Annotated in this window: 42 protein-coding genes; 14 read left to right on the top strand and 28 right to left on the bottom strand. The window is 44.6% G+C overall.

The window, feature by feature from the left end:
• Window positions 1-85: 85 nt before the first annotated feature.
• Genes VK097_RS06305 through VK097_RS06295 form a run of 3 tightly spaced genes read right to left on the bottom strand, consistent with a single transcriptional unit; the run spans window position 86 to window position 3,385 of the window.
• Window positions 86-2,179, bottom strand: a complete 2,094-nt coding sequence (locus VK097_RS06305; RefSeq protein WP_324210958.1) for a hypothetical protein — start codon at window positions 2,177-2,179, stop codon at window positions 86-88.
• A gap of 45 nt (window positions 2,180-2,224) precedes the next feature.
• Complete coding sequence (locus VK097_RS06300; protein WP_324210957.1) at window positions 2,225-2,728, bottom strand: DUF6114 domain-containing protein; 504 nt, start codon at window positions 2,726-2,728, stop codon at window positions 2,225-2,227.
• 27 nt (window positions 2,729-2,755) lie between these two features.
• Window positions 2,756-3,385: a DUF6230 family protein gene (locus tag VK097_RS06295; RefSeq protein WP_324210956.1), complete on the bottom strand. Its 630-nt coding sequence runs from the start codon at window positions 3,383-3,385 to the stop codon at window positions 2,756-2,758.
• A 557-nt stretch (window positions 3,386-3,942) separates the two neighbouring features.
• Here VK097_RS06295 and VK097_RS06290 point away from each other — a divergent pair.
• A complete protein-coding gene (locus VK097_RS06290; protein WP_324210955.1) occupies window positions 3,943-5,445 on the top strand; it encodes a response regulator transcription factor in 1,503 nt (500 codons plus the stop codon).
• A gap of 64 nt (window positions 5,446-5,509) precedes the next feature.
• Here the strand turns inward: VK097_RS06290 and VK097_RS06285 are convergent, their stop codons facing one another.
• The 11 genes from VK097_RS06285 to VK097_RS06235 form a co-directional block, all read right to left on the bottom strand.
• Entirely contained in the window at window positions 5,510-7,363 is a 1,854-nt protein-coding gene (locus VK097_RS06285) for an AMP-dependent synthetase/ligase (RefSeq protein WP_324210954.1), read from the bottom strand.
• A 71-nt stretch (window positions 7,364-7,434) separates the two neighbouring features.
• Window positions 7,435-7,785, bottom strand: coding sequence for an SCP2 sterol-binding domain-containing protein (locus VK097_RS06280; protein WP_324210953.1), 351 nt, complete (start codon window positions 7,783-7,785; stop codon window positions 7,435-7,437).
• Between the two features lie 15 nt (window positions 7,786-7,800).
• Window positions 7,801-8,943 (bottom strand): thiolase family protein, encoded by a 1,143-nt coding sequence (locus tag VK097_RS06275; RefSeq protein WP_324210952.1) that lies wholly within the window; start codon window positions 8,941-8,943, stop codon window positions 7,801-7,803.
• Window positions 8,944-8,973: 30 nt separating this feature from the next.
• On the bottom strand, window positions 8,974-9,816 hold the full coding sequence (locus VK097_RS06270) for an SDR family NAD(P)-dependent oxidoreductase (protein ID WP_324210951.1): 843 nt from the start codon (window positions 9,814-9,816) through the stop codon (window positions 8,974-8,976).
• Between the two features lie 130 nt (window positions 9,817-9,946).
• Window positions 9,947-10,735 (bottom strand): enoyl-CoA hydratase/isomerase family protein, encoded by a 789-nt coding sequence (locus tag VK097_RS06265; protein WP_324210950.1) that lies wholly within the window; start codon window positions 10,733-10,735, stop codon window positions 9,947-9,949.
• 65 nt (window positions 10,736-10,800) lie between these two features.
• Window positions 10,801-12,012 carry an acyl-CoA dehydrogenase family protein gene (locus tag VK097_RS06260; protein ID WP_324210949.1) on the bottom strand — a complete coding sequence of 404 codons (1,212 nt, stop codon included), beginning with the start codon at window positions 12,010-12,012 and terminating at the stop codon, window positions 10,801-10,803.
• Window positions 12,009-13,151 carry an acyl-CoA dehydrogenase family protein gene (locus tag VK097_RS06255; RefSeq protein WP_324210948.1) on the bottom strand — a complete coding sequence of 381 codons (1,143 nt, stop codon included), beginning with the start codon at window positions 13,149-13,151 and terminating at the stop codon, window positions 12,009-12,011. Before VK097_RS06255 ends, VK097_RS06260 begins: the two co-directional genes overlap by 4 nt.
• A 42-nt stretch (window positions 13,152-13,193) precedes the next feature.
• Window positions 13,194-13,529, bottom strand: a complete 336-nt coding sequence (locus VK097_RS06250; RefSeq protein WP_324210947.1) for an SCP2 sterol-binding domain-containing protein — start codon at window positions 13,527-13,529, stop codon at window positions 13,194-13,196.
• Window positions 13,530-13,665: 136 nt separating this feature from the next.
• On the bottom strand, window positions 13,666-14,454 hold the full coding sequence (locus VK097_RS06245) for an MBL fold metallo-hydrolase (RefSeq protein WP_324210946.1): 789 nt from the start codon (window positions 14,452-14,454) through the stop codon (window positions 13,666-13,668).
• A 196-nt stretch (window positions 14,455-14,650) separates the two neighbouring features.
• Entirely contained in the window at window positions 14,651-16,123 is a 1,473-nt protein-coding gene (locus VK097_RS06240) for a Na+/H+ antiporter NhaC family protein (protein ID WP_324210945.1), read from the bottom strand.
• Window positions 16,124-16,319: 196 nt separating this feature from the next.
• A complete protein-coding gene (locus VK097_RS06235; RefSeq protein ID WP_324210944.1) occupies window positions 16,320-18,479 on the bottom strand; it encodes a DNA topoisomerase III in 2,160 nt (719 codons plus the stop codon).
• Window positions 18,480-18,638: 159 nt separating this feature from the next.
• Here VK097_RS06235 and ytaF point away from each other — a divergent pair, with 159 nt between their 5' ends.
• The gene (ytaF, locus tag VK097_RS06230) at window positions 18,639-19,259 is read left to right on the top strand and encodes a sporulation membrane protein YtaF (protein WP_324210943.1); all 621 of its coding nucleotides are present in this window, start codon (window positions 18,639-18,641) and stop codon (window positions 19,257-19,259) included.
• Between the two features lie 185 nt (window positions 19,260-19,444).
• Here the strand turns inward: ytaF and VK097_RS06225 are convergent, their stop codons facing one another.
• The gene (locus VK097_RS06225; RefSeq protein WP_324210942.1) at window positions 19,445-20,341 is read right to left on the bottom strand and encodes an AEC family transporter; all 897 of its coding nucleotides are present in this window, start codon (window positions 20,339-20,341) and stop codon (window positions 19,445-19,447) included.
• A 699-nt stretch (window positions 20,342-21,040) separates the two neighbouring features.
• On the opposite strand from VK097_RS06225, the gene VK097_RS06220 reads away from it, so the two are divergent.
• Window positions 21,041-21,877 (top strand): CvfB family protein, encoded by an 837-nt coding sequence (locus tag VK097_RS06220; RefSeq protein ID WP_324210941.1) that lies wholly within the window; start codon window positions 21,041-21,043, stop codon window positions 21,875-21,877.
• 284 nt (window positions 21,878-22,161) lie between these two features.
• Here the strand turns inward: VK097_RS06220 and VK097_RS06215 are convergent, their stop codons facing one another.
• From VK097_RS06215 to VK097_RS06205, 3 genes are all read right to left on the bottom strand, one after another.
• The gene (locus VK097_RS06215; RefSeq protein ID WP_324210940.1) at window positions 22,162-22,440 is read right to left on the bottom strand and encodes a hypothetical protein; all 279 of its coding nucleotides are present in this window, start codon (window positions 22,438-22,440) and stop codon (window positions 22,162-22,164) included.
• Window positions 22,441-22,702: 262 nt separating this feature from the next.
• Complete coding sequence (locus VK097_RS06210) at window positions 22,703-24,256, bottom strand: Na+/H+ antiporter NhaC family protein (RefSeq protein ID WP_324210939.1); 1,554 nt, start codon at window positions 24,254-24,256, stop codon at window positions 22,703-22,705.
• A gap of 207 nt (window positions 24,257-24,463) precedes the next feature.
• Window positions 24,464-24,661, bottom strand: a complete 198-nt coding sequence (locus tag VK097_RS06205; RefSeq protein ID WP_324210938.1) for an alpha/beta-type small acid-soluble spore protein — start codon at window positions 24,659-24,661, stop codon at window positions 24,464-24,466.
• 171 nt (window positions 24,662-24,832) lie between these two features.
• Here VK097_RS06205 and VK097_RS06200 point away from each other — a divergent pair, with 171 nt between their 5' ends.
• Window positions 24,833-25,615, top strand: a complete 783-nt coding sequence (locus tag VK097_RS06200) for an HAD family hydrolase (RefSeq protein WP_324210937.1) — start codon at window positions 24,833-24,835, stop codon at window positions 25,613-25,615.
• Window positions 25,616-25,721: 106 nt separating this feature from the next.
• Here the strand turns inward: VK097_RS06200 and VK097_RS06195 are convergent, their stop codons facing one another.
• The 9 genes from VK097_RS06195 to VK097_RS06155 all read right to left on the bottom strand — a co-directional run bounded on the left by VK097_RS06195 (window position 25,722) and on the right by VK097_RS06155 (window position 36,731).
• The gene (locus tag VK097_RS06195) at window positions 25,722-26,843 is read right to left on the bottom strand and encodes a glycerate kinase (RefSeq protein WP_324210936.1); all 1,122 of its coding nucleotides are present in this window, start codon (window positions 26,841-26,843) and stop codon (window positions 25,722-25,724) included.
• A 118-nt stretch (window positions 26,844-26,961) separates the two neighbouring features.
• Entirely contained in the window at window positions 26,962-27,948 is a 987-nt protein-coding gene (locus VK097_RS06190) for a Gfo/Idh/MocA family protein (protein WP_324210935.1), read from the bottom strand.
• Window positions 27,949-28,157: 209 nt separating this feature from the next.
• On the bottom strand, window positions 28,158-28,490 hold the full coding sequence (locus VK097_RS06185; RefSeq protein WP_324210934.1) for a PTS lactose/cellobiose transporter subunit IIA: 333 nt from the start codon (window positions 28,488-28,490) through the stop codon (window positions 28,158-28,160).
• Window positions 28,491-28,521: 31 nt separating this feature from the next.
• A complete protein-coding gene (locus VK097_RS06180) occupies window positions 28,522-29,820 on the bottom strand; it encodes a PTS sugar transporter subunit IIC (RefSeq protein WP_324210933.1) in 1,299 nt (432 codons plus the stop codon).
• Between the two features lie 59 nt (window positions 29,821-29,879).
• Window positions 29,880-30,197, bottom strand: coding sequence for a PTS sugar transporter subunit IIB (locus VK097_RS06175; protein ID WP_324210932.1), 318 nt, complete (start codon window positions 30,195-30,197; stop codon window positions 29,880-29,882).
• A 28-nt stretch (window positions 30,198-30,225) separates the two neighbouring features.
• A complete protein-coding gene (locus tag VK097_RS06170; protein WP_324210931.1) occupies window positions 30,226-30,447 on the bottom strand; it encodes a hypothetical protein in 222 nt (73 codons plus the stop codon).
• A gap of 235 nt (window positions 30,448-30,682) precedes the next feature.
• The gene (locus tag VK097_RS06165) at window positions 30,683-33,337 is read right to left on the bottom strand and encodes a sigma 54-interacting transcriptional regulator (protein ID WP_324210930.1); all 2,655 of its coding nucleotides are present in this window, start codon (window positions 33,335-33,337) and stop codon (window positions 30,683-30,685) included.
• Between the two features lie 309 nt (window positions 33,338-33,646).
• Window positions 33,647-34,327 carry a ribose-5-phosphate isomerase RpiA gene (gene rpiA, locus VK097_RS06160; RefSeq protein ID WP_324210929.1) on the bottom strand — a complete coding sequence of 227 codons (681 nt, stop codon included), beginning with the start codon at window positions 34,325-34,327 and terminating at the stop codon, window positions 33,647-33,649.
• Between the two features lie 22 nt (window positions 34,328-34,349).
• Complete coding sequence (locus tag VK097_RS06155) at window positions 34,350-36,731, bottom strand: penicillin acylase family protein (RefSeq protein ID WP_414672161.1); 2,382 nt, start codon at window positions 36,729-36,731, stop codon at window positions 34,350-34,352.
• Between the two features lie 254 nt (window positions 36,732-36,985).
• Between VK097_RS06155 and rfbA the strand changes: the two genes are divergently transcribed.
• The 7 genes from rfbA to VK097_RS06120 are packed head-to-tail and all read left to right on the top strand — an operon-like array spanning window position 36,986 to window position 43,664.
• On the top strand, window positions 36,986-37,918 hold the full coding sequence (rfbA, locus tag VK097_RS06150; protein WP_324210927.1) for a glucose-1-phosphate thymidylyltransferase RfbA: 933 nt from the start codon (window positions 36,986-36,988) through the stop codon (window positions 37,916-37,918).
• A complete protein-coding gene (gene rfbB / locus VK097_RS06145; RefSeq protein WP_324210926.1) occupies window positions 37,911-38,924 on the top strand; it encodes a dTDP-glucose 4,6-dehydratase in 1,014 nt (337 codons plus the stop codon). The genes rfbA and rfbB overlap by 8 nt, the downstream gene beginning before the upstream one ends.
• Window positions 38,903-39,853: a glycosyltransferase family 2 protein gene (locus VK097_RS06140; protein WP_324210925.1), complete on the top strand. Its 951-nt coding sequence runs from the start codon at window positions 38,903-38,905 to the stop codon at window positions 39,851-39,853. Before rfbB ends, VK097_RS06140 begins: the two co-directional genes overlap by 22 nt.
• A gap of 4 nt (window positions 39,854-39,857) precedes the next feature.
• Complete coding sequence (locus VK097_RS06135) at window positions 39,858-40,532, top strand: GNAT family N-acetyltransferase (RefSeq protein ID WP_324210924.1); 675 nt, start codon at window positions 39,858-39,860, stop codon at window positions 40,530-40,532.
• On the top strand, window positions 40,532-40,897 hold the full coding sequence (locus tag VK097_RS06130) for an EamA family transporter (protein ID WP_324210923.1): 366 nt from the start codon (window positions 40,532-40,534) through the stop codon (window positions 40,895-40,897). Before VK097_RS06135 ends, VK097_RS06130 begins: the two co-directional genes overlap by 1 nt.
• 12 nt (window positions 40,898-40,909) lie before the next feature.
• Window positions 40,910-42,022, top strand: coding sequence for a dTDP-4-amino-4,6-dideoxygalactose transaminase (gene rffA, locus VK097_RS06125; protein WP_324210922.1), 1,113 nt, complete (start codon window positions 40,910-40,912; stop codon window positions 42,020-42,022).
• The gene (locus tag VK097_RS06120; RefSeq protein WP_324210921.1) at window positions 41,985-43,664 is read left to right on the top strand and encodes a DUF6044 family protein; all 1,680 of its coding nucleotides are present in this window, start codon (window positions 41,985-41,987) and stop codon (window positions 43,662-43,664) included. Before rffA ends, VK097_RS06120 begins: the two co-directional genes overlap by 38 nt.
• Before the next feature lie 238 nt (window positions 43,665-43,902).
• On the opposite strand, the gene VK097_RS06115 is transcribed toward VK097_RS06120, so the two are convergent.
• Window positions 43,903-44,343, bottom strand: coding sequence for a hypothetical protein (locus tag VK097_RS06115; RefSeq protein WP_324210920.1), 441 nt, complete (start codon window positions 44,341-44,343; stop codon window positions 43,903-43,905).
• 301 nt (window positions 44,344-44,644) lie between these two features.
• Here VK097_RS06115 and VK097_RS06110 point away from each other — a divergent pair, with 301 nt between their 5' ends.
• The 3 genes from VK097_RS06110 to VK097_RS06100 all read left to right on the top strand — a co-directional run bounded on the left by VK097_RS06110 (window position 44,645) and on the right by VK097_RS06100 (window position 48,055).
• On the top strand, window positions 44,645-46,039 hold the full coding sequence (locus VK097_RS06110) for an MmgE/PrpD family protein (RefSeq protein ID WP_324210919.1): 1,395 nt from the start codon (window positions 44,645-44,647) through the stop codon (window positions 46,037-46,039).
• Window positions 46,032-46,862 carry a phosphosulfolactate synthase gene (locus VK097_RS06105; protein WP_324210918.1) on the top strand — a complete coding sequence of 277 codons (831 nt, stop codon included), beginning with the start codon at window positions 46,032-46,034 and terminating at the stop codon, window positions 46,860-46,862. Before VK097_RS06110 ends, VK097_RS06105 begins: the two co-directional genes overlap by 8 nt.
• 359 nt (window positions 46,863-47,221) lie before the next feature.
• Window positions 47,222-48,055 carry a YitT family protein gene (locus VK097_RS06100; RefSeq protein WP_324210917.1) on the top strand — a complete coding sequence of 278 codons (834 nt, stop codon included), beginning with the start codon at window positions 47,222-47,224 and terminating at the stop codon, window positions 48,053-48,055.
• Window positions 48,056-48,139 lie beyond the last annotated feature (84 nt).

The following is a 48,139-nucleotide window of genomic DNA, read 5'->3' as shown; positions in this document are numbered from 1 at the left end:
TATAGTATCCAGGACAACAAAAAACAGAAGCCTGATACAAAATCAAGCTTCTGCAGAATTTAAAATGATTTACATTTGATATTATTCACTCCGTTAAACCGGACACTAAATCTCCGATGAGCGATTGTTCCCGCAACTCCTTAAGGTCCGGCAAGCCATCTCTGCCGCTCCCATCACCTAAGGTCTCATCCTTGTTATTGTCCGTTGAATTCTTATTGTCCGTACCAGACGATGTGTCTTTAGCTTGTGTATTGATGCTATTTGTTTGTTTCTTATTTTGGGAATCTTTTTCTTTACTGTTTGTTTGCTTCTTTTGTTTGGTATCTTTTTCTTCGTTGGATGATTTGTTATCGGCAGATTTATCATTATTTGTTTTTTTGGATGAACTTTTTTCCTCGGATTTATTATCTTTCTCTGATTTTTCGCTTTTTCCTGTTGTTTCTCCTGATTTATTTTCCTTTTCTGCTTTATTTCCATCCTTTGAGTTTTCAGCCGAATTTTCCCCAGAACCTTCTTGATCTTTTTCAGTTTGACGTGTTTCATCTTCCTGGCTGCCATTATCGTTTGAGTCTTCATCTTGATCAACGGACAGGTTTTCCATGACAGTCTTGTAAACTTCATTCGGATAGTCGTCTTTCAATCCTTCAAAGGACGATTTGATTTCCGTTATGCGCTTTGTCCATGTCTCCAGCTGTCCGTTGACTGCATCTGCTTTTTCCTGCAATGTTCCAAGACTTCCCTTAACCGCTTTTATTTCCTCTTTCAGCTTTTTTATGTCCTTTTTGACTGTCGTCAGGTCGGATTCATTTCCACCCTGTCCGGATTTTCCATGATCACCGGATAATTCCCTGATAAACTGAATATTTTTTCTGAGCTGCTGGTGAGCGGCTGATTGCTCTTCCATATTGCCCTCAATCGAAGAAAGTTTCTCCGCTTTCGACTGGACGCTCTCTTCCAGTTCATTAAATTGTGATTGGGTCTTATCAAGAGTTTTCTTCAGCTCAGTATGGATATCATCAAAAGTATTATAGTCTTCCGCTATTTTACCGGTTAACGAGACAAGGGACTTACCGATATTCTGCTCTTCATCTGCCTCATTCAAATTCAGTTTTTCTGTGACAAATTGAAGCATTTCCTGATCTTTAATCTTATCGCCAAAGAATTGTTTCAGCTTGCTGAGCGATTCATCCAGCATGTTATTGCCCTGCAGTTTTTCGTCGGTATCATTCGTCTGACTGATGGAATCTTTAATGTCATTCAGTTTTTTATTATCTTCCTCCATTCCCTTTTTTGCGGTATTAATTTGTTTTTCCTGTTCTTCCATCTGCTTTAGAATGCTTTTCATCTCTTCGGCACTTCCGGACTTTTCACCGGATGTATTGGTTTGCGGAGCATCCGGCAGCTGATTGCATTCACTCTTATAGCACGTCTCAATTTCTGCTTCCGGCAGTGATATGTCCTCTACTGACTGTTCAGTGACCTTCATCGAGACGTTTTTCAGACATATGGATACATATACTTTACTTAAACCGACTGTCTCGAGTATTGGCCTAAGTGCCTCCGTATTGATGTCGCTTATGACAACGGTCGGGTCAATACCATCAAAAATGCCGCCAAAATCAGGGTTTTCGGGGTCGATCGTCTTCAGCTTTTGAACCAATTGCTCCAAATCTACTTTTTCCAGCAGTCCATCCAAGTTCAGATTCTCGATCATGGCAACGATTTGATCCTCATCAAGAGTACTTAGATGCGCCAGCAATTTTTCGATATCTTCTTTCTCCAGAAGGGTTGATAGATTAATACCACAAAAGCCGCCAATATGGGGCATTTTCCCATCCACCGTCCGCGCCTCTAAATTTTGTACCGGAATCGGTCCATCCGACTTGATTTTTATGGCAAACGGCTTTTCATTTTCTTCAAGTGTCTTAGTGATTCTCAGTCCCTCGATTTTGCCCTGTTTGATGGAAATTTTGCCTTGAAGGGCTCCCAATAGATCCATGCTCCCCTCGACTCGTTCTGTTTCGATCATGAAGCCGCCGCTATGATTCGGGGCTTCATCATCTCCCTCCTCATCAGCATGCACATTTATTGCAGCGACAGGCATGAGGAAGGAGCCGATCAGGAGAACAAAAATTGAGCCGATCAGAACAAGTTTATTCAAATGTCTATTTTTTTTCATAACGACTCTCCTAAACTAGCCATACTATGTCAGATTCCCTGAAAATTACACTTTGACCACTTCCGGGCTTTCCTCTTCAGGCGGCTGTTTGGCCACTTCCTTTTTGCTTTGCCTTTCATGACCACCGTTTTGATCCACTTCGACCGATGTTTTTTCCCATGCAATCAGCAGTGATCCCCCGATAATACCGAAGATTGTACCTATGATAAAACCGCCGAGCGCCCCCATAACAGAGAGTACCGACAGAAATACCACGACAACCCCGAATACGGTTGAAAATTGCGGGTAAATATATGAAAAAATGCCGGTGATCAATATCAAACCGCCGAAGATAAAGCCGACAAATACCAGACTGCCGGGAATAAAAGCAATTGCATACAGCTGCAGCGGAATATACAACACCAGCAAACCAGCAAGCAGTGATAGGGTTGCACCCCAGAATGGACGGCGGTTCCGCCATTTTTTGAACTTCCCGCCTTCAGCTATTTTCGTATATCGTGCCTGTAATTTTTTCTCTTTTTTCAATGCTCTTGCTTCTTTTCTGTCCATCGTGATCACCTTTCTGTTTAACGCGGATTATTTTTCCGACTTATCTTTTTTCGCCCCGCCTTTTGCTGGATCAACTTTTTTCGGTCCATCGATTTTTTCAACGGAAATTTTTGCACTGTCCAGGCTGACCATGCTTTGGAACAGATAATCGGTCACAAGTGAGGCGTCCGTTATCGTGATTGTCGAGGCATTCTGTGTCCAGTTCTTTGAAAATTCATCTGTGTTTTTTTCTTTAATGGCCAGATCTTCAAAGCTTAAATTGGCATCGATAAAGCGGGCATCCTGAATTAAGCCTTCAATCGTCGTTTTGCCATCTGCCCGGATATGCACCCTGACCCAGCCTTCTCCCGGAAGTGGCAGGTCTTTATAAATATGCAAATTTTTAATCTCAGCAGTGTCCATTTTGTTCCGCACCATCGGTTCAGCATCTGAATTACCTGTTTCGCCAATGTGCGGCAATAGTTTAAAATTCGTTCCTTTTAATTCATCAAACTCAACATAAAAATCCCCGATTCCACCGAGTGGCATTGCAAACGCTGTTCCGCTGAAGCCAAATGCGGCAACCAGCCCGCCAAGTGCCAAAAATCCGCTCAGCACAGCAATTAAAAATTTCTTTTTCAACGTGTTTCCAACTGTTACATTACGTTCGTTTTTCAAGAATCGCACTCCTTTACACATTGTTAAGTCTCATTCACACCTTCAGTGACATATAGTTGCTTCGCCTCCGGATGACCCAGCTGGGAAAGCATAATCCATTTGTTGATATCGCTTTCATTTAACATTAAGTCCAACTCTGAAATGGCCGACTTCTCATTGGCGCCACCTCCCCACATTAGCTTCCTGGTTCACTTCGCAGTGACCCTCCTTTCATTAACCAGCACACTCATGTTTTCAGTATTAACTGTATTAAATGAAAATTCTTTAATCTTATTTTCATTGTAAAATAGATTCATCATCATTAACACCCTACATTCATAGGTAAATTTTACTCCGTTTCACCCGCATTTGCTAATTTGGACCGACAACTTTAGTATGGACAAGAGTTAGCAGTCCGAATATTATCCGGTTTTTTTAAATATGATAATAGTGTTCAAGCATCTTCGGATTATTTGAAAATTGATAATAAGTCATATAAAATAATCATAAACGTATATGGCATTCCGAAGCAGGTAATAGGAGCTAAAAAGTATGCGTAGATGAAGGGAGAAAGTGACATGTCCCTGACAATCAATCATCAGATGGATTCATTGTTCCAGAATGGCTTAAATATCGTCCAATCGCACCAGCGTTTGATTTTGAATGAATGGGGGAGCATTTTTTCCCATCTGCAGCGCACGGGAAAAAAGTCTGCTGACAAAATGGAAGCCGCTATTAATCTTTTTACCGATTATCTTTTTTTACAAGAAGATGACAATACTGAGTACGCTGTATCTCGAAAAAACATATCACCCCAAATCAATCAATTCACGCTCACATTGCTGGAAAATGCTGTACACAAAGTGGTCCAGTCAACAGGCAATCACTCATATGAGGATCATCAAGCGGTACGGTATTTATTTTCCGCGATTGGTGAAGATATCCTTATCCAGCCATACCAGCAGTATTTTTCGATTGATTCGTTTTTGAAAAATCTCGTGTCTTCCAATCAATTGCCAATTGAATGGGGAGCCGTTGTCATCCGAAAAAATCGGTCTTATGTTGTTGAAAAATGGTTTAACAACATGAGTCAGGATTTACTATTGGGAAATGACGTTTTAAAAGCGGATACAATCTATGATTTGTCGGAGCTGCTCCTTGGACAAATGACTCATCAAAACAGAAAATATTATAATGTTTTGCCAATTCCGCATGATGATGTCACATTATTGATCTGCATCCGCCATGAAGATACATCCCAAATCATGCCGTTTATCACTTACGCTTTGCAGATGTACCAGAATGGCAAAGATTCATATGAAGTGACAAAACAGGAACAGCAGTGGAAAGACTCGGTTATCATGTTTAATGAAACGATTATGCGATCTGCTGATTATAACGAGGCAGTCGAAAATATCACAGCTGGTTTTGTCAATTACCTTCCTTTTGAACGCTGTGCTCTGTTTTCTTTCTCCGTACATGAACAAACGGGATTCGGATTGTTTGGACATCGGCTTGATAACCAAGCCATCCAGAATATTACCGAAGACATAAGTCAGCTGCCGCTGGTACAGGATAATCTGCAATTGGTTCAACTATTTGGCAGCACTATGGACTACCTGCAGCCGATTTATGTTAAAGAGGCATCAGCAGGATTCCCTGATCAGTATGTGAAACAATTTGACCTGCGTTCCGTTGTCATTGCACCCATTTTTGTATCCTCGAACAACAAACTGTTCGGTGCGGCTATTTTGGACCAGGGTGCCGGCAACTATTTTAAAGTTGAACAGGAAACGTTTACCGCACTTTTGAAATTCGGTCAGAGTGCCGGTGAAATCCTGTCAAAGTTTTACGACCAGCATAGAGGACACAGTAAAAAATCAGCATCATTGCACCTGTCCCCAAGGGAGCTTGAAGTGATGAAGCTGATGGCTGACGGTGCTTCAACAAGTGAAGCAGCCGGCAATCTGAATTTGAGTGAATACACTGTGCGCGATTATATTTCTGCAATCATGCAAAAAATGGAGGCGCGCAATCGAACCGAAGCAGTTGCCAGGGCGATTCGCGAGGGCCTTATTTAAATGGCTGCCAAAAAGGAGCATTCAGCCGGGATGCCCCTTTTTCTAAGAAGATTCCCGGCAAACTTCAGACATCCCCGATCATTGTATTCTGCTCCGCCCGGTCTGTCTGATCATCTTCTGCAAATGTTTCTTCAATCAATCGCTTATATTTTTGTTCGATTACCTTAACCCGCATTGATAGTTTAGGGGTCAGTTCACCGCTTTCAACACTCCATTCATCATCAATGATGACGACTTTTTTTGGCTTCTCAAACGAAGTAAAGGAAGCTATGCGGTCATCGACTTCACTTTGCAATAAATCCTGAACAATTTTGTACCGGCATACTTCCTCATAGGAACCGGAACGGACACCATGTTCTTTTACCCATGGCAATAAATTTTCAAAGTCCGGATTTACCAGACAAATGACATATTTCTTTTGATCGCCTATGACCAGCGACTGACCAATGTATTGGCTCTCGTTAATGGCGTTTTCAATTGGCTGTGGTGCAACGTTTTTGCCCGTTGATAGCACGAGGATACGTTTTTTCCGATCAACCACCTTCAAGTAATCGTCATCATCAAGTTCGCCGATATCGCCCGTGTAAAACCAGTCACCATCAAATTCTTTTTTCGTCGCTTCCTGATCATTATAATATCCTTTAAAGACACTCGGCCCTCTGACAAGCACTTCGCCATCATCGTCAATCTTAACCTCCAGGTTTGCCAGCACTTTTCCGACTGTCCCGGCCTTGGCACGGACCATTGGATTAGTGGTGATGACAGGTGATGTTTCAGTTAGCCCGTAACCTTCCAGTATCGGCAGGTCCAGTGCCCAAAAAAATCGTGCCAGTTCAGGATTCAGCGTCCCGCCACCCGAAACCATGCCGCGAAGCCTTCCACCAAGTTTTGTTTTTACTTTCTGAAAAACAAGTCGATCAGCAATGCTCCATTTGCGGCGCAAATCTTTCGGCATCGCCTGCTGTTTGATCAACTGATCAACCGGCGCATTTACGTAGCTTTCATAGCGTTCAAGCCCGACTGAAACTGCCCAATTGAAAATTTTTTTCTTGATTGCCGGACCATCATCAATCTCTTCACGCACTTTCGCGTATACCTTTTCAAACAATCTCGGAACACTGGTCAATACTGTTGGCCGTACTTCGAGCAAGTTCTCCTGGATGGTATCGATGCTTTGTGCATATGCGATTGTCGTTCCGATGGATAACGGCATATAATGACCTGCCATACGCTCAAACACATGCGACAGAGGCAAATAAGACAATGATAAATCTTCAGGCAATAGCTCAATCAGCCAAAACTGCACCGCTTCCAAATTTGCCAGAAAGTTTCCATGTGACAGCATAACCCCTTTAGGCTTCCCGGTTGTACCGGATGTATGGATAATAGTTGCCAACTGATCCCGGTCAATCTGCCGCCAAAATTCTTCCCAGCCAGTCACAGGGTTGTTGGCTCCGCTTGCTTCCAGTTCGGAAAATGATGATTCGTTGACCTCCGGCGGATGGTTACTATCAGGATACATGGTGATGACACGGTCTAGTGTCATTTCATCGGTCAGCACTTTTTGCCGCTGGGATTCATTTTCAACCACAGCTGCACGCACATCTGCATTCTGCAATATATAGGCAGCCTGCTCAGCGGGAAACGTCGGATAAATCGGCACACTGACTGCCCCGATGCTTGCTACTGCAAAATCTGTAATCCCCCACATCGGATTGCTGTCGGAGATGATCGCCACTTTATCATTTTCACTTATCCCCATTTGCACCAAACCAGCCGCAGCATGGCGTATCTTTTCCCAGAATTCTCCATACGTCATATGCTGATAGACGCCGTCTTCCTTCCACATAAACACATCCTTATGCGGAAACTTATCCACTGTCCGAAAAAGCATTTCAACCAGATTATTCGGTTTCATGGAAAAGCCCCCGGATTCATTCATTTTGATTTTCCCATCCCCTTTTTAAAAGTTCTGAACATGCCTCGATATCAAAACGAAAACGAGTTCAGGACAGTCTGCAACTTAAGGGCAAGCCCCATATTGCCCTTTATTTTCAGCTTACCGCCCATAAATGCTGCAGTCGGATTCAAAGTCCCTCCAACCATCTCCCTGAAATCATCATGGTCAACCGTTAATGTCACCTGAGCTTCTTTTTCTTCGCTTTTTACAGTACGTGGGCCATCATCATCAATAATCATTTGATACAAGCCATCATCATCACCCGTAATATAAAATTGGTAAATTCCTTCTTTTCCCTCTGTTGCAGACGGATCATATTTAATCGCTGCATCGATCATGTCAAATACTTCATCAGTACTTGGCTTAACAAGTTCTGTCATAAGCCATACCTCCTTTCATAGACGTTCAATAATCGTTGCTGTTGCCATGCCGAAGCCGATACACATGACTTGAAGACCGTATTTGCCATCTTGATCTTCCAATGTATAAAGCAAGGTTGTAGCAAGTTTTGCACCGCTTGCACCAAGCGGATGACCAAGGGCAATCGCTCCGCCACGGATGTTCACTTTAGACATATCCGGTTCAAGCTCCTTTTCCCAGGCCCTTACAACCGAAGCAAATGCTTCATTGATTTCGATGGCATCCATCTGATCCAGTGTCAATCCGGCCTTTGTCAATACTTTCCGCGTTGCCGGGATAACACCTGTCAGCATCATGACCGGGTCTTCTCCGACAACCGCACGTGCGATAATCCTGGCACGTGGTTTGACGCTCAAGGCTTTCGCTTTTTCGCCGGACATAAGCAAGAGACCTGCTGCACCATCACTGACCTGGCTGGAATTACCGGCTGTCACGACACCATCATCAGGCTGGAAAGACGGTGTCAGTCCAGCCAATTTTTCCATTGATGTATCCCGTCTTATCCCTTCATCATACCGGAATGTCTCATTTCCGTTTTCGGTTTCTACTTCAATTGGCAAAATTTCGCGGTCAAATTTACCCTGATCAGTTGCGGCCGCTGCCCGGTGATGACTTTCCAGCGACAATTCATCAAGCTCTTCACGGGATAATTCCCATTTACTGGCTATCATCTCCGCGGAAAAACCTTGAGGGACAATGTTGTAACGGTTGATAAGATCATTGCTGAAACCTCCCATATCACAGCCCATCGGCACACGGGTCATGTTCTCGACTCCGCAAGCAATTGTAATATCCGCATCACCCGCTAATATCGTCTGTGTGGCGTTGTGGATGGCCTGCTGACTCGACCCGCACATCCGGTTCAGTGAGAATGCCGGAACCTCAACGGGAAAACCAGCAGCAAGCACAGACATGCGCCCGATATTTCCTCCTTGTTCATCGGTCATGGTCACGCACCCGGTGACAACATCCTCCACTGCTGCCGGGTCAACGCCGTTTCGGGATGTCAGCTCTTTCAATACGGGCACAAGCATATCAACTGGATGTGTTTTTGACATTTTTCCTTTTTTGCGCCCCACTGCAGTCCTTAGTGCATCAACAATCACAGACTCTGTCATGATTCAGCCTCCTTTCGTCTCAGATCATAGTTAAAACATGAACAGCTCAATACCGCCGGAAACGTTTAAGCCGACGCCGGTGATGTATTTCGCCTTGTCCGAAACCAGGAACGTAATCGCATTTGCAATGTCTTCCGGTTTTCCGGGTTCTTTGAATGCTGTCCGGTTGATCATCCGGTCATTCATTTTCGTATTTCCCATATTAAAAGCCTCTGTCCCGACAATGCCCGGTACAATTGCATTGACATTAATCCCGTGTTTCGCTCCTTCAAGCGCCATGCTTTTGGTGAAACTGAGAAGTCCGCCTTTCGTGACCGAGTAGCTCGCCTGACCAAACCCGCCGAGTGTTCCGGCAACTGAAGACATGTTGATGATCTTGCCGTATCCCTGTTCTTTCATGTAAGGCCAGACAGATTTTGTACAATTGTATGATCCGGATAAATTGACATTCAGATCACGCTGCCAGAATTCGTCGTTCTGGTTCTCTATTTGTGACATATGGTCCAATGTACCGGCATTATTAATCAGGATATCAATCTTTCCGAATTCATCTTTGACTTTTGCTAAAACGTCCTTAACCTGTTCAGGGTTGGTGACATCCATTTTAATCGCAGCCGAACGACGCCCCATTGCCTGAATCTCCTGTGCGGTCTGATCGGCGTACATCACATTTGTACTCTGCATCACCTGGGCAACCGGGCCAAATCGCTCTGCTTCCTGTTCATTGTTTTCATCGGACTCGATCAGGATGTCGGTAATGACAACATCAGCACCGGCCTCAGCCAAGGCCAATGCATCTGAACGCCCAAGCCCCCGCGAAGCCCCGGTGACAACAGCCACCTTCCCTTCAAGCATGTTATCCCATGACGACATACAAAAATTCCACCTTTCACAATAAGATCATTGCCTTTTGCAGGATCCCCAGCAAAAGGCATAAGCCGAACACGCTCGTGCAATCGCTGGTAACATCCTTATTTCAAGAAATGTTTCAAAAATAACTTTACTAGATAAACTGCGGCTTTTCTTTTTGAAAAAAAGCGGCAAGACCGATGCTTGGCTCATCAGTCATAAACGTGTCACTGAACGCATTCGCCTCAACCTCAAGACCTTCCTCAATCGGGCCATCTGATGCATTGATCGCGCGTTTGGCAAGCCCCATTGCATGAACAGCACCTTCAGCAAGCTCCTCGGCAAACACTGTTGTATCCGCTTCCAATTTCTCGGCGTCAACTGCCTTATTGATAAGTCCAACCTTCTCCGCTTCCTCTGCTTCCAATTGTTTAGCAGTAAAAATTAGCTCGAGTGCCTTGGAACGGCCCAGGAGACGCGTCATCCGCTGTGTTCCGCCCGCCCCTGGTATCAGCCCCAGTGACAGCTCAGAGAGTCCGATCCGGCCTTTTCCCATGATGCGAAAATCACAGGCCATCGCAAGTTCACAACCCCCGCCGAGAGCGTGGCCATTGATCGCCGCAATCACCGGCTTCGGCATTGTCGCAAACCGCTGAAAACACGCTTGCATTCTGGCGCTTTGTTTGGCAATGATATTATCCTTATCTTCCCACTCGCCGCTATTATGCATCATGCCTTTTAGATCAGCACCAGCCAGGAATACTTTCTCATGTTTGGAAGCAATGACAGCGACACGGACAGAGTCATCCGCAGTCAGCGCGTCAGCAGCAGCCTCCAATTCCTGCATCAGTTCTTCCCCGATTGCATTCGCCGGTGGGTTATCAACCGTAATCCAGGCAACACCTTTATTTCGTTTATCGATTGTAATTGATTGATAGGTCATGGAATTCCTCCCCTGTTAATGTGTGTTCAAAAAAGAGGATATACCGGACTTTTTGAACAACTCTATTAAACTCTTATGTTATATGGTGCATACTGACGGCGGGCAATTACCAGATGCTGTATTTCATTCGTTCCTTCAAAAATATCGAAGACTTTGACATCCCGGTAAAGCTTTTCCACAAGTTGGCCATCGAGACCGGTCGGCCCCAACAGCTCAAGGCACTTGGCACATACATCTAGCCCTGTTTTTCCGGCATAAGCCTTGCACATTGCAGCCTCTTTCGCATTAGCCATACCAAGGTCAGCCTTCCATGCAGCCTCCCAAGTCAATAAGCGGGCTGCCGCAATGTTCTGTTCAGCCTCTCCCAGTATTTCAGAAGCCATCCGAAAAAAATCGCCCTGTTTTGGGTAGTCGTGCTTTACAATATCGAGGGTATATTCATAGGCAGCACGTGCGATTCCAATCGCCATCGCAGCCACAATCGGCCGTGTGCTGTCAAATGTTTTCATGGCTACCTGGAAGCCGGATGGTTTCGATCCGTTCATTTCATACAGCCCTTCACCTCCGAGCAGGTTTTCCTGTGGGACGAAACAATCTTCAAATACGAGCTCAGCCGTTTCATTTGCCCGCAGCCCCATTTTTTGCGCAAGACGGCTGCAACTGAATCCGGCTGTCCCTTTTTCTACAACAAATGCACGCTGTCCGGCACGGCCGAGCGAAGAATCGACCGTCGCAAAGACAACAACCCATGAAGCCCGGGCGCCATTCGTAATGAAAATTTTTTGACCATTCAGGATGTAGCCGCCATCAACTTTTGTGGCAGTGGTATGAATAGCTGAAGCATCTGAACCGGCATCAGGTTCTGTTAACGCATAAGCTCCCCATCTTGGCTGATCGTTTTGGAAAATCGACAAAAACCGCTCCTTTTGCTCAGGGGTCCCGCTGCTTTCCACAGGTGGACCGCCCAGACCCGCCCCGGGAAGTGATAAGGTGACGGCCGGGTCGCCCCATGCCATTTCTTCAGTCGCCAAAACACCCATCCGATTGCCTTCGCGTTCCTTTTTAGCTTTTTTGCCGGATGATGAGCTGCTGGCGCCTCCGCTGAATGACGAAGTATTCAAATGTATGCCCATTTTATTGACTTTATCAAGCCAGTCATCAGGGACCTTTTCCATCTTATCCGCCTCCAGGGCAATCGGCCGGATTTCATTTTCGGCAAACCAATGGGTCATTTCCTTGATTTGCTGCTGCTGCTCCGATAATTCAAAACTGATCATGTGACAGTCACCTCTTTTTCTCCGGCAATCAGATGGTCACCACTCCGCGCCAATAAATCATTCTCCCTGCCGTAAAGCATCACTTGAGCCTGGGCATCCCGCATCCATTTTTCTGCCGGGAAATCCTGGACAAAACCATGTCCCCCAAGCAGCTGTACAGCTGAGTCCGTCACATAACGCAGTGAACGATGAGCACGGTGCATTGCCCGCAATGACAGACGCTCCGCCGCAGGCTCCTGATTATCCATTCCTGCTGCAGCTTCCAGCACAAGATGATTCGCAATTCGTGTTTCTAAAGCCATCGATGCCACACGGAACGATACACCCTGGAATGCAGCAATCTCACGACCAAATGCCTTTCGCTCTGCCGTATATTCAGTGGCATAATCAAGTGCTGCTTCCATTAGGCCAGTTTCTTTTGCAGCCTGCAATATACGGATTCGGGTTCGCGCTTCACGAAGTATATCATCTGCGGCCTCCCCTTCCGCCAGCACATGAGTGGCTGGAACCTTTACTCTTTCAAATGAAAGCCGGCCGAGACCTGATGCGAGCAGACCCAAACGATAATCACCCTGTTGAATCGTCCAGTCAGCGGAGTTATCAAGCCAGAGAATAACACTTTTTCCATGGGAATCATCTCCGGCAATCATTGCATAATCGGCAGAAGGTGCCATACGCACCGGATGTGACAATCCCTGAAGAATATAACCATCCTGACGACGGTGGATGTTCAGCTGCTTTCCAGGCCCTTCAACACCGTTTCCCAAGTCGAGCAAAGCAGTGGTTGCACCCCCGGCCAGGTCTTCCTTATTGTTCTTTAAAATCGGAATATCCGGAAGAAGACGGAATAAAGAAGCTGCATCACCGGCCCCCTGAAAACCTTGAATGATATCGAGGTCACCATAGCTGAGCGCCTGCATCAGCTGGACTTGTGTAATCGATGACAATTCTAATCCTTCCCAACTTTCAGGTAATTCAAGTGATAAAAAACCGAGTTCAGCAGCTTCATCATCCAATGTCTTATCAACAGCCCGCCGTTTTTCACATGCACGGGCTAAGGGGCGAATTCTATTTTTGGCAAAATCTTTGGCTACTTTAATAAATGAGATTTCGTCCTCTGTTGGCTGAAAAGAAATCACGCGGCCTCCTCCTTTACTGCATGATTGAATTCAAATTATGCGTCACTTCGCTGTCTTATTGTATGACGCCAAAATATCCTGCAGTTTCAGGGCAAGCCCCATATTTCCTTTTATTTTGAGCTTTCCTGTCATAAAGGCCTGTGTGCCATTCAATTCGCCATCGACCATTTTTTTAAAATCTTCCGTACTCATGATTAACGTGCAATCAGGCGTTTCCTGTTCACCATCAGCGGTGTAACTTTGCTTACCGTTAAAGACAATCTGATATTTCCCGTCGTCCAGGTTAAACTGATAGACAGCTTCCACCCCTTTGGTGCGGCTTGGATCTTCCTTAATTGCTGATTCAATCTCTGTGAATATCTGGTTTACTTCTGACATATTAATCCTCCTTCAATCATTGTTATAATTCAATTTTATCCGCACCGAAGACAAAAATATATTCCCTAATATGTCGGGTTTATCCAATTAACCCATACATAAATACGTCAATTGTATGAACAGAATCAAAGAGCAATTACTCCCGGTAACACGATCGGATCATGTTGAGACGGGAAAATAAGCCAAATGACATCAGTTCAAGACGAACTTTATCGGGGAATAGCCGTTTTTTAATTTCTCTGTCGGTAAATCCTGCCTGATGAAGTTCAGTTACGTCCCGCCGGATATTCAGCAAATAATCCAGTTTTCGCTTTAACATTTCTTTTCCATCATGGATAACGCCTTCGTGAGCACAAAAAAGGATATCAAAATTATAGGACATCAATTTATTTAGTGATTCGATATAATCATTTATTGATTCATGTTTTAAAAAAACTTTTGGATATGGTGTAATATATAAATCACCCGAGAACAGCCAACCCTTATCCGGTTCCAGGAGACAGACATGATTCGATGTGTGTCCAGGTGTTGCAATCGGCAAAAATTCATGTTCGGGGGTCCGAATAATATCGGGATATGATTTCACATTGATATTAATATGCCGGCTTGAAAATAGCCGGCGGTACCAAGGAGACAGAGCACTCTTGTTCAAGCTGGGCAAAGCTTTTTCATGACAATAAATATCAGCAGAGAAATGTTCACTGATCCAATGGGCCATCCCGGCGTGATCATCATGACTGTGTGTCACTGCAACTTGCCGGATATCCTTTGACCTGAAAGCACGAATGAGATTAAACTTTCTTATGCGCGGTCCTGTGTCAATGAGCAGGCCATCAATCAAATATAAATGAATTTTCATGATGCGGTAAAATGGATTCACAGCTGTTTTGATAATATCGATTTCCTCATAGTTATATTGATTCATTATTTTCTCTCCCAAACAAAGACATATCGTTCTTTATTTATTTAACCATAGATGCCATCAAAACTGCCACCCCGTCAATTATAGCTGTCCTGCCTTTAACAATATCAGAAAACCGTCATATAAAAAGAGTGAAGCGGCAACTGGCCACTCCACCCTTTTTTATTTTGTACCATCAATTCTTTTGGAACAACCTCTTTTAATCACGCGGTCTTTCTTTCAACTCCTCACCATTTTTCCCCTCATAGCGCAGTCCCCAGCCTGTTAGTGCTGCAACCAGCATGATAATGAACAGGAACCAGCCTTGGAAGACGAATGGGAAAACAGCATTTGGCTCAACGATCGGAAGCCAATTATATGATTGCTCTTTCATCGTTTGAATGGTTGACCAGCCCAATAATACCGGAGCCCCCCATGGAAAAATGTAGCCAAGGGCTGACGTAACGGCATCAAGCATATTCGCCATCCGATAACGATGGATTTTGTATTTGGAACCAATTTCTTTTACGAAAGGTGCCGCTGCAATCTCGGCTGCCGTATTGATTGTAATGGAACTGTTCAGCAGCGCAACGATCGCCCAAATTGAAACTTCAGCTTTCCGTACGGAGTTTTTAATCCATTTGACCAAGCCTTTCGTTATAGCTGCCATCGTTCCGCCCAGCTTCAATAAGTGAGCCGCACCCACTATCAAGAGAATTAGGATCGCCATATTAAAATAACCTGTTAAACCGGAAACCAGGGCACCTTCAACAACAACATCAGAATCCGGGTTAAAGCTTAAAATATCACCAAACGTTCCCAAGTCTAACAATAGAATCAGCGGAATGGCAGATATGATTCCCCATGTCAATGACGTCAGCAGATGGTGACCGGATAAAGCAAGGATAAGGACGATTGCGAAAGGTAAAAGCATGATCAGCCCGCTCGCATTAACAGATTCAATCACGGAGCTTACCGAAGTCTGACCGGCCGCGGATCCGCCACCGCCAAAAATTGCAAACAAGACGGTCGCCGGCACAGCAGCAACGACTGAATATTTGAAACGGCTCCGTACGACACCAGGGACATCTGCATCCTGCGTTGTGGCTGATACGATTGTCGTATCCGAAACCGGTGCCAGGTTGTCACCGAATACTGCCCCGGCCAAAATTGCTGCAAACATAAATGTTGGATCAGCTCCGACAGCAACACCTGCGGGATACATCAATGTACAGAATGCAACTGTTGTCCCATACCCTGTTCCGACAGCTGTTGAAAAAGTTGCTGCCAATAAAAATGTCAATGCAACAAACATCCCGCCTTCAACACCCGTTACTGAACCAATCCAAACCAGTCCTTCAACAAGTCCGCCAACCTGAAGCACCTGTGCGAACATGCCGGCATAAAACCATGCCACCATGGCGATGACGCCAACAGGCTGGGCCAGTCCGTCAAACAGCCCCTGTGCATAGTCTTCCCATTTGCTCTTACACAACAATAAGCCTAATGTCAGACCAATGACGGCTCCCAGTACCAATGCAACCTCGGAAGATAGCTGCATTACACTGATAGTAATTGCCCAGACAACAAAAAACAGCAAGGGAACTGCCGCCCCGAACGGACCGAGCCAGAAATCCAGTTTTTGAATCGTTTTGTCCCCAGTTGCCTTTTCCAATTCTTCGTTGTTTGACATTTTCGTTCCCCCCTCAAAATATGCAATGATTAAATCATTAATCATTATACAGTTTATCATATACTTCGAAAATTTAGAATAAAAAGTGAAGAGTAACAATAAAAAAAGACCTCACCACATGTCAAAATGGCAAAGTCTATTACGCGAACTTAATTACTTCTTTTAGCCCCCATGCGTTCTATTTAAAGCATGAGCATTATTCTTTCAGTTTGGAAAGTTGGTCTGCCAGTGCATTATTTTTAAACCCGTCATCCTGATTTTTCAGGTATTTATTGACGTCTTTCTTGGATACTTTCTGATTTTTCTGCTGTTCTTTCCGCTTATTGAATACTGACAGTTTTTCGGAGAATCCGCACTGACACGTGAATGTTTTGCCGTCGCCCTCGCCACGGAGCACCATCCGCTTATGGCAATTCGGGCATCTGGCATTTGTCCGTTTGAAAATATTCTTTTTGTAGCCGCATGAACGGTCCTGACAGACGAGCATCTTGCCTTTTTTATTATCGACTTCCATCATGAGTTTCCCGCAATTCGGGCATTTGCTTCCCGTCAAGTTGTCATGTTTAAATTTATCATCACTCGTTTTGATCTGATAAACGACTTCTTTTGTGTAGCCTTTAATATCATTGATAAAATGCTTTTTATTCAATTTGCCTTCCGCAATCTGACTGAGCTTGGTTTCCCATTCAGCGGTAAGTGCCGGCGATCGAAGCTCTTCGGGAACTAGTTCAAGCAGCTGACGCCCTTTCGATGTTGTGAAAATATGCTTGCCGCGCAACTCCATCAGCTGGCTGTTGAACAATTTCTCGATGATATCAGCACGGGTGGCAACGGTTCCGATGCCGCCGGTTTTGCTAATGGTTTTGACCAGATGCTTTTCATCCTGACTCATGTATTTCACCGGATTTTCCATCGCCTGGAGCAGAGTACCTTCTGTAAAACGTTCAGGCGGCTTGGTTTCACCATTCGTCAGGCTAATTTTGATACCGGAAAGTTCGGCTCCTTTTTGCACATCCGGCAATTGCTGATCGCCGTCAGTGCTATGATCGTTGTAAACTTCTTTCCAGCCTTGTTTTTTAATATTTTTTCCTCTGGCTGTAAAACGTTCACCGCCAATATCAGCTTCAATTGTCAGCTGTTCATATTCATGTGGATCCGACAAAACAGCCAGGAAGCGTTTCACGACAAGGTCATAGATTTTCCGTTCTTTGTCATTCAAATCTGCTGGTATGACGCGTTCTTCTGTCGGGATAATCGCATGATGATCGGATACTTTTGCATTATCAACCACCGATTTAGGCAGCTTCCATTCTTTTTTTATCAATTTACCTGCGACCTGTGCATACTGATCCACATTAACGGCTTTAACACGGTCCTTCAATGTCGGTACTATATCAGATGAAAGCACACGTGAATCAGTCCTCGGATATGTGAGAACTTTATGCTGCTCATACAGCTTTTGCATCAGAGACAGTGTTTGCTTCCCCGAATATCCGAAAATTCGATTCGCATCACGCTGCAGTTCTGTCAGATCATACAGTTGCGGTGCATGTTTCTTTTTATACGATTTATTGATGTTTGTGATTTTCGCCGGCTTGTTTTTTAGCTGATTGAGCAATTTTTCCGCTTTTTCTTTTGAAAAGATCCGGCTATTGTTTTTATTATCCTGCCATGTCAGCGTCATGCCGGTACTTGTCCTCGCGTCAATGCCATAAAATGTTTGTGGCTGAAATTCATTAATTTCTTTTTCCCTTGCCCGTACCATCGCGAGTGTTGGTGTCTGCACACGTCCGGTCGACAGCTGCGCATTGAATTTCGTCGTAAGGGCGCGTGTCGCGTTTAATCCTACATACCAATCCGCCTCCGAACGTGCCACGGCCGAATCATAGAGATTTTCGTATTGTTTGCCCGGCTTCAAATTTTTAAAGCCTTCACGAATCGCCCTGTCAGTGACTGAGGAAATCCATAATCTCTTCACAGGCTTGTTGACGCGGGCTTTTTCAATAATCCAGCGGGCAACGAGCTCCCCTTCCCTCCCCGCATCGGTTGCGATGACAATATCACCGGCATCTTTTCGGTTCAGCTGTGTCTTAACCGCGTTAAATTGCTTGCCCGATTTTTTGATGACAACCAGTTTCAGCTGGTTCGGCAGCATCGGCAAATCATCCAGACGCCATGTTTTCCATTTATCCTCATACATTTCGGGGTCTGCGAGCGTTACCAAATGCCCCAGCGCCCAAGTCACAATATATTTCGATCCTTCCAGAAAGCCATTCCCTTTTTTCGTGCAATTCAAGACACGGGCAATATCTCGGCCGACAGAAGGTTTTTCAGCTAATACGACTGTTTTGCTCATTTCATAAATCCTCTCTTGAATATTCTCCGTGATGCTACTGTAACACAATTTACAGCATTACGCTGTTTTCACACCTCCCGCCTATTTCCATACAATATCCTATGTTAGTTGAACCGAATCAAGCATTTAGGGGCGGATACGGAAAGGAAAATGATATCAATGCTCTATTATACCGGACTTATTCTTTTGATTATCGGCGTCAGTATCGACGGATTTGGCGCCGGCATGACATATGGACTGCGGCGTGTTCATGTACCGCTTGCGGCTTTGGGGATCATCATGCTCTGTTCCGGTTTGATTGTCTATATTTCAATGACAATCGGCAATGTGATTAAATCATTTATCACACCCGCCCTTACAGATAATATTGGCGGCATTATCCTGCTGGCCATTGGTTTGTACTGTCTATATAATGTAATCCGCTCAAAACAGGAACCGCCTGCTGAAATAGTTTCTGATGAGGAGACATGGGATAATTTTAAAACCGTAATGAAGGAACCTCACCAGGCTGATTTAGACCAATCCGGGCGTATTTCACTGTCAGAGGCTGTGCTTTTAGGGTTTGCGCTGGCAATTGATGCATTTGGCGCGGGGCTGGGTGCTGCAATGCTCGGGTATTCACCCATAGTAACAGCGACTTCCATCGCTTTAATGAGCGGGTTATTTGTATTATGTGGTGTAAAAACAGGGATCTTTTTGTCACAAAAAAAATGGATGCAGAAATTGACACTGCTGCCTCCATTTTTGCTCATGATACTTGGTATTTTGAATATGATCTAGCCATTTTATTACGAATTTAATGACAGAAAGTTTGTGAATCTATTATATAACCGAAATAATCCAGCCTATGACGACAATTGCGCCAATCACCATTAAAATCGTTCGGATCATCTGTTTCACCCTTTCAGAAATCACTGCTTGACCATAACGTTCCCTGAAAGACAGACTGAAAAACATAGCGTATGTCAGGTTATAACATTCAACAACACTGTTATGGTGACAACACTAACCAAGGTTGTCACCAGTGTAATGCTGGAAACAAGATCAGGTTCGGAATCAAACTCAATTGCGTACATGGTTGTCGTAGCAGCACTTGGCATGGCAGATACAATAAGAATCACTGACTTGATGATAGGATCTGCCGGCACTAAGCATATAAATAAAAAAATGATCAGCGGTGATAGTATCATCCGGGTTCCTGCTGCAGACAAAATGACCTGCCAGTTAAATGACAGCGACGTAATCGACGCCAGCTGCATTCCTAATATCACCATCATCAGCGGAATAGCTGCATTACTTAACATGGTCAGGGTCGAATAAACCGATTCAGGGATATTGATTGACATTGCCTGAAACCCGATGCCAAGAACTGCCGCATACGTTGCCGGCATTTTTAAAACAGTCTTGCACGCCCGCAAAAACCCGCTCGTACTGCGCGAGGCATAATACACCCCGAATACGTTCATGAGCATCGTCTGAAGTACCATCAAAAATATGGCATACGGCATGGCCGCTTCGCCAAGACTAAACAGGATTACCGGCACCCCGTAATTGCCGCCATTCATGAATGCAGTCGTCAGTATCGCACCGCTTTCCACCGATTCCTGCCATTTAAATATACGCGCGAACAACTTCACGAAAAAGATCATGGTAAATAGCAAGAAAAACGCATATATGACAATAATCGTATAACCCTGGTTAAAACTGGCTTCATATAAATTTGTGAATACTAAAGCAGGCAGAAATATGTAAATCGATGCCGCGGCAAGTGATTTTACGTCAAGAACGCGAATGCGCTGCAGCACAAAACCCGCTCCAAACACCGCCATGATCGGCAATACAACTTGAAAAAATATATCCATCTTTACATCCCCATTGGTATATGTGTTCCTCAAAACGAATAACAAGGACTGAGAAATTCGAGTCGGCGCGGATTCGAGCACAAGAAATACTTCACTCAAACTGCATTCCATAAAGTAAGAGTGCTTTTTCCATGGAGCACAAAAACAAGCCAACAACGAATTTCGACGTGGTATGTCACCGGATTTTTTGAACAATTTTTTGAAGCAAATCTTTCACCAGTCTACCATTCGAACTACAGGCTTGCCAGTTTTATAAATAGAGTCTTTCCGATTTAGGGTTATTGACTCGTCGGTTATAACAATTTCTTCCAACCAATTGTCGTTTTCAGACATTCAATAACAGATTTATTGACATTTTTCGGGTTTTATGGGATGATTATTTGGTTCAAAGTAAAAGTAAGTCGTAATTTCTGGCATTCTGCTAGTTCGTTTTTGAAGATGCTTATTCTCACTGGCGCGGCTTCGGGGCCGCAAGGACGTCAGAGCAGGAAGGGCTGACGTTGCTTAAGTTTAGAAGACACCAGTGGAACATAGACCGCGGCAAGGAATATCAACGAAGAGATAGTTCCACCCGAATATCAGTCGGGACAAATATAAAAATGAAAGCTTATGTGTTACTTTGCAATTTAAAGGGGTACTCTTAGTAGTAAGAGGTACCCCTTTTCCAATACATATCAGGAAAGAAGGCATGATTCATTCATGAAAGTTGGAGCAACCCAGACAATGACAGTGATTCGGCAGACTGAAGCGGGATACATATTGCAAAACGATGTATTCCTGCCTATTCAGATGGTGAAATCGGACTTGACTTCGGGAGAAAAAGTCGATGTTTTTCTTTATAACGATCGAAAGGGCAATATTGTCGCAACAACAAATCACCCCTCTGTGCAGTTGGATGAGTACGACTGGGCTGAAGTGATTGAGATTATTTCGGGACTGGGAGTGTTCGTTGATATCGGCATTGAAAGAGAAATTCTCGTATCATACGATGACCTCCCAATGTTTGAAAGTGTTTGGCCAGCAAAGGGCGACATGCTGTTTGTCAAACTCGCGACAGACAAAAAAGGACGGCTGATTGCAGCACCTGCTTCTGAGCGTTTTTTCGCGGAACATTGGGAATTGGCGTCCGAAGGGCTTTTAAATCAGCCTATCGGCGGCCGTGTATACCACACCGACAGGGAAGGAGCTGCCATCATTTCGGAAGACGGCTATCGCGGATTTATCCATCACACGGAACGCAAACAGGAGCCCCGTCTCGGTGAATGGGTTGAAGGACGCGTGATTGGCGTAAAGGAGGATGGAACTGTTAATGTTTCCCTCAGGCCGCTCAAACGGCAAAGTATGAAAGAAGATGCGGATGACATTCTCGAACATCTGGAACAAAATGGCGGAATCATCCATTTTAATGATAAAAGCGATCCTGAAGATATCCGTGGAACATTTGGCATCAGCAAGGCTGCATTTAAGCGGGCGCTTGGTAAGTTAATGAAAGAAGAAAAAATCGAGCAACGTGATGGGAAGATCCATTTGATTTAACCTTAATTTTGGGAAATAGCTTTGCCAGATGAACATGCCGATTAAAGCTCAAGCCCGGGGTGGAGATTTCCCCGGGCTTGAAATGGTATCCTTCTGTTGATATTTTCATTCTTCCGGCGATAACTTTCCCTGTTCTGCTGATAGTTGCCCTTTTCTGGTGATATCCTTTCTCTCCTGTCGATATTCTCCCTGTTCTGCTGATATCCGCTCTCTTCTGGCGATTTGCCGAAAGATAAAAAAATATCCGCCTTCAGTCAGGCAGATATCTGTTCTTATTCATTTAATTAAGCGTGGCGGTAGGTTTCAACAAGGGATGTTACAATACCACCGACTGCTGCGGCAAACAGGCTTGCTGTGCCCCATCCGCCAAAACCTAATCCAATCATTTCAATTTTCGCAAATGATGAAATCGTCACCATGATGATGCCGGCAACAAATACAACTGCAATGGGAATATAAATACCATAACCTTCATTAGAAGATGCCAGCGTAACAATGATATTCACAATCATGATGGCCACCAGGAGCGAAATACCCATAACCAGGCCCAAAGTAAACAACATAATCTCACCTCATCAAACTTTATTTTACTATATTACATTTTATCTGTACGCTTCAGCAAAGTCAATTTAATCCTAACTCAAACAGGATTTTTCAAGAAAATGCCGAATACTTGTTTCTGAAGAAGAATGAACATATGCAGACTTTTGAAGAATACATATATCAAAGTCCTGATATGAAGCAGGAAGGAAACAATCCAGAAATTACGCTTAAAATAAATGCGTAAATAAGCGGACTGCTACAGATGTCGCAGTCCGCTTATTATTACACTGTTGCTTCATTTTGATTCGGTATTTGTTTCCCCCAAACCTTATTCAAGATGAAAGCCAGGATGAACAGGACGACAGCGCCAACAATGATCGCCAGAACGGGTGACCCTGAAATCCCGACCGTCAGGAAGGATATGACACCGCTAATTCCGGCTGTAATAGCATACGGAATCTGCGTATTCACGTGATCAATATGGTCGCTTCCGGATCCAGCCGAGGACAGAATCGTCGTATCGGAAATCGGTGAACAGTGATCGCCGAATATTCCGCCGCTGAATACCGCAGCAATCGCCAAATACATCGAAAGGTCCATCGAAGCAGCGAGCGGCATGGCAATCGGGATCATAATTGAAAATGTTCCATATGATGTACCTGTTGTAAACGCAACAATCGCTCCGATCAAGAAAAGCAGTAACGGAATGATGGCAGATGATGTTGTCTGTTCGGCAAAACGGACGATATATTCTGCCGTTCCAAGTTCTGTAGTGACACTGCCGATTGACCAGGCTAATATCAGAATGATGTAAACGATCATCATACTGCGGAAGCCGCTGACTATGATGGAGATTGATTCCTTAAACGAGTAAAGTTTTTGCTGTATGCCCATGACTAGTGCAACAACACCGGCCACAAAAGCAGCAATTAATATCGATGTCGCGCCATCAGCTTCCCCAAACGCTGTCACAAAGCTTTTTTCCGGATATCCCCCGCTCCACAGGAATAACGGTGGAATCATCCCAACCAGTACGACAATCGGCACAACCATGCTGCGGATTTTAGGTGTGTAGCCCTCCGGCATTTCAACTTCGGCCATTTGATCGTCAGACGGCGGCTCAGCATCATCCCGAATGACTTTACCAGAAGTACGTGCGCGATATTCCGCTTGTGCCATCGGTCCGAAGTCCCATTTCAAGAAAACAATGATTCCAACAAGAATAATAGCTAAAATAGCGTAAAAATTAAATGGAATTGAAAAAATATAGGTCATGTATTCTGAATCGGAAATTCCCAACTCGGTATACTGTGCCCCTATCAGCCCCATTACAAAAACCACCCACGTCGATACAGGGCCTAAAAGACACATCGGTGCAGAGGTTGAGTCAACTATATAGGCTAATTTTTCACGTGATACACGCATTTTGTCAGTCACCGAGCGCATCACACTCCCAACCGTCAGCGCATTAAAGTAATCTTCAAAGAAAATAATCAGCCCAAATAGCATCGTGGAACCCTGTGCGCCTCTTGGCGTTTTAACTCTGGCGGAGATGGCATTTGCAATTGCTTCTGCACCACCGGTCTTTTGCAAAAAAGCGATCAATACACCAAAAAGCCCACAATAAATCAGCACTGTTGCATTCCATGGATCTCCCGCACTGGGAATAATAAAATCACTGAAACTTGCGTACAGCCCCATAAACGGATTCCAGCCATACATCATGGTCGCCCCAAGCCAAATCCCGGCAAATAACGCAGGAATAACGTTTCGGGTGATGAGGGCAAGTACAATCGCTATAACAGGAGGCAGCAGCGACAGTATCCCAAACTCCATTTTTTACTCTCCCTTCCAACATAATGGACATATTCACTAAGAATATATGTCATATCTTCTCATATTATTTGTATAAATAGAAGACAAAATTAATTTCACCCAAACAAAAAAGTCTCATCCTCTTCAATAAACATGTAAATTATTAAATGAAAAAAGCCGCCTCAGATAGCTGAAACGGCTTTTTCCCAGTAGCAAGTCCGCAAGAAATTATTTTTTGTTTTCGGACATGCCTGATTCGGCTATTTTGATCATGCGCTTGACCATTTCGCCTCCCACAGAGCCATTTTCACGTGCAGTTGTATCCGCTCCGGGCTGGACACCAAATTCATTTGCAATTTCCTCTTTCATGCTTTCCATTGCATCCTCTGCTCCAGGCACCAACAAATCGTTTTTGTTATCTGCCACAACTGATCACTCCTCGTGGGAATTCAAACAGATGCGATTCACCTGTTCATGTTTTAGTGTTTGACAAGAACAACCAAATAAACCTGTTAAAAATTATCAACTAAACATTCTTCGCTAAAAATTACTCCCTATGGTAAAATGCTTCTATAACTACACGACAAGGAGATCAACATGGCATACAAGATTTTATTTCTCGATATTGACGGAACTATTTTAAAACCGGACCACACATTTTCTGACATCACTAAGCAGGCGATATCATCTGTTAAAAAGCAGGGCATAGAAGTCTTCTTGGCGACAGGCCGGCCACTTCATGAGATCAGTGAACTGGCAGAAGAACTGGATGTCCATTCATTTATCGCATACAATGGTGCTTTTGCCATTCACCAGGGGAAAACCATCGTAAATGAACCAATTCCCTTGAATAACATAGAGAAATTTATTGACATCGCAGCGAGAAATGACCACGAGTTGATCATGTACACACGCGAAAAAAATTATATCACAAATCTTGATCGGCCATTTATAAGCCAATTTATCGATATATTTGACCTGAAAATGAATGCAGCGTTCACTCCCGATATCATGGATAAGATTCTGGGCGCGACAGTCCTCAATGTTACGCCGGAAAAAGCCCGCCTGTATGAAATTGAATCCAATCTGCGCCTTTCCCCTGTTCATGTCAATGGAGCGGAACACTGCTATGATATTTTGCGGAAAAACGTCAACAAAGGACATTCAGTTGAAAAAATCCTCAGCCTTCTGGATATTTCCCATGATCAGGCCATAGCCTTTGGTGACGGCATGAACGACAAGGAAATGCTCGGTGCTGTCGGTGAAGGATTTGCCATGGGTAATTCCCATGAGGATCTTTTTCGTTATGCCAAACATAAGACAGCGACTGTGACCGATGAGGGCATCGCATACGGCCTGAAACAGCTTGGCCTGCTTTAGGATGGTTAGGATCGGGGGAGCGACCCGGTCCTTATTCATATATGAAAATATCCAGTTTCTGCAGCAGTCTTTTCGTTTCACGTCCCAATCCTGTACCTCATTTTACTTAAAATTGACAAACTAAATGAATCACTTGCTTAACTTGTTCATAAAGCAGATCCTCAGCCTGTTCAATGCACTCCTCTAGGGTCATCGGCTTATTAACGATGGAAAAACATCCCGAAAACTTTTCTCTTAACATGTCCAAATCTCCGTCCAGACTGCCTGAAATCAGGACAGTTGGAACCTGATGTTTTTGTGCAAGAGATGCAATATAGCCTGGTGCTTTACCGTAAAGTGTCTGTTCATCACTCTGACCTTCCCCTGTCACAACAAGATCTGCTTCTTGGATTACTTCCCCAGCATTCATGGCATCTGCTAATAGTTTTGCTCCGGAAACAAGATTACCGCCAAGGGTTAATAAAGCAAAACCCAGGCCACCGGCAGCGCCCGCACCGGGGATATTTTTGAAATGATTATTCAACACAGACTCGATGGCATCCCCGTACCGGTTTAAAGCAGAATCATAGTGCTCCAGCTCCTCTGTCTTCAATCCTTTTTGCGGACCGTAAACATTTGTCGCCCCCTTCTCGCCACATAGCGGATTATCAACATCACAAGCAACTTTTATATCGGCTTCAGCAAGCCTATGATCAATATCTTCAAAACTTACACCTGTTACGTCCAGCAGATCTTCACCGAACATACCGGTTTCATGCTCATTTTCATCCCAAACTTTCATCCCCAATGCCTTAAGCATGCCAAGACCGCCATCGTTCGTTGCGCTGCCGCCCAGCCCGATAACAAATCTCCTGCAGCCCCGTTCAAGCGCATCCAACATGGTTTCACCGATTCCGAAAGTGGTTGTTAAAGCCGGATTTCGTTTATCCTCCGGTACCTGAACGAGTCCCGCAATACTGGCACATTCGATGATCGCCGTATTTGAATCGACAATGGCATAAGATGATTCAATATGGTCGCCTAATGGCCCTGTACACATAATAGAGATGCGCTGCCCTTCAGTAGAAGCAAGCAGTGATTCCAGCGTTCCTTCACCGCCATCAGCCATTGGTTTCAGGGTAACGTACGAGTTTTTATCAATTGCTGTGATAGCTTGTTGCATAATTTGCGAGGCCTGTATGGATGTCAGACTTCCTTTGAAAGAATCCGGTGCAACGACGATATTCATAACGTTCTCCTTTATATTATATATTGGTTAACTCTAATATAATCCAGCAGGTCATTTGTTGCAATAATATTCTGAATTGCTAAGCATGCAAAAAAGAGGACCCTTTAAAGGCCCTCATTCAGTCATTCTCGCTGTCAAAAATAATGCCATTTTCATGCCGGACTTTTTCGGTAACTGACAGCACATCATAGCTGAGCTGTTTCAGCCGTCCATATGCCTCCATATCCCGGGATTGAATAATCCTGGCAAATTCCTCGGCTTCATATACCATATTGTTCGGGTGTTGGTCCGCCTTCAGCATTTTTTCTTCCGCAGAGCCGTTGTACACCACCCGCGGCTTGTACATGTCACCTGCATTCTCAAACAAAAGCATCCCTTTTTCACCATGGATTTCACATCTGTTGGACGATTGCGCTATTTTTGAACAAAGGATCGTACCGGTGAAATCAGGATATGTCAAAACGAGCGTTCCGCTGCCATCGACACCGCTATCCAGCTGCACCGGAAAATACGAGGCGTCGGCCGGTTTGCCAAATAATCCGACTGCGAGTGACAGCGGATAAATGCCAAGATCCACGAGAGCGCCACCCGAAAATTTTGTCGTGAAGATATTCGGCTCCTCACCGGCCAAGTATTTGTCATACCTTGATGAATACTGAACAAACGGCAAAATCATGCTCCGTACTTTACCGATTTCCCGAAGCCCCTCCTGCAGACTCTTAAAATTAGGTGAATGCAGATTCCGCATCGCTTCAAACAAAAAGACATCATTATCAGCGGCGGCCTTGTAAGCCTTCTTCCATTCTTTTAAGTTCGAAAATATCGGTTTTTCGCAAATGACATGCTTCTTCTGGTTTAGAAATGTTATGACATGTCCAAAATGCAGCGAATTGGGTGACGCTATGTAAACAGCGTCCAACACGTCACAGGCTGCCATCTCGTTCAAATCTGTGAAAACACGTTCAACAGCATGCTTGTCTGCAAAAGCCTCCGCTTTATCCGTCTTTCTGGAATAAACGGCTGCATGGGTTAAACCTGCCGATTCTTTTGATGCTTCAATAAACGCATCTGTAATCCAGCCGGTGCCGACTGTACCGAAGTTCATTTTCAACTCCCCTTTCAAGAGCGTGTTCAAAAAGGAGGATAAAAAAGGACCACGAAGTTCGTGGCGGCGCAGTTTCAAGCAGCGGAAAAACAAGCCAGCCAGAAATAACGATGTGTCATTTTTACCGGAGTTTTTGAACAACCTATTCAATATAATAATACTGCTTAACACCTAACAGTGCCAAGCAGTATTATCATGGTATACTCGGGTTATTGTTCCAGCTTTTCAACCCGTTTTTCAAGCTTTTCAGTATTTTTCAGGTGCTCAATCATTCGCTTGATTAGCTGAAGTTCTGCTTGAGCTGTCATGACGTGGTCCTGTGCATGAATCATGAAAAAGCTTGGAACTGCTTTTTCGTCCTGGCTTTGGATCAGCTCTGTCTGATATTTGTGACCTTTCAGGAACTCGTCATTCGCTTCCTCCAGCAATTTTTCAGCTTCTTCAAAGTTATATTCTTCAGCTTCATCCAGTGCTTCATATGCTGCACCCCGGGCATTTCCCCCATGCAGAATCAACTGTGTCATGATCTCTTCATAATTCATTCGTCAACACTCCTCTTAACGTCTATCACATTTACGCTTCTTCTGTTGATTGTTCTTCTTTAACAAGCTGTTTATCGTATTGTTTGAAGAACGGCCAGTAAATGAGCGCAGCAATAACAGCGTTCATGATTTGTATCAGTCCTGCAATCCATGATCCGCCTGTTGCAATGAAACCGCCGAAGAAGATCGGCACCGTAAATGGCGGCTGTACGATAACTGGTGGCATGACACCTGTTGCAAACAGAATATAGTTAATCGTCACGATGACAACCGGTCCCAATACAAACGGGATAATCAACAGCGGGTTCAATACAATTGGCACCCCGAAAATTAATGGTTCATTAATATTGAAAAGTGATGGAATAATCGCTGTTTTCCCAACCTGTTTCAATTGTACTGAAGCTGCGAACAGCAAAAATACGGCAAGACCAAGGGTTGTACCTGATCCTCCAATGTGTGTAAACATGTGGAAAAAGGGTTCAGTAACAATTCCATTTGCTTCAGCTGGGTTACCGGCACTGATTGCATCAGCATTGTTGGCCATCTGCGTCATCCAGAACGGGTATGCCACAGATGAAACAACGTTCATACCGTGAATACCAATGGACCAGAGCACTAACATTAAGAGAATCATACCAAGTGCAGCCCAGTATGAGTTTGATGCAGATACTAATGGGCTGAACAAGTCAAGTACTGCTTGCGGTATCGTCACACCCATATTCGCCCAGACAATCCATTCCAGTGCCCACACTGCTGGTAAAATAAGCAGAAATGGCACCAGCGCCCGGAATGTTCGCATCACATATGGCGGCACTCCCGCCGGCATTTCAAAAGCAACACCCTTATTGATTAGAAAACGCATCGCTTCCGTAGTCAAAATACCTAAAATAATTGCCACAAATAATCCTTGCCCGCCAAGATAATTGAGGATATCACCAAAAGGCACCTGCGTAATATCCGTTACAGGGAATGCGGTCATGAGAAACGCCAGCATTGATAAGATACCTGCCATAGCCGCATCCATATCATGCCTTAATGCCAGGCTGTAGCCAACACCGAATGCGACCGTCAATGCCATGATTCCAAACGTGAGATTATACGGGAATAAAATCTGTCCCTGAATCGGTGTTATCGCGTCTTCCCACGCATTGATAATCCCCCAGTCAAGGGATGACGGCGGATTTGCGATAATCAGGAAAATCGCACCGGTAATGATGACGGGCAGTGCAAAGATAACAAATGCATCACGAATTGACTGCAAATATTTATTTTGGGCAATCTTGCCCAATGGTTCCATTAATTTATCTTCCATCCATTCGACCATGTTCATAGTGATTACCCCCAGTGAAGGTGTCCAAAAGCCCAAAATCCTGCTTTTGGACACTCATCTTATTTTTCCAGCAAGTTTAATGCCTGATCCAGTACCTTTTCTCCATCCATCAGGGCAAACGCGCGCTGATCAACAAGTTCCATCGGAATACCATGCTCGTCTGCCACTTTGCTCACTTCTTTTTTGAGATGACGGACTTGCGGTTCAAGCAACGCCACATCATATTGGCTTGCCTTCTCTTTAAATTCTCCGGTGCCGCCAGCGTAAGCTTCCACATCCATTCCGCGTTTTTCTGCAGCTTCCTGAACTTTTTTTGCCAATTGACTGGACGTCGCACCCCAGCTGCACAGTATGATCACTTTCATTTGATCTGCCATAAATAATACGCTCCTTTAATTTTTAAAATTATTTTCTGGCCAAAACGTCTTTAGCCATTTTATCAATCTTTTTATAATGTCCCATCAGCCAATAGGAAAACCACGATGCAGCAAAAATGACAATGGAAAATGCAATACCATATCCGAGGATAAGATTAGCTGACGGCTTTCCGGTTATCACTGCAAACAAACCGTAGCCTGTCCAAATCAGTGCGAATACTGATGCATAAATGATAAAGAATTTTCTCATCCTATCCCTCCTAACTTTTGTATAGTTTCCACGTTTACCAACCTTTCATGCATCCTATTGTCCTGTGGGTACACCCACTTTTTATATAGCAAAAATCATGCCAAGTCTTAAAAAGAAAGGAATAACATTTATCTTTGAAATCGTTTATACCAAATACTGAAATATTTTTGACAAAATGATGCACCGGCATGAAAATCAAGCCATAAAAAAATGTGTGCAATCAATTTTGCACACATTACCGGGAAAGTTTGATAAGCTCCCGTTTTACATCACCTGTCAATTCAATATGGAATGTTCGGGTTATCTGCTGGAAAAGTGGTTGCCACAACTGCTGCTCCTGGTTGGTAGGAACGGTCTGATTATCCAATGGTATCGATGACAAAAACCGGTCATCATGGTATTTCATACGATCCGAAATAACGCGGTCAATCAGACTCCCGATATGCATCCACATGCCAAGCTCGCGATTGCTGTCCCAGTTATAATAATCCCGAACGGGCGGCATGTAATCGTGCAGCAGATCAGCGATGGTTTTCGGATTGACGTATGTGGCGATTTCCTGCAGCCCTCTGATAATCAGTCCATAAATTTCCTCAGATGAGACATCCTCATCAAGCTGCGGCAAGTCAGAATTTCTGGTGATCTCCAGCAGTTTATGCATTCGTGAAATCCCTTCATTCTGCAGGAGTTCCCATGCAGGAATATAGGGTATCCCTTCGATTGAAACCGGGACCGTTCCAATAATTGCAATAACCTCGTAATAATCTTTCAGACCAGTCAGAACCGACGTGTCTTTTGTTGCGGGATCAATTCTTACTGATCTGATAATGACGTCCTGATCAACGGCTGACAACTGACTTTCCAGCCATGATTCCAGAAGCTGGGCAGCACCTTCTCCGGTAAAACAGACAGTGGCAATCAGTCTTTTCTTCTGGATTCCAGTCTGGTTTTGATCTTTTTCCATAAACGTTAAAAGTGCATTTTTTGCTTCATGATATATGCCATCCAATGTCTGATCCGATATCAATGATTGCCTGCCGGCTTCCATGACCATAGGGAGATTAACACTCGATAACGTTCTGATCGGCACATTCAATTCATGCTGAATCGTATCGCCCATCGTAATGAGGGAACCAATGTCGACCAGGAGTAGCACGCCTCTGATATCAGACATATTGTTAATGGTCTGTTTCACCCGCTTATACGTATCTTCTGCCGCGATATTCAGCGGCATATCAATCGCCCGGATGACATTATTGCCCAGCAAATAATTGGTCACTTCTGCCATGGACGAAGCTGTTGAACTGCCATGTGTCACAACAATTACAGCCAGCTCCTGCTCCACGGTGAACTCCGGTGCATCCTTTTGTTCCGGTGTCAGGAAATGCGCGATCAGTTCGATTTCCTCCTGCGGCAGCTTCATGCCGATGTTCGTCTGTAATTGACTCGCAAGCTGACCGGCAGCTTCACGGTATGCTGCATTCGGATGGACCATCACCGGGATAGGTTCCTTTTGAACATTCCCCCGCAAATGGTTCCGGTAGTTCTGCAAGTGGAGACCAATCACATAAAGCTGACTTTTATGGATGCTGAAAGGAAGAATTACATTCAGTTTTTCCGCCGAATTCTGAAGCACCTGGAACAAATCATCATCAATCAGCCGCTGCCAGCTATCCTGTGAAAATGCAGGCTGTCTGTATTTTTCCGTGAGGTCCCGGATGTAGTCCAGCACCACTTTTTGCAAGTCAACCTTTTCTTTGTTCGTTGCGTCCTTATTTTGATGGTCAAGACGCTGATAGATATTGGGAAACACATACGATGATTCTTCATTTATATAGCCGTATTCAATCTTTCGGGATGGTTTCGTTTGCTTGTCACGCTTGTTTTTAACCGGATTGTTTCCGGGGAAATCCTCCAGTCTGACAAGTACTCTATCGTCTTCCTTATTTATATAACGCAAATAAGCCCGTGCACAGGCGATTTGTATATCACTTTTCAGCTGACCGATATTACCTGGGCAGTCATACGACAAAAAAGCTTTCCGGCAGTCATCTTCAATCGACAGTCCGGCATTCATTTTCGAAGCCTCTGCGGTCAAAAAGTGATCAATCAGTGCCTGACGTTCAGACGCGGTTCGTTCGCGCAGCGGTGGCACATCAAGTTTCACGGAAAAACGGCGCAGCAATGTTGATAAAAGATAAGATTCCGAATCTTCCGTTGTCGCCCCGATGATGGCAATATCAGCATGGAATTCACGGGTAGCCTCACCCAGCCGATGATAAATGCCATTATCCATCAAATAAAACAGCATCTCCTGTCCGGATGGCGGCAGCCGGTGAATCTCATCAAGAAATAAAATTCCTCCGTCCGCCTCTTCGACCAGACCGACTTTATCCTCATTTGCACCCGTAAATGCCCCTTCTTTTATCCCAAATATCTGCCCGACAAGCAATTCCGGATTTTGGGCATAATCGGCACAGTTAAATGCAATAAACGGTTTATCCCGGGAATCTCCGGAATTCTCAACGGCCATGTTGGAAAGCTTTTCCGCCAAGTATGATTTGCCTGTACCTGTTTCACCCGTCAGTAAAATCGGAAGCGGTCTTGACGGGTATAAAAATGCTGCCATTCCCGTTTCAAGTAGCGGCTCCAGACTCTCTCCAGATCCAATGACATTCCGCTCGGCGGGTGCGTCGTGCTCTGTTTTAACAATCATATATTTTACCGGTTTACCGGGTATTTTCATCACACGGTTAGCTTTCACAAGATCATTTAAATAACGGCTTGCAGTCGACCGGTCGATTTGCAGTGCACTTCCGATTTCATCAGCAGTTGCCCCATTACTGCCAATTTGCTGTAATTGCTTATATATATCTTTAATTCGACTCATACGCTGATGTAACCTCGTTTTATAACAATTTGTCTTCTGTTTTTATTTTAGCATTAACAGACTAATAATTCATGCAGCATCATCCGATAAGCAATCTTTTATTGTAACAAGGCTCTTTTCACTCAATTTATTGCTTTTCCACTGCAGTTGACTATACTCCGAGGCATTTAAATGAGATGTTTGGGTGTTATGATACCTGCTCAGGAAATACACTCCGCTTTTTATGAAATTGCTAAGTAAGAATTCATTCTATAAAATGATGAAAATAGAAGATTCTATTAGTAAACAGCAATAATTTAAAATAGGATATTAACCACGCAGCACTTCCACTCTACCATGATAACCAACGATCACTTCGTCAGCCATATCAGGGAACAATCCGTCTTCAACAACACCGGTCAGCTGCTTCAATTGCTGATGTAATGTCGTTGGTTCCTGTATGGCACCGAAGTCACAATCCACGATATAGTTGCCATTATCAGAGACAAAAACACTGTTATCATCATTGCATCGCAGGATTGGATTACAGTCCAGCTCAGCAATCTGTCCTGCAGTCGCTTCCCAGCCAAACGGTAAAATTTCAACCGGGAGCTTAAAATCCCCCAGCCGGGAAACTAGCTTTGATTCATCAACAATGACAACGAACTTCCGGGCAGCTGCTGCGATAATCTTTTCACGTGCAAGGGCTCCGCCGCCGCCTTTTATCAGGTCCCATTGCCCGTCCACTTCGTCGGCGCCATCAATCGCGACATCGAGCTTCTGTGCTTCTGAAAAATCCGTCAGCGGCACGCCATATTCGTTGGCCCATGCCGCGGACTGCCATGACGACGGAATACCTTTCACATCAAGACCGGCCCGTGCATGTTCTCCAAGTTTCCGGATCATCCAGTAAACAGTCGAACCTGAGCCCAGTCCGATTGTCATTCCATTTTCAATGTGTGACAGTGATGCTTCTCCCGCAAGTTTCTTAGCATTATCCTGATTTGTCATGCCGGAATCACTCCTTCATCGATTAATCGTTTGGTGTCAGTATTAATTCCATTCCATCATGTTCATCTGTTTGCGTCACGTGATATGCTCCCGCTGCCCAGTCATCCATCTGATCGTGATACCACTCACTTCTGAAATGGCCTGCCTGCCCGGGACCAACAATATGATAACCTTTCCCGGTGTCATTCATATCGATAACAAACCGCCATGACGCACCATGATCGACAATGCCTGTTTCGGCATCGTAACTGGCAGCCATTGGTGTCACACTGCTGCCGCCGACGGGAATCGGGCTTTCACGATTGAAAAAGAATTTAAGAAATCGGCTGGTACCAGACAATGGATGATTGAATTGGACTTGATGATAGTCACCCCACTTCCAGTCTGTCATGGTGCTGCCATACTCATCCGTTAATTGAGTCAGTGTGTTTTCCAAAGACGTCTGCAAAACGTGCTCCAGCCCTCCGTTTTGCTCGATCCAGATGGAAGCATTTCCTTTTCTTAATAGTTCATCCGTCGTCTGCCCTTTACCGGCAAATAAATCCATCACCTCATCCGGCAGTTCAGGGTCATACAGCACGTTTTCGATTTCATCCATCCACCGGTGAAAAATAAGTGGCTGTGCGTCTTTTTTTCCATCCTGGTAATCCCATTCCGACATGAGCCCAAGTGCTTCTTCCTGTTCCCCGGAAAGGTTAGCATCCTTAAGTGTATCAACAAACATAGGTACAAATTCCCGTGCCTGCAGATTTGTCTGATCCATCTGCAGCGCCTTCATATTTTCCGCCGTCAGGTCCCCTCCTGCCGAAAGGACTTCGACGATTCGTGCATAACGATATGGTTGTGCCCATATATGACTGATGTGGTACGGATACTCTCCGCCGGCAATTTTATTGTTGGCTGTTGCAATAAAACCTTTTTCAGGATTGACGATAGTCGGCAATTCGTCAAATGGAATGTAGCCCTGCCACTCATTTTCCTGTTTCCAGCCTTCCAGCGGCAATAACGCATCATCCGCATTGTCATAAATAGGGATATTTCCGTTTGCTTTGTAGGCAATTGTCCCGTCTTTTCCTGCAAACACAAAATTCTGTGCCGGAACAAGAAATTTTTCCAGCCCTTGTTCAAATTCTTCCCAGTCTGATGCCTGATTGATTTCCAGAATTGCCTCCAGTTCGGTGGTCGGCTCCAATGCCGTCCAGCGAAGCGACATAACGGTATTGCCGGCAGACTCTTTGGCAAACTCCGAAATCACCGGGCCATGACGTGTTTCGATCACCTCGTAATCAATCGTTTCACTGTTTTTCACTTCAATCGGTTCATCAATGACGTTCGCTTCCTCCCAGTTGCCTTCATATAAAAATTCATGCGGGTTATCAGGGTTGCGCTTTTCAATATAAAGCTGCTGCACATCAGGTCCTGTATTGGTGACACCCCAGGCGATATCATCATTGTGGCCAAGTATGATTCCGGGCACGCCTGCAAAAATAACGCCGCTGACATTAACCTCCGGTGATTCCAAATGCATCTGATACCAGATAGAGGGTGTGGCAAGCCCCAAGTGCGGATCGTTTGCCAAAAGCGGCATACCCGATTCAGTTTTCTCGCCGCTCACGACCCAGTTATTGCTCCCATTAAAGCTATGCGGTATCACGGCATCTTTAAAACTCAATGCGACATCCACTTCTTCCCGTTCAAAGATTGTGGGCTTATTTTCCGGATAATTCGGAAACAATTCATATGCTTTTTCATCCGGGAGATTGTTCAACACATAATAATTGAACGCCTGACGTTCCCAGTGTCCGCCCAAATCAAATGCCATATATTTGCCGATCGTCAACGAATCAATCGGTGTCCATTCAGCCGGTTCCGTCCCCATTAAGGTAAACTCGATCGGCAGACTGTTGTCCGCTTTGGCTTGATCAATGTACGCGTTTACTCCGTCGGCAAACCATTGCAATACCCGTTTGCTTTCTTCAGAATAGATGTCATATGACGCCTCGGCGGCACGCCTTAAACCAAGCGTCCGAAAATATTTATCCTGTTCAACTGAAGCTTCGCCGGCAACCTCGCTTAGTGTGCCGGAAGCCTGCCTTCGCGACATCTCCATCTGGAACATGCGGCTTTGTGCCTGAATATACCCCTGCACCATGTATAAATCATGGGCGTTTTCGGCTTGTATATGCGGTACACCGCTGTCATCCGTTCTGACGGTCACGTCGTTTTCCAGTGCCGGCAGTTCAATCGTTCCCTCTGTTTGTGCAAGTGATTTGTTTATGTACACATTAACGAAAACCAGCAGCACGATACCAATTACTGCCAACACCCCAAGAAGAATCAGCAGTATTTTCTTTTTGCTGCGCTTTTTCTTCACTGGTGGTCCTGTAACCGTTTCTGTCTGCAACTGATGATACCCCCTCCGATTTTTGCTTCTTCCTATATATTTCGTCATACTTGTAAAAATACCTGCAAACCAGTAAAAAGGACTCTTTACAGAAAAAGGAATTTAATATTACCATTGATTTAGAGGCTTTCAAAACGTTTGTAATCAAGTCGCAATCAAATTGTAAGATTATTTTCTGTATAAACGGTAATAAACAATAATAGAAAGAGCGTAACCTATGAACAGTTATCCATAACCTTTTAGGAGTGATTTGCATGAAAGGGATTGTACTTGCAGGAGGAAGCGGTACACGGCTCGCTCCCAGCACAAATGGGGTTAATAAACATTTGCTCAATGTCTATGATAAACCGATGATTTATTATCCGTTATCAGTTTTGATGCTTGGCGGCATCAAAGATATACTTCTTATCAGTACACCGGACGATATGCCGCGTTTCAAGGAAATGCTCGGTGATGGGTCCGCTTTCGGTATCCGGCTGAATTATATGGAACAGAAAAATCCAAATGGAATCCCTGAGGCTTTTGTCTTGGCCGAGGACTTTATTGGCTATGATGATGTCACCTTGATTCTCGGTGACAACATATTTTACGGGCAGGGATTTACGACACTTTTCAGAAATGCTTTAAAGAACCACAAAAACGCCACTATTTTCGGAAGCCGCGTAAAAGATCCCGAACGTTTTGGTGTTGTTGAATTTGATGAAAACCAAAAAGTCCTGTCACTCGAGGAAAAACCGGAAGATCCGAAATCGGATTTTGCAGCGGCAGGGCTCTATATTTATGACAACCGTGCCGCACAAATTTCAAAACAGCTCCCCTATTCCGATCGTGGTGAAACGGAAATCACCGATTTGAATAAAGAATATTTAAAAGGCAATCAGCTTGATGTCCAATTGCTGGGCAGAGGGTTTGCCTGGATGGATACCGGAACACATGAATCCCTGTTCGAGGCATCCGAATTCGTTAAAATAACCCAGCAGCGGCAAGGCTTCAAAATTGCCTGTTTGGAGGAAATCGCTTATTATATGGGCTATATAAGCAAACAGGCGCTTTATGACAAAGGCGAACAAATGAAAAAGACGGACTACGGGCAATACTTGATGGAGATTGCCAATCGGAAACATTCCGAGCAATACTGGGACACAATCGACAAAAATCCCATACTGGAGCTGGTTCAAAATGAGTAAATCCCTTCTTGTTACAGGCGGTGCAGGGTTTATTGCATCCAATTTCATACACTATATCATGCAGCGATACCCTGATTATAAGATCATCAATATTGATAAACTGACTTATGCCGGGTCCGATGCCAACGTACAGGAGATTGCTGCGTCGGATAACTACCAGTTTATCAAGGGGGATATTGCCGATGGGCAGCTGATAAACTGGATTTTCAACGAATATGATGTTGACGGTGTCATCCATTTTGCCGCTGAATCGCACGTTGACCGTTCAATCAATGATGCCAAAGCCTTTATTGAATCAAATGTGCTTGGAACCAACGTCCTTCTGCAGGCTGCACGTGACGCTTGGGAGAAGAAGGGTGAGTTGGCCATAAGACGTTTCCATCAAATTTCCACCGATGAAGTGTATGGGTCACTTGACTTGGAAACTGACGAAAAATTCCATGAACAGACACCTTATGACCCGCGCAATCCTTACAGTGCTTCGAAGGCCGGTGCTGACATGCTTGTAAAAAGCTTTGGTCAGACATACGGCATGAACGTTGTCACTTCAAGCAGTTCCAACAATTATGGACCACAGCAGCATTCTGAAAAACTGATTCCAACGATCATTTCAAATGCACTGCAGGGCAAGCCGATTCCCCTTTATGGTGATGGAAAAAACGTCCGTGACTGGCTTTACGTTGAGGACCACTGCCGGGCAATCGACCTTATTTTTCATGAAGGCAAGAAATTAGAAAAATACAATGTCGGCGGCAACAATGAACGGACGAATATCGAACTTTCCATGATGATTTGTGATATTCTCGACCACTTAAAACCTGAGCATTATAGCCACAAAGAACTGATCACATATATCGGGGACCGCAAAGGGCATGACCGGCGATATGCGGTGGATGACAGCAAGATCAGAAATACGTTAGGCTGGAAACCTTCGACGACACTCAATGACGGACTTAATAAAACAGTAGAATGGTATATTGACCAATGGGAAAAAGCTATCCTTTGATTTCTGCAGTTATTCCGGTGTATGGCTGCGGAACTTGTTTAAAAGACCTGTGCAGCCGGATTATTAACACCATCGAATCGATTCCAGCCGATTTGGAAATTATCCTGGTCAACGATGCAAGCCCTGACAACGCATGGGAAACAATTCTGGAGCTGCACGGACAGGACCGCCGGATCAAAGGGGTTGACTTTGCCCGCAACTTCGGCCAGCATCATGCCATTACAGCCGGACTCGATTATGCATCCGGTGATTGGATTGTCGTCATGGACTGTGACCTTCAGGACCGCCCGGAGGAAATCGCGGCATTATATGAGAAAGCCCGGGAAGGATATGAGGTCGTGTTTGCAAACAGAGTTGAACGTCAGGATAATTGGCTCAAACGTAATACATCCCGAATGTTTTACCGTGTATACGATTACTTCACCGGAAAAACATCCGATCACACGATAGCCAATTTCAGCATCAGCGAGAGGAAAGTAGTCCTTGCATTCAGGCAAATGCGCGAACAGAACCGTTTCTTTCCGTTGTTTATCCAGTGGATGGGCTACAAAACAGCCAGTGTTCCGGTCGAGCACAATGCCAGAAAGGAAGGCAAAACATCCTACAATCCCAAAAAGCTGATCACACTGGCAACAGATGCTATCATATCCCAATCCAATAAACCGCTGAGGCTGTCCATACAGTTTGGTTTTTTATTAGCACTTGGATCATTTTTGTATGGTCTTTATTTGTTTGTGCGTTACTTCTTTCTGGCTCAGCCTGTACAAGGATGGACCAGTGTAATGGTCTCCATTTATTTTATCGGCGGGCTGGTATTTTTTAATTTTGGCATACTTGGTATGTATATAGGAAAAGTCTTTAATGAAGCAAAAGGCAGACCCCTTTATCTGATCCGTGAAACGACTGAAAGCAATGATGAACAGAGGTGATAATATGACCCATTTACGCGAAACCCCGTGGGATAAACGGAATTTCAATATCAACACATATGAACTGATGAATACATCTGAGGAAGCGCTTGAGGAGACGGATCAAAACAAAGGCCATTACACATTGAAAGTGGGGCCGCTCGAAAACCCTGAGCCGTTTCTGCGCCATGGCTTTTATTATGTCGATACATTAATTGAGCCAGTTTGCAAAAAAAGGAATTTGCAGCTCTTTGAGGAAAAGGGTATCAGCCTTTCCCGGACTTATGACCGTGGTGCCATCCTGGAGATTGCTGAAGAAGCATTCGTACACGGTCGATTTCACCGTGACTTTAACATTCCGGATTCAATGGCTGATAAACGGTACATCAACTGGGTAAATGATCTGCTGGATGACGGAAAGATTATTGCGCTGAAATATGACGATGATACAGCAGGCTTTTACGGATTTGATCAGGATAAAGTCCTGCTGCTCGGGATACGTGAGGAATACCGCAGCAGAGGGCTTGCCAAGGCTTATACCAGTCTGGCATGCAATGATCAGTTTGAGGCCGGATATAGTGAACTGAGGACGTCCATATCAGCTGCCAATGTTGCGTCATTGAACCTGTTTTATGCGCTTGGTTTCAGACTGAAGAGTACGATTGATGTCTATCATAAACTCAATGGCGAGGTATTGTGATGGGGTATCTCTATATATTCGGAACGGTCATCTTCACTGTCTATGGACAGCTCGTTTTAAAATGGCAGGTTGATCAGGCAGGCACACTGCCGGAAGCATTATGGGATAAATTTCTGTTCCTGTTGCAGCTTTTACTGAACCCGTGGATTATTTCCGGGTTCGCTTCTGCATTTTTGGCTGCTTTATGCTGGATGGCGGCGATGACCAAGTTTAATATCAGCTTTGCTTATCCGTTTATGAGTCTTTCATTTATACTTGTGTTCCTGCTGTCTGCTATTCTATTTGGCGATCCGGTAACTGTACATAAAATCGTGGGACTTGGACTGATTGTTGCCGGCATCGTCGTAACGAGTCAATCACTGTGAGGAGTTTTTCAAATGATACCCTTTAATAAACCCTGTTATATCGGAAAAGAAGAAGCCGCAATGCATGAAGCCATTACAAATCAAAAACTTTCCGGCAATGGGCCATTCGATAAAAAATGCTCTACCTGGCTGGAAGATTACCTCGGCTGTGAGCGGGCAATTCTGACCCCATCCTGCACGGCAGCGTTGGAGATGACAGCACTCCTGACCGGAGCAGGACCGGAAGATGAAATCATTATGCCCTCTTATACCTTTGTTTCTACGGCAAATGCATTTGCATTAAGAGGAGCGGCCATCCGGTTTGTCGATGTGGAACCGGAAATGATGAACATATCACCTGAAGCCATTGAAGCCGCCGTCACCGAAAAAACGAAAGCCATTGCCGTTGTCCACTATGCCGGTGTCAGCTGTGATATGAACGCAATTATGGATATCGCCGACCGCCATAACCTATGGGTAATTGAAGATGCTGCTCAAGCACTGACGAGCACATATCATGACAGGAAGCTCGGTACCATTGGCCATTTCAGCACATTCAGCTTTCATGAAACGAAAAACGTTATATGTGGTGAAGGTGGCGCATTGATCGTGAATCACACGGACGCCGTTGAACGGGCTGAAATTCTGCAGGAGAAAGGAACAAACCGACAGCAATTTGCCAAAGGGATGGTTGACAAATATACATGGCGTGATATCGGCTCATCCTATCTGTTAAGCGAACTGAATGCCGCGTATCTTTCCGTCCAGCTGGAGTACGCCGAACAAATTATGGCGGACAGACTTCGAACATGGCGAAAATACTATGACGGCCTGCAAGACGTTGAGGAGATTTCGACACCCTTCATCCCGGACAATTGCACACATAATGGCCATATGTTTTACATAAAAACCGACCGTCGCTCCGAATTGATGGATTATCTGAGAGAACAGGGCATCATGGCTGTCTCACATTATGTGCCGCTCCATTCATCCGAAGCCGGGCAAACATTCGGCCAATTTACCGGAAGTGATGTTTATACGACGGCTGAAAGCGAAAAACTCCTCCGCCTCCCTTTGTATTACGGAATGAAAGAAAAGGATGTAGATCATGTCATCAGCCATATCAAACGTTTTTTCAAACTATAAACATATTCTGATTGCCTGTCTGATGATTGCTGTTTATCTGTCACCCTATTACATTCTGGGTGAGGACACGCATATTCGTGTACACGATAACATGGATTCAAATATCGTCTGGTACAAACTGCTGGCAGAAAGCGGGCAATTTTTTTCAATGTCTGAACTGCCCAATGTCATCAACGGTCTGCCACGCAGTACGCTTGCCACACCATTGGACATAATGGTGTGGTTCTATACGCTGTTTGAACCGATGACCGCCTACACAATCGGTCAGACGATTATGCGGTTTGCCGGATTTTTTGGGATGTATCTGCTGCTGCGGCGGCTTATCAGCTCGAAATGGCTCGTTACAGGGGTCTCCCTCGCATTTGCCATGCTCCCTTTTTGGCCGTCTGGGCTCTTGTCAATTGCCGGACTCCCGCTCGCGCTCTATTTATTCCTGTCCATCCGGGACAACAGATGGCAAACACCCTGGTATCACTGGCTGACGCTAATGCTGATTCCATTTTTCTCAAACTTTATATTAACATTTGTGTTTTTCCTTGGTCTGATGGGTGTTTTTTGGCTGGTAGATTGGATACGTTCCAAACACAGCAATTGGGCATTTTTCACAGCCATTGCCGGCATGACGGGTATTTATCTGATCAAAAATTACATGGTCATTTATTCCATGTTTATCAATGAAGGCTTTACGTCCCACCGCGAAGCTCTAGATTTGGGACATAACAGCCTGATCGAAACCATCAGCCTGTTTTTTAAAAATTTTCTTACCGGACACACACATGACATGGCTATTCATACATATATCATTCTTCCTGTTATCGGGATAGCCTTTGTCGTGGCTATTTTCAAACGTTTAAGACCAATGCTGCTCGCTAGTTTGCTGCTGTTCAATGCAGCACTTTCCCTCTGGTATGCATTCTGGTACTGGGAAGGCTGGCGCATTGTCAAAGATAACATGATGCTCGCTAATACATTCAATTTCAGCCGGATTCATTTTTTGGATCCGATGATTTGGTATATCTGCTTTGCCCTGGCGTTGTGGCTTTTATGGAAACATATGCGGTTCGGGAAAACAATTGTCACCCTTCTAATTATTGCACAATGTGCGAGTGTATTCTGGCTGAATGAAGAATTGAAGTACGACCGGCTCGGAATGCCGACATACGAAGAGTTTTATTCCGAAGAGCTGTTCGAATCAATCGAGAACTATATTGGGGAGGATCAGTCGGAATACAGGGTGGTTAGTATCGCCATGCACCCGACCATCGCGCAATTTAACGGATTTTATACACTGGATACGTATAATAACAGTTTTCCACTGGAGTATAAGCGGCAATTCAGGGATATTATTGCGCCGGAATTGGACAAAAATCCGTCTCTGAAAAATTATTTTGATACGTGGGGCGGCCGATTGTATATGTATGTGGCTGAACTTGGCGAGAATTATGTCTTTAAGAAAACCAGTGATGAAGTCCTCGACAACCTGAACATCAATACAGATGCACTCCGTGAGATGGGGGGCGATTATGTTCTGTCGGCGCTGCCGATTGAAAATCATGAGGAAAACGGACTCGCTTTTGAGCGGAGCTTCGAAAACGACAAGTCGATATATCGAATTTATTTGTATCGGATTAAGGATGAGTAAATTGGCTTTAAATACTTGATGAACGACACCCTGATTATTCCGCCGTGATTCATTCTTCATTATCCTAATGAGGAAGTTTTTTCAGCAATTCGATTACTTTTGGCCTTCATAACGCGGATGAAGGCCTTAAAGCATTCGTAGAGCCAAAAGTTTATGCTTTCTTATATCATTGACAAAAAATCCTGACTCGGTTTGTTTTGCCGAAGCCGAAGATTTACCTATAAGTTAAGCCATTTGATTATTTTTTATAATTCCAAAGCACTTTCCATTCACCTTCGACATCGGTGACAAACATATTTTGCGTTAAGGTGAAATTTCCGTACTTCCCTTTAAAGACCTGTGTTACGGGTACCTGATAAACGGTATCAATTGTATCCGCATTATTTTCAAAGGCCCAGTCCTCCATTTCCGTTGCTTCCCCTACCGAAAAAGTGAATGTCGTTACACCAAAATGATCCATAAATACATGAGCGCGGTCCTGTAAATAATCGATTTTATCAAATTTCTCTTTCATCACTGGGTGAAACAACTCCCATGAATCGGAAAAATTACCATCCTGTTCATACGCATAAAATGCCTCAGCCGTTTCAGCTGCTTGTTTTTCGTTCGACTTGTGAAAGAACAAAAACACTGCAACACCACCGATTAACACGATAAGGATGACAGCTATCTTCCGCATAGAACCCCTCCTGCAGATCACTAATACCATTTTATTATCCGGGAAGAAAAATCAGTACTGGCTTTCATCAGCGCTCTAATCAAACTAAAACATTAACTTATCACATGATATAAGTATTTAATATCGGTTTTTTAAGTTTAAATAATTTATTTTTATCATTAAATGTCATATCATAATAAGTGAAGGGAGGTTAGAAACTTCCTTCCTGATTCCTCTTTGTGGCCACTGAGGCTCGCCTAAAACGGGGATCTTCCCTGCCCCGTTCAAGCGGGAGTTCCAACACATTTTGGAGGTGATTCACTTGTCAAACGAAAGAACGATGGTCGAACAGCTTGCCGATTGGGTGCACCATGCCGACTGGAATAAGCTGTCCAATGAAGCAAAGGAAGCACTGAAGGGCCGTATGCTCGATTCAATCGGTGTAGCAATCGGTGCACTTAACGGCGAACCGGTCAAAAATATTCGCCGGATGACAGGGGATCTTGGTGGTGAACCGCTTGTAACGCTCATAGGCGGAGGCAAAACAACGCCTGATTATGCAGCATTTTACAATGGAGCGGCTGTCCGCTACCTCGACTTTAATGATTCATATCTTGCAAAGGAAGAAACAGGACACCCATCCGACAATATCGCACCGGTACTCGCAGCTGCTGAGTATGCTGATACTGACGGAAAAGACTTTTTGCTGGCACTGGCGATTGCCTATCAAATACAGTGTCGCCTGTCAGATGTTGCACCTGTCCGAAAATACGGTTTTGATCATACTGTTCAGGGTGCATATGGTGCTGCAGCCGGAGCGGCACGGGTAATGGGACTTGACAGCGGTCATATTGCCAATGCCATCGCAATCGCCGGCACAGGCTATAATTCACTTCGAGTAACCAGAACAGGTGAATTGTCAAACTGGAAGGGGCTTGCGTACCCGAATACAGCAATGGGCGCTATGCACGCAAGCATGCTGGCCAAGTACGGCATCACCGGCCCAAGAGAAGTTTTTGAAGGCAACAAAGGATTGATGGACTCGATTGCAGGCGACTTTGCAATCGACTGGGATAAGGAAAATCTTGAACGGGTCACCGATACAATCATTAAACGCTTCAATGCCGAAATTCATTCACAATCATCCATTGAAGGTCTGCTTGAAATTCGGGATCATGAAAATATTAAACCAGAAAATATTAAGGAAATTCGGCTCACCACATTTGATGTTGCTTATAACATTATCGGCGGCGGGGAAGAAGGCGGCAAGAAACTGATTCGGTACAAAGAAGAAGCCGATCATTCACTGCCATATATGCTGGCTGCTGCCTACCTTGACGGTCAGGTCATGCCGGAGCAATATGAACCTGATCGTATCGAGCGCGACGATATCCAGGAACTGCTGCAGAAAGTCAATGTCAAGCCTGATGACGACTACAGCAGCCGCTTTCCGGACGAAATGGCATGCCGGATTGAACTTGAAACAAATGACGGACAGATTTTTGATGTAGAAAAACGCGATTACCAGGGTTTCAAAACACAGCCCGCCAGCTGGGATGTCCTGATGGAAAAATACAATGGACTGACCCGGGGCATTGACAGTGCACTTGCCAGTAAAATCGCAGACACGATTAAAAATCTGGAAAATGTAAAAGTCAGCGAGTTAACGGAACTGCTTGGTCAAATCAAACCTGAGGAGGATGAATCATATGAGTAACCAAAGAGCTTTCCAAAAAATTCAGATGAACAGCCGTCAGGAAAAACCGCGTAACAAAGGGCTTACTGAAATCCGCGGTCCATACTATACTCCCATGGGCACCGGTTATCTGCGGGATATTCTGGAAACAATGGGTGACTATGTGGACATTCTAAAATTTTCCGGAGGATCGTTTATACTTTATCCGGAAGATAAACTGCGGGAACTGCTTGACCTTGCTCATGACTATGATGTGAAAGTTTCAACCGGCGGCTTTATGGAGACTGTTTTGACGCAAGGACCTGAGGCTGTCGATCATTACCTTAATGAGTGTAAGCGTCTCGGCTTCGACATCATTGAAATTTCAACTGGGTTCATTACGATGCCAACCGATGACATTGTACGCCTCGTTGAAAAAGTGCAGAAAAAAGGATTGCTTGCCAAACCGGAAATCGGCGTTCAATTCGGAGCCGGCGGAACAAATACAGCCGAACAAAATGAAGCTGAAGGCATCACCGATCCATCACAAGCTATTGAAGTCGGCAAACGCTGTCTTGAAGCAGGAGCTTATATGCTGATGATCGAATCAGAAGGCATAACTGAAAGCGTCAATGAATGGCGGACGGAAATTGCTACCCAATTTGCCCGGGAGCTTGGCACTGAAAATGTTATGTTTGAAGCGGCCGACCCGGATGTTTTTGAATGGTATATCAAAAACTATGGTCCGGAAGTGAACGTGTTCGTTGACCACAGCCAGGTCGTTCAGCTGGAAGTGCTCCGCCGCGGTATCTGGGGAACGAAAGATCTGTGGGGCCGTGTCATTACGTTTAATGAAGATGAATAATTGAGTCTTTAAATTGATTCAACCGGGCATTGTGGATGCCCGGTTTTTTATATGATTTTACGTGCTGGAGAACGCTTGATATTTTACAAGTGTCGCGCGAAAGTAATTTTTCGTTCCGCGAATGCAATGGTTGTTGCACGGATTAGCAAGATACCGCCGCGCGCGATTTTTACCGCCTGTCACGCGATTTAACAGGACTGCTGCGCGAAATTCGCTGCCTGTCGCGCGGATTAATGTGAACAAGTAACCCTGCCGTATTTAACCCTCTTCATTTCTCAAACAACTAAGCTTCCGTTATAATAGACTGCGACTTATTTTGATTACGGCACTAGATTTATAACCGCGAAGGAGGACTGTTTATGAATCAAACAATTCGCGATACATTTATGATTATCATCGGGTCGTTCATATTTGCCATCGGGGTCAATTATTTCGCCATCCCGAACCGATTATCGGAAGGCGGTGTTATCGGGGTAACCATTGTCACCTATTATCTGTTCGACTGGTCTCCCGGCATTGTTAACCTTGTGCTGAACAGCTCACTGATTGCATTCGGCTATAAGTTTTTTGAAAAACGTGTCACCATCTATACGATTCTCGGTATTATTTTTACATCACTTTTTTTGCACGTCACCGTTGATTGGGGTTCTGAAATCAACGATGACATGCTGCTGGCAGCCTTATTCGCCGGCCTTGGAGTTGGCCTCGGCCTTGGTCTGATTTTCCGTGCCGGCGGGACATCAGGCGGATCCGCCATCCTTGCCAGGCTCGCCAACCAGGCATTTGGGTGGACAATCGGCAAAGGAATGCTGATTATCGATATTGCCGTCATCGCCGGTTCAGCGTTTATTATCGGTCAGGAACGCGCCATGTACACGCTTGTTTCCGTTTATGTCGGGGCAAAAATTATTGATGTTGTGGTCGAAGGTGCCAATGAACGAACAGCGGTCATGATTATTTCCAGCTCACCTAATGAGGTTCTGGACGCTGTTACGAATAAAATGGCCCGTGGTATAACGGTGCTGGAAGGACAAGGCGGCTATACCAGATCACAGCGGGAAGTTCTCTACCTGGTCATCAATCGATATGAAATTGTTCCATTCCGAAAAATTATTGATGACATTGATCCGAACGCATATGTTACCGTCCATCCCGTCCAGGAAATTTTCCGGAAAGGGTATAAGGGTAGATAACTTATAAGGTTTGATGTGCCCATTTATGGAATGAAATTTCTATTCGGGCGGGAGTTTCTGTTCTCGAGCAGAAGTTTCTCTTTT

The organism is Lentibacillus sp., assembly GCF_035301675.1.
In the GTDB taxonomy this organism is placed as follows: domain Bacteria; phylum Bacillota; class Bacilli; order Bacillales; family Amphibacillaceae; genus Lentibacillus.
The sequence above is the reverse complement of the archived record's forward strand: the minus strand, read 5'-3'. Positions and strand labels throughout refer to the sequence as shown.

Excerpts from the sequence above, each read along its gene's own strand:
- VK097_RS06305 (WP_324210958.1), bottom strand. The coding sequence starts at position 2,179 with ATGAAAAAAAATAGACATTTGAATAAACTTGTTCTGATCGGCTCAATT.
- VK097_RS06300 (WP_324210957.1), bottom strand. The coding sequence starts at position 2,728 with ATGGACAGAAAAGAAGCAAGAGCATTGAAAAAAGAGAAAAAATTACAG.
- VK097_RS06290 (WP_324210955.1), top strand. The coding sequence starts at position 3,943 with ATGTCCCTGACAATCAATCATCAGATGGATTCATTGTTCCAGAATGGC.
- VK097_RS06285 (WP_324210954.1), bottom strand. The coding sequence starts at position 7,363 with ATGAAACCGAATAATCTGGTTGAAATGCTTTTTCGGACAGTGGATAAG.
- VK097_RS06280 (WP_324210953.1), bottom strand. The coding sequence starts at position 7,785 with ATGACAGAACTTGTTAAGCCAAGTACTGATGAAGTATTTGACATGATC.
- VK097_RS06275 (WP_324210952.1), bottom strand. The coding sequence starts at position 8,943 with ATGACAGAGTCTGTGATTGTTGATGCACTAAGGACTGCAGTGGGGCGC.
- VK097_RS06270 (WP_324210951.1), bottom strand. The coding sequence starts at position 9,816 with ATGTCGTCATGGGATAACATGCTTGAAGGGAAGGTGGCTGTTGTCACC.
- VK097_RS06265 (WP_324210950.1), bottom strand. The coding sequence starts at position 10,735 with ATGACCTATCAATCAATTACAATCGATAAACGAAATAAAGGTGTTGCC.
- VK097_RS06260 (WP_324210949.1), bottom strand. The coding sequence starts at position 12,012 with ATGATCAGTTTTGAATTATCGGAGCAGCAGCAGCAAATCAAGGAAATG.
- VK097_RS06250 (WP_324210947.1), bottom strand. The coding sequence starts at position 13,529 with ATGTCAGAAGTAAACCAGATATTCACAGAGATTGAATCAGCAATTAAG.
- VK097_RS06245 (WP_324210946.1), bottom strand. The coding sequence starts at position 14,454 with ATGAATCAATATAACTATGAGGAAATCGATATTATCAAAACAGCTGTG.
- VK097_RS06240 (WP_324210945.1), bottom strand. The coding sequence starts at position 16,123 with ATGTCAAACAACGAAGAATTGGAAAAGGCAACTGGGGACAAAACGATT.
- VK097_RS06235 (WP_324210944.1), bottom strand. The coding sequence starts at position 18,479 with ATGAGCAAAACAGTCGTATTAGCTGAAAAACCTTCTGTCGGCCGAGAT.
- ytaF (WP_324210943.1), top strand. The coding sequence starts at position 18,639 with ATGCTCTATTATACCGGACTTATTCTTTTGATTATCGGCGTCAGTATC.
- VK097_RS06225 (WP_324210942.1), bottom strand. The coding sequence starts at position 20,341 with ATGGATATATTTTTTCAAGTTGTATTGCCGATCATGGCGGTGTTTGGA.
- VK097_RS06220 (WP_324210941.1), top strand. The coding sequence starts at position 21,041 with ATGAAAGTTGGAGCAACCCAGACAATGACAGTGATTCGGCAGACTGAA.
- VK097_RS06215 (WP_324210940.1), bottom strand. The coding sequence starts at position 22,440 with ATGTTGTTTACTTTGGGCCTGGTTATGGGTATTTCGCTCCTGGTGGCC.
- VK097_RS06210 (WP_324210939.1), bottom strand. The coding sequence starts at position 24,256 with ATGGAGTTTGGGATACTGTCGCTGCTGCCTCCTGTTATAGCGATTGTA.
- VK097_RS06200 (WP_324210937.1), top strand. The coding sequence starts at position 24,833 with ATGGCATACAAGATTTTATTTCTCGATATTGACGGAACTATTTTAAAA.
- VK097_RS06195 (WP_324210936.1), bottom strand. The coding sequence starts at position 26,843 with ATGAATATCGTCGTTGCACCGGATTCTTTCAAAGGAAGTCTGACATCC.
- VK097_RS06190 (WP_324210935.1), bottom strand. The coding sequence starts at position 27,948 with ATGAACTTCGGTACAGTCGGCACCGGCTGGATTACAGATGCGTTTATT.
- VK097_RS06185 (WP_324210934.1), bottom strand. The coding sequence starts at position 28,490 with ATGAATTATGAAGAGATCATGACACAGTTGATTCTGCATGGGGGAAAT.
- VK097_RS06180 (WP_324210933.1), bottom strand. The coding sequence starts at position 29,820 with ATGAACATGGTCGAATGGATGGAAGATAAATTAATGGAACCATTGGGC.
- VK097_RS06175 (WP_324210932.1), bottom strand. The coding sequence starts at position 30,197 with ATGGCAGATCAAATGAAAGTGATCATACTGTGCAGCTGGGGTGCGACG.
- VK097_RS06170 (WP_324210931.1), bottom strand. The coding sequence starts at position 30,447 with ATGAGAAAATTCTTTATCATTTATGCATCAGTATTCGCACTGATTTGG.
- VK097_RS06165 (WP_324210930.1), bottom strand. The coding sequence starts at position 33,337 with ATGAGTCGAATTAAAGATATATATAAGCAATTACAGCAAATTGGCAGT.
- rpiA (WP_324210929.1), bottom strand. The coding sequence starts at position 34,327 with ATGACAAATCAGGATAATGCTAAGAAACTTGCGGGAGAAGCATCACTG.
- rfbA (WP_324210927.1), top strand. The coding sequence starts at position 36,986 with ATGAAAGGGATTGTACTTGCAGGAGGAAGCGGTACACGGCTCGCTCCC.
- rfbB (WP_324210926.1), top strand. The coding sequence starts at position 37,911 with ATGAGTAAATCCCTTCTTGTTACAGGCGGTGCAGGGTTTATTGCATCC.
- VK097_RS06140 (WP_324210925.1), top strand. The coding sequence starts at position 38,903 with ATGGGAAAAAGCTATCCTTTGATTTCTGCAGTTATTCCGGTGTATGGC.
- VK097_RS06135 (WP_324210924.1), top strand. The coding sequence starts at position 39,858 with ATGACCCATTTACGCGAAACCCCGTGGGATAAACGGAATTTCAATATC.
- VK097_RS06130 (WP_324210923.1), top strand. The coding sequence starts at position 40,532 with ATGGGGTATCTCTATATATTCGGAACGGTCATCTTCACTGTCTATGGA.
- rffA (WP_324210922.1), top strand. The coding sequence starts at position 40,910 with ATGATACCCTTTAATAAACCCTGTTATATCGGAAAAGAAGAAGCCGCA.
- VK097_RS06120 (WP_324210921.1), top strand. The coding sequence starts at position 41,985 with ATGTCATCAGCCATATCAAACGTTTTTTCAAACTATAAACATATTCTG.
- VK097_RS06115 (WP_324210920.1), bottom strand. The coding sequence starts at position 44,343 with ATGCGGAAGATAGCTGTCATCCTTATCGTGTTAATCGGTGGTGTTGCA.
- VK097_RS06105 (WP_324210918.1), top strand. The coding sequence starts at position 46,032 with ATGAGTAACCAAAGAGCTTTCCAAAAAATTCAGATGAACAGCCGTCAG.
- VK097_RS06100 (WP_324210917.1), top strand. The coding sequence starts at position 47,222 with ATGAATCAAACAATTCGCGATACATTTATGATTATCATCGGGTCGTTC.